Annotated in this window: 40 protein-coding genes; 22 read left to right on the top strand and 18 right to left on the bottom strand. The window is 72.3% G+C overall.

Annotated features, from left to right (window positions below):
* Positions 1 to 328 precede the first annotated feature (328 nt).
* On the top strand, positions 329 to 1,219 hold the full coding sequence (locus tag ABZW32_RS16390) for a TIGR01777 family oxidoreductase (protein WP_356216124.1): 891 nt from the start codon (positions 329 to 331) through the stop codon (positions 1,217 to 1,219).
* 154 nt (positions 1,220 to 1,373) lie between these two features.
* Positions 1,374 to 2,660, top strand: coding sequence for an FAD-dependent oxidoreductase (locus ABZW32_RS16385; RefSeq protein WP_356216121.1), 1,287 nt, complete (start codon positions 1,374 to 1,376; stop codon positions 2,658 to 2,660).
* 103 nt (positions 2,661 to 2,763) lie between these two features.
* Here the strand turns inward: ABZW32_RS16385 and ABZW32_RS16380 are convergent, their stop codons facing one another.
* Positions 2,764 to 4,203, bottom strand: a complete 1,440-nt coding sequence (locus ABZW32_RS16380; protein ID WP_356216119.1) for a regulator — start codon at positions 4,201 to 4,203, stop codon at positions 2,764 to 2,766.
* A gap of 172 nt (positions 4,204 to 4,375) precedes the next feature.
* Here ABZW32_RS16380 and ABZW32_RS16375 point away from each other — a divergent pair, with 172 nt between their 5' ends.
* The 5 genes from ABZW32_RS16375 to ABZW32_RS16355 all read left to right on the top strand — a co-directional run bounded on the left by ABZW32_RS16375 (position 4,376) and on the right by ABZW32_RS16355 (position 7,746).
* Positions 4,376 to 4,663, top strand: a complete 288-nt coding sequence (locus ABZW32_RS16375; RefSeq protein ID WP_356216116.1) for a hypothetical protein — start codon at positions 4,376 to 4,378, stop codon at positions 4,661 to 4,663.
* Between the two features lie 78 nt (positions 4,664 to 4,741).
* Positions 4,742 to 5,539, top strand: a complete 798-nt coding sequence (gene lipB / locus ABZW32_RS16370; protein WP_356216113.1) for a lipoyl(octanoyl) transferase LipB — start codon at positions 4,742 to 4,744, stop codon at positions 5,537 to 5,539.
* 111 nt (positions 5,540 to 5,650) lie between these two features.
* Entirely contained in the window at positions 5,651 to 6,598 is a 948-nt protein-coding gene (gene lipA, locus ABZW32_RS16365) for a lipoyl synthase (protein ID WP_356216110.1), read from the top strand.
* 241 nt (positions 6,599 to 6,839) lie between these two features.
* Complete coding sequence (locus ABZW32_RS16360) at positions 6,840 to 7,037, top strand: hypothetical protein (RefSeq protein WP_030233071.1); 198 nt, start codon at positions 6,840 to 6,842, stop codon at positions 7,035 to 7,037.
* Positions 7,038 to 7,047: 10 nt separating this feature from the next.
* Positions 7,048 to 7,746 carry a DUF4191 domain-containing protein gene (locus tag ABZW32_RS16355; RefSeq protein WP_030233075.1) on the top strand — a complete coding sequence of 233 codons (699 nt, stop codon included), beginning with the start codon at positions 7,048 to 7,050 and terminating at the stop codon, positions 7,744 to 7,746.
* A 155-nt stretch (positions 7,747 to 7,901) separates the two neighbouring features.
* On the opposite strand, the gene ABZW32_RS16350 is transcribed toward ABZW32_RS16355, so the two are convergent.
* Positions 7,902 to 8,369: an RDD family protein gene (locus ABZW32_RS16350; protein WP_356216107.1), complete on the bottom strand. Its 468-nt coding sequence runs from the start codon at positions 8,367 to 8,369 to the stop codon at positions 7,902 to 7,904.
* Between the two features lie 187 nt (positions 8,370 to 8,556).
* Here ABZW32_RS16350 and glnA point away from each other — a divergent pair, with 187 nt between their 5' ends.
* Positions 8,557 to 9,966, top strand: a complete 1,410-nt coding sequence (gene glnA / locus ABZW32_RS16345; RefSeq protein WP_285537988.1) for a type I glutamate--ammonia ligase — start codon at positions 8,557 to 8,559, stop codon at positions 9,964 to 9,966.
* 177 nt (positions 9,967 to 10,143) lie between these two features.
* Entirely contained in the window at positions 10,144 to 10,410 is a 267-nt protein-coding gene (locus tag ABZW32_RS16340) for a hypothetical protein (RefSeq protein WP_356216104.1), read from the top strand.
* A 41-nt stretch (positions 10,411 to 10,451) separates the two neighbouring features.
* Here the strand turns inward: ABZW32_RS16340 and ABZW32_RS16335 are convergent, their stop codons facing one another.
* On the bottom strand, positions 10,452 to 11,105 hold the full coding sequence (locus ABZW32_RS16335; protein ID WP_356216102.1) for a TetR family transcriptional regulator: 654 nt from the start codon (positions 11,103 to 11,105) through the stop codon (positions 10,452 to 10,454).
* Positions 11,106 to 11,190: 85 nt separating this feature from the next.
* Here ABZW32_RS16335 and ABZW32_RS16330 point away from each other — a divergent pair, with 85 nt between their 5' ends.
* Positions 11,191 to 11,961: an SDR family oxidoreductase gene (locus ABZW32_RS16330; RefSeq protein WP_356216099.1), complete on the top strand. Its 771-nt coding sequence runs from the start codon at positions 11,191 to 11,193 to the stop codon at positions 11,959 to 11,961.
* 12 nt (positions 11,962 to 11,973) lie between these two features.
* Here ABZW32_RS16330 and ABZW32_RS16325 read toward each other — a convergent pair whose 3' ends face one another.
* Positions 11,974 to 12,492: a DUF4240 domain-containing protein gene (locus tag ABZW32_RS16325; protein ID WP_356216096.1), complete on the bottom strand. Its 519-nt coding sequence runs from the start codon at positions 12,490 to 12,492 to the stop codon at positions 11,974 to 11,976.
* A 128-nt stretch (positions 12,493 to 12,620) separates the two neighbouring features.
* Here ABZW32_RS16325 and ABZW32_RS16320 point away from each other — a divergent pair, with 128 nt between their 5' ends.
* A complete protein-coding gene (locus ABZW32_RS16320; protein ID WP_356216093.1) occupies positions 12,621 to 13,889 on the top strand; it encodes a protein kinase in 1,269 nt (422 codons plus the stop codon).
* Positions 13,890 to 13,917: 28 nt separating this feature from the next.
* On the opposite strand, the gene aceE is transcribed toward ABZW32_RS16320, so the two are convergent.
* The 5 genes from aceE to ABZW32_RS16295 all read right to left on the bottom strand — a co-directional run bounded on the left by aceE (position 13,918) and on the right by ABZW32_RS16295 (position 22,711).
* The gene (gene aceE, locus ABZW32_RS16315) at positions 13,918 to 16,602 is read right to left on the bottom strand and encodes a pyruvate dehydrogenase (acetyl-transferring), homodimeric type (protein ID WP_356216090.1); all 2,685 of its coding nucleotides are present in this window, start codon (positions 16,600 to 16,602) and stop codon (positions 13,918 to 13,920) included.
* 225 nt (positions 16,603 to 16,827) lie between these two features.
* Positions 16,828 to 17,451: a GntR family transcriptional regulator gene (locus tag ABZW32_RS16310; protein WP_356216144.1), complete on the bottom strand. Its 624-nt coding sequence runs from the start codon at positions 17,449 to 17,451 to the stop codon at positions 16,828 to 16,830.
* Positions 17,452 to 17,637: 186 nt separating this feature from the next.
* Positions 17,638 to 19,425 (bottom strand): 2-oxoglutarate dehydrogenase, E2 component, dihydrolipoamide succinyltransferase, encoded by a 1,788-nt coding sequence (sucB, locus tag ABZW32_RS16305; RefSeq protein ID WP_356216087.1) that lies wholly within the window; start codon positions 19,423 to 19,425, stop codon positions 17,638 to 17,640.
* Between the two features lie 57 nt (positions 19,426 to 19,482).
* The gene (lpdA, locus tag ABZW32_RS16300) at positions 19,483 to 20,871 is read right to left on the bottom strand and encodes a dihydrolipoyl dehydrogenase (RefSeq protein WP_356216084.1); all 1,389 of its coding nucleotides are present in this window, start codon (positions 20,869 to 20,871) and stop codon (positions 19,483 to 19,485) included.
* A gap of 310 nt (positions 20,872 to 21,181) precedes the next feature.
* On the bottom strand, positions 21,182 to 22,711 hold the full coding sequence (locus ABZW32_RS16295) for a leucyl aminopeptidase (RefSeq protein ID WP_356216081.1): 1,530 nt from the start codon (positions 22,709 to 22,711) through the stop codon (positions 21,182 to 21,184).
* Between the two features lie 374 nt (positions 22,712 to 23,085).
* On the opposite strand from ABZW32_RS16295, the gene ABZW32_RS16290 reads away from it, so the two are divergent.
* The 5 genes from ABZW32_RS16290 (at position 23,086) to ABZW32_RS16270 (ending at position 29,898) form a co-directional block, all read left to right on the top strand.
* On the top strand, positions 23,086 to 25,101 hold the full coding sequence (locus ABZW32_RS16290; protein WP_356216079.1) for a hypothetical protein: 2,016 nt from the start codon (positions 23,086 to 23,088) through the stop codon (positions 25,099 to 25,101).
* A 102-nt stretch (positions 25,102 to 25,203) separates the two neighbouring features.
* Positions 25,204 to 26,718, top strand: coding sequence for a GT4 family glycosyltransferase PelF (gene pelF / locus ABZW32_RS16285; RefSeq protein ID WP_356216077.1), 1,515 nt, complete (start codon positions 25,204 to 25,206; stop codon positions 26,716 to 26,718).
* Positions 26,715 to 28,358, top strand: coding sequence for a hypothetical protein (locus ABZW32_RS16280; RefSeq protein WP_356216075.1), 1,644 nt, complete (start codon positions 26,715 to 26,717; stop codon positions 28,356 to 28,358). Before pelF ends, ABZW32_RS16280 begins: the two co-directional genes overlap by 4 nt.
* 38 nt (positions 28,359 to 28,396) lie before the next feature.
* Positions 28,397 to 29,050 (top strand): spherulation-specific family 4 protein, encoded by a 654-nt coding sequence (locus tag ABZW32_RS16275; RefSeq protein ID WP_356216141.1) that lies wholly within the window; start codon positions 28,397 to 28,399, stop codon positions 29,048 to 29,050.
* Positions 29,047 to 29,898 carry an endo alpha-1,4 polygalactosaminidase gene (locus ABZW32_RS16270; RefSeq protein WP_356216073.1) on the top strand — a complete coding sequence of 284 codons (852 nt, stop codon included), beginning with the start codon at positions 29,047 to 29,049 and terminating at the stop codon, positions 29,896 to 29,898. The genes ABZW32_RS16275 and ABZW32_RS16270 overlap by 4 nt, the downstream gene beginning before the upstream one ends.
* 14 nt (positions 29,899 to 29,912) lie before the next feature.
* On the opposite strand, the gene ABZW32_RS16265 is transcribed toward ABZW32_RS16270, so the two are convergent.
* From ABZW32_RS16265 to ABZW32_RS16245, 5 genes are all read right to left on the bottom strand, one after another.
* Positions 29,913 to 31,091 (bottom strand): histidine kinase, encoded by a 1,179-nt coding sequence (locus ABZW32_RS16265; RefSeq protein ID WP_356216138.1) that lies wholly within the window; start codon positions 31,089 to 31,091, stop codon positions 29,913 to 29,915.
* Positions 31,092 to 31,171: 80 nt separating this feature from the next.
* Complete coding sequence (locus ABZW32_RS16260) at positions 31,172 to 31,822, bottom strand: hypothetical protein (protein ID WP_356216071.1); 651 nt, start codon at positions 31,820 to 31,822, stop codon at positions 31,172 to 31,174.
* Positions 31,823 to 31,875: 53 nt separating this feature from the next.
* Positions 31,876 to 33,759, bottom strand: a complete 1,884-nt coding sequence (locus ABZW32_RS16255; RefSeq protein ID WP_356216069.1) for a phosphatidylglycerol lysyltransferase domain-containing protein — start codon at positions 33,757 to 33,759, stop codon at positions 31,876 to 31,878.
* 80 nt (positions 33,760 to 33,839) lie between these two features.
* Positions 33,840 to 34,907 carry a nicotinate-nucleotide--dimethylbenzimidazole phosphoribosyltransferase gene (gene cobT / locus ABZW32_RS16250; RefSeq protein ID WP_356216067.1) on the bottom strand — a complete coding sequence of 356 codons (1,068 nt, stop codon included), beginning with the start codon at positions 34,905 to 34,907 and terminating at the stop codon, positions 33,840 to 33,842.
* A gap of 66 nt (positions 34,908 to 34,973) precedes the next feature.
* The gene (locus tag ABZW32_RS16245) at positions 34,974 to 36,188 is read right to left on the bottom strand and encodes a bifunctional adenosylcobinamide kinase/adenosylcobinamide-phosphate guanylyltransferase (protein WP_356216064.1); all 1,215 of its coding nucleotides are present in this window, start codon (positions 36,186 to 36,188) and stop codon (positions 34,974 to 34,976) included.
* Positions 36,189 to 36,291: 103 nt separating this feature from the next.
* Between ABZW32_RS16245 and ABZW32_RS16240 the strand changes: the two genes are divergently transcribed.
* Positions 36,292 to 36,501 (top strand): hypothetical protein, encoded by a 210-nt coding sequence (locus ABZW32_RS16240; RefSeq protein ID WP_030233143.1) that lies wholly within the window; start codon positions 36,292 to 36,294, stop codon positions 36,499 to 36,501.
* Positions 36,502 to 36,631: 130 nt separating this feature from the next.
* Here ABZW32_RS16240 and ABZW32_RS16235 read toward each other — a convergent pair whose 3' ends face one another.
* Both ABZW32_RS16235 and ABZW32_RS16230 read right to left on the bottom strand, forming a co-directional pair.
* The gene (locus tag ABZW32_RS16235) at positions 36,632 to 37,339 is read right to left on the bottom strand and encodes a class I SAM-dependent methyltransferase (protein WP_356216061.1); all 708 of its coding nucleotides are present in this window, start codon (positions 37,337 to 37,339) and stop codon (positions 36,632 to 36,634) included.
* Between the two features lie 77 nt (positions 37,340 to 37,416).
* Positions 37,417 to 38,016, bottom strand: a complete 600-nt coding sequence (locus tag ABZW32_RS16230; RefSeq protein WP_356216058.1) for a DUF3043 domain-containing protein — start codon at positions 38,014 to 38,016, stop codon at positions 37,417 to 37,419.
* 262 nt (positions 38,017 to 38,278) lie between these two features.
* Between ABZW32_RS16230 and ABZW32_RS16225 the strand changes: the two genes are divergently transcribed.
* Together ABZW32_RS16225 and ABZW32_RS16220 are read left to right on the top strand one after the other, a co-directional pair.
* The gene (locus ABZW32_RS16225; protein WP_285522730.1) at positions 38,279 to 39,073 is read left to right on the top strand and encodes a PspA/IM30 family protein; all 795 of its coding nucleotides are present in this window, start codon (positions 38,279 to 38,281) and stop codon (positions 39,071 to 39,073) included.
* Between the two features lie 14 nt (positions 39,074 to 39,087).
* Positions 39,088 to 39,366: a hypothetical protein gene (locus ABZW32_RS16220; RefSeq protein ID WP_356216055.1), complete on the top strand. Its 279-nt coding sequence runs from the start codon at positions 39,088 to 39,090 to the stop codon at positions 39,364 to 39,366.
* Positions 39,367 to 39,527: 161 nt separating this feature from the next.
* Here the strand turns inward: ABZW32_RS16220 and ABZW32_RS16215 are convergent, their stop codons facing one another.
* Entirely contained in the window at positions 39,528 to 40,262 is a 735-nt protein-coding gene (locus ABZW32_RS16215; protein ID WP_356216052.1) for a hypothetical protein, read from the bottom strand.
* Positions 40,263 to 40,332: 70 nt separating this feature from the next.
* Between ABZW32_RS16215 and cobS the strand changes: the two genes are divergently transcribed.
* The 3 genes from cobS (at position 40,333) to ABZW32_RS16200 (ending at position 45,185) form a co-directional block, all read left to right on the top strand.
* On the top strand, positions 40,333 to 41,154 hold the full coding sequence (cobS, locus tag ABZW32_RS16210) for an adenosylcobinamide-GDP ribazoletransferase (protein ID WP_356216049.1): 822 nt from the start codon (positions 40,333 to 40,335) through the stop codon (positions 41,152 to 41,154).
* A gap of 31 nt (positions 41,155 to 41,185) precedes the next feature.
* Positions 41,186 to 41,908, top strand: coding sequence for a response regulator transcription factor (locus tag ABZW32_RS16205; protein WP_356216046.1), 723 nt, complete (start codon positions 41,186 to 41,188; stop codon positions 41,906 to 41,908).
* A 154-nt stretch (positions 41,909 to 42,062) separates the two neighbouring features.
* Complete coding sequence (locus ABZW32_RS16200; RefSeq protein ID WP_356216043.1) at positions 42,063 to 45,185, top strand: efflux RND transporter permease subunit; 3,123 nt, start codon at positions 42,063 to 42,065, stop codon at positions 45,183 to 45,185.
* A 52-nt stretch (positions 45,186 to 45,237) separates the two neighbouring features.
* Here ABZW32_RS16200 and ABZW32_RS16195 read toward each other — a convergent pair whose 3' ends face one another.
* On the bottom strand, positions 45,238 to 45,807 hold the full coding sequence (locus ABZW32_RS16195) for an ankyrin repeat domain-containing protein (protein ID WP_356216040.1): 570 nt from the start codon (positions 45,805 to 45,807) through the stop codon (positions 45,238 to 45,240).
* Between the last annotated feature and the right edge of the window lie 48 nt (positions 45,808 to 45,855).

The raw sequence follows: 45,855 nt of genomic DNA, 5'->3' as shown, positions 1-45,855 counted from the left end.
CGCCGGCGGGGCTGGATTTTGCCGGCGGTAGCCCTCCGTCTGCGGGCCGTCTGTCGGGGGCCGGCCCCCGGACCCCCGCGCCTCAATCGCCGGCGGGGCTGGATTTTGCCGGCGGTAGCCCTCCGTCTGCGGGCCGTCTGTCGGGGGCCGGCCCCCGGACCCCCGCGCCTCAATCGCCGGCGAGGCTGGATTTTGCCACCGGTCGCCGTTCGGGTGCGGGTCCGCTGCCGGGGGCCAGCCCCCGGACCCCCGCGCCTCAATCGCCGGCGGGGCTGGGTTTGGCCGTGCCCCGCCCCCCGCCCGGCCAGGGCAGCGGCACACTGGCGGCATGCGTATCGCCCTCACCGGATCCTCCGGTCTCATCGGCAAGGCCCTCGTGCGCTCCCTCCGGGCCGATGGCCACGACATCGTCCGCTTCGTGCGCCGCGCGCCCGCCGGCCCCGGTGAGGCGCGCTGGGACCCCCGTGCCGGATACGTCGACCCGGCCGGTCTCGAAGGCGCCGACGCCGTCGTGCACCTGGCCGGGGCCGGCGTCGGGGACCACCGCTGGACGGCCGCGTACAAGAAGGAGATCCGCGACAGCCGGGTCCTCGGTACGGCCGCGATCGCCCGCGCGGTGGCCGCTCTCGGCAGCCCGCCGCCCGTCCTGGTCTGCGGCTCCGCCATCGGCTACTACGGCGACACGGGCGATCGCCCCGTCGACGAGAGCGCCCCCGCCGGGACCGGCTTCCTGCCCTCGGTCTGCGTGGACTGGGAGGCCGCCGCCGCCCCCGCCCGCGCCGCCGGGATCCGGACCGTGTTCGCCCGTACCGGGCTGGTGGTGGCGGCCGACGGCGGGGCCTGGGGCAAGCTGTTCCCCGTCTTCCGCGCGGGCATCGGCGGCCGGCTCGGCAACGGCCGCCAGTACTGGTCGTACATCTCCCTGGACGACGAGATCGCCGCGCTGCGGCACATCATCGACACCCCTGCCCTCGCCGGCCCCGTGAACCTCACCGCTCCCCACCCCCTGACCAACCGTGAGGTCACCGCCGCGATGGGCCGCGTGCTGCACCGCCCGACGGTGTGCGCCGTGCCCGCCCCCGTGATGCGCCTGGCGCTCGGGGAGTTCGCCGGGGACGTGCTGGGCAGTCAGCGCGTGCTGCCCGCACGCCTGTTGGGGTCGGGCTTCGCCTTCCGGCACCCGGGGATCGAGGAGTCGATCAGGGCAGCGCTGGCGTAGGCGCACCGCACGACCATGTGCGACCGTTCGTGACCCGGATGCGACCGTCATGCGACCGAAGTTGTGCGCAATAGCCCACCGGACTCGGGTTCTCCTGGAGCCCGTTGGGGGAAGGAGGACCCCACACAGCCGCGCCGACCTCGGGGAGGGGCACGTGCTCAGCAGCGCACACCACGTCGCACACCACGCCGCACACCATGCGGACGTCGTCATCGTAGGAGCCGGAGTCTCAGGACTCGCGGCCGCACACCACCTGATCGCGGCGGGGGTCACGGTCAGCGTCCTGGAGAGCGCCGACGACCCCGGCGGCCGGATGGCCACCGCCTCGGCCGACGGCTTCCGGCTCGACCGGGTCGGCCAGCTCCTCAACACCTCGTACACCGAACCGGCCCGAACCCCCGGCCTGGAGGGGCTCGTCCTGCGCCCCTTCGCCCCCGGGGTCCTGGTGCACGGCGCCGACGGCCGGCAGCAGCGGGCCGCGGCGCTGACCCCGGCCCGCGCACTGGCCAGCGGCTCCCTCGACCAGGCCCGGCTCAGTGCCGCCCTCGGCCGGCTCGCCGCGCTGCCCGTGGACCGGCTGCTCGCCCGGCCCGAACGCACCGCGCTCGCCGCCCTCGGCTCCCGCGGCCTGCCCCCGCGCACCGTGAACGGGGTCCTGCGGCCCCTGCTCGCCGCGCTGCTGCGCGACCCGGCGCTCACCACCTCCAGCCGCGTCGCCGACCTGGCCCTGCGCACCTTCGCCCGCGGCCGGCTGGCCGTCCCGGAGGGCGGCGCCGCCGCCCTGCCCGACCTGCTGGCGGCCGGCCTGCCGCCCGGCACCGTACGCACCGGGGTCCGCGTGCGGTCGGTGGCGACCAACCTCGTCACCACCGAGGACCACGGCGACTTCGGCTGCCGGTCCGTCCTCCTCGCCACCGGCGCCCGCGCCGCCGCCGACCTGCTGCCCGGACTGCGGGTGCCCGCCTTCCACGAGGTCACCGTCATCCACCACGCGACCCCCGCCCCGCTGCCCTGGGACGGCTCGCTGCTCCTGGACGCGGACCCCAAGTGGCCCCTCGCCCACACCACCGTGATGAGCGCGGTCGACCCCGGCCGGGCCCCGGCCGGCCGGAGCCTGGTCACCACCACGGTGCACGGCCCGCCGCCGCCCGCCCGGACGGTCGCCTCCCGCCTGGCCCGGCTCTACGACACCTCGACCCGGGACTGGGAGCTCCTGGCCGTCCACCACTCCCCGGAGGCCGTCCCCGCCATGCCCCCGCCGTACGACCTGCGGCGCCCGGTCCGGGTACTGGCCGGCCTCTACGTGTGCGGGGACCACCGCGACTCCAACACCGTCGACGGCGCCCTGCACTCCGCCCGGCGCGCCGCCACCGCCCTGCTCCGCGACTTCGGCATCCCGCTGCCGGTCCGCCCCCAACCGGCGGTGCCGGCGGCGGCCTGAGCGGTCCGCCGGAAGCGGTCCGCCGGAAGGGGACCGGCGCGACGGACACCACCGGAGGCCGGCCGGGCGCCACGGCCCGGCCGGACTCCGGCCCGCGGGGGGTTCAGGACATCGCCGCCACCCGGTCCCGGTAGCTCCGCACCGCCGACGCGTCCCGGTACGGCTCGAGCCGCCGCTCGAAGTCCCGTACGTACTCCACCGCGCGCACCGACCGCATCTCGCCGGCCTGCTGCGCCGCCTCCGCCGCCAGCGCGCACGCCTGGTCCAGCTCGCCCAGCCCCAGTCGCGCCGTGGCCAGCACCACCCGGCAGAACAGCCGTGAACGCGCGAACCCGGGCGCCCGCAGCTGGAGCGAACGCTCCGCGTGCTGCGCCGAGGCGCGGTACTGCTGGAGGTCCCGGTGGCAGTGCCCGAACTCGTCCGCGAGCTGGGCCTCGTCGAAGGCCCGCGCCCAGTGCGGTACCTCGTCGCCCGGACGGCCCGCGCCCAGCGCCCGCTCGGCCCGCACCAGGGAGGCCGTGGCCGCCCGCACCTCCCCGAGGACGGCGTGCCCGCGCGCCTCCGCCGCGTGCAGCAGGGCCTGGACGACCGGGGGCGGGCCCGATCCCACGCCCTGCTGGGCGACCCTGGCCAGCTGCACCGCTTCCCGGCCGTGCCCGAGGTAGACGGCCTGCCGGCTCATCGTCACCAGCACGTAGGCCCCGTACGACCGGTCCCCGGCGGCCTGGGCCAGGCGCAGCGCCTGCACGAAGTAGCGCTGCGCCAGTCCGTGCGCGGCGATGTCGTACGAGGTCCAGCCCGCGAGCCGGGTCAGGTCGGCGGCGGCCGCGAACAGCCGCCGCCCGGTGGTCTCGCCGTAGGTGCCGCGCAGCATCGGCTCGGCCTCGTGCTCCAGGTAGCGCACGAGGGCCTGCCGGGCGTGGCCGCCGCCGTAGGCGTGGTCCAGGGTCCGGAACAGTTCGCTCACCGACCGCAGCGCGGCGATGTCCCCGCCGGTCACGCGCTGGCCGGGGCCGCGGTCGATCTGCCGCTGGCGCGGGACGGAGGGGCGGCCCTGGGCCGGGACGCGGTTCGCCGCGGGGTCCGCGCCGCGCCCCACCCGTTCGTCGGCGCGGCCGATGAGCCAGTCGCGGCTGGGCACCACGAGTCCGGCCGGGGTGAAGGCGATCTTGCGGAGCTCGGCGTGCGAGCCGGAGTCCTTGCGCCAGAGCCCGCTGGCGATGTCCACGGCCTCCTCGGGGGTGGCCGCGAACTCCAGTCCCGCGTACACGGGCGCGCAGGCGTCCAGTCCCAGGTCCTGCGCGGACAGCCGGCGGCCCAGGCGCCGGGTGAAGACCTCGGCGATGAGGGCCGGCGTGGTGCCGCGGGGCTGCTGGCCGCGCAGCCAGCGGGTCACGGACGTCTTGTCGTAGCGAAGGTCCAGACCGTGTTCCAGGCCCAGCTGGTCGACGCGGCGGGCGAGCCCGGCGTTGGAGAACCCGGCTTCCGCGATCAGCGCCGCGAGCTGCCGGTTGGGGACGCGCTGGACAGGTCGTTCCGTCATCGGCTCCACGGTTTCCTGACGTGACGGACCGGAGTCCCGGCCCTTGAACGGCGTGAATGTAGCGGCCAAGTCCGCTCTTGCCGCCCTCTCTGTCCCACATTCATCCGATCGTGTGCCGAATGAGGAGGGGCCTTTACGGGTCGGTCCCCGTCGTCCGCGTACGCTGCGCCCCATGACCCGCCGGCCCCCCGGGGCACATGCCCCCGACACGTTCACGGACTCCACCGCCCCGCTCCCCGCCCCCGAGCTCACCGAGGCGGAGTGCCGCCGGTGCGGTACGTACATCGCGGGACTGGACGGCCGGTACGCGTGCGGGGTGTGCGGCTGGGTCAACGACCACTCCGAGGGTCACCGCCGGCTGCCGAGGGCGGACGAGGACCCGGACCGCCCGCCCGCCGGGCGCAGGCGTCCCCGGCAGCTGCCCGGCCCGCCGCCCGAGGCCGGGGACCCGGGGGCCTGAAGGGGCGCGCACGGGTCGCCGTACTCTTGGCCTGGTGCGATCGCGTGCACACAGCAGGTTCAACGAGGAGGCGCTGCGGTGACTGAGCTTCGGTTTGTCCATCTGGGCTTCGGGCCGGAATCCGTCGAGTACACCGAGGCCTGGGACGAGCAGCGGCGCGTCCACGCCGCCCGCTTCGCGGACGAGGTCGAGGACACCTGCCTGCTCGTGGAGCACCTGCCGGTGTACACGGCCGGCCGGCGCACCGACCCGAGCGAGCGGCCGCTGGACGGCACCCCGGTCATCGACGTGGACCGCGGCGGCAAGATCACCTGGCACGGTCCGGGCCAGCTGGTCGGCTACCCGATCATGAAGCTGCCCCGCCCGGTCGACGTGGTCGCGCACGTCCGCCGCCTGGAGGACGCCCTCATCCGCACCGCGGCCGAGTTCGGCCTGGAGACCACGCGGGTCGAGGGGCGCTCGGGCGTCTGGGTGCTCGGCGACCCCGTGGAGCAGCGTCCCGCGATAGGCGGGCTCTCCCTCGACTTCGACCCCCGCATCGGCGACGACGAGTTCGACGCCCGCCTCAACGGCCCCGAGTACGCCCCGTCCAACGCCGGACAGCGCCGCGAGGACCGCAAGCTCGCCGCCATCGGCATCCGCGTCGCCAAGGGCGTCACGATGCACGGCTTCTCCCTGAACGTGAACCCGGACGCCACCTGGTTCGACCGGATCATCCCCTGCGGGATCCGGGACGCCGGTGTGACCTCGCTCTCCTACGAGCTGGGCCGCGAGATCACCATCGCCGAGGTGCTGCCGGTCGTCGAACGGCACCTGAAGGACGTGCTGGAGCAGGCCGAGCTGAAGCCGCGCGAGATCGAGCCCGCCGCCGGCTGACGGCCGCGGGGAATGCGTCCGGCCGACACCCGGTTGGCCGACGTAAGAGCGTACGAAATTACGGGCGTACCCTGGTGGGCGCCGAAGAATCGAAGTTACAGGGAGCCGGTCGTGTCCGCAGTCGCACCCGACGGACGCAAGATGCTGCGCCTCGAGGTCCGTAACGCCCAGACGCCCATCGAGCGCAAGCCCGAGTGGATCAAGACCCGGGCGAAGATGGGTCCCGAGTACACGAAGATGCAGGCCCTGGTGAAGGGCGAAGGACTGCACACCGTGTGCCAGGAGGCCGGTTGCCCCAACATCTACGAATGCTGGGAGGACCGCGAGGCCACCTTCCTCATCGGTGGCGACCAGTGCACCCGGCGCTGTGACTTCTGCCAGATCGACACGGGCAAGCCCGAGGCCCTCGACCGCGACGAGCCGCGCCGCGTCGGCGAGTCCGTCGTCACGATGGACCTGAACTACGCCACCATCACCGGCGTCGCCCGCGACGACCTGGCGGACGGCGGTGCCTGGCTCTACGCGGAGACCGTGCGCCAGATCCACCAGCAGACGGCGGGCCGCGAGGGCGGCCACACCAAGGTCGAGCTGCTGGCCCCCGACTTCAACGCGGTCCCGGAGCTGCTGGAGGAGGTCTTCGCCTCCCGCCCCGAGGTCTTCGCGCACAACGTCGAGACCGTGCCGCGCATCTTCAAGCGCATCCGTCCGGGCTTCCGCTACGAGCGCTCGCTCGACGTGATCCGGCAGGCCCGCGCCTACGGCCTCGTCACCAAGTCCAACCTGATCCTGGGCATGGGCGAGGAGCGCGAGGAGGTCTCGCAGGCGCTGAAGGAGCTGCACGAGGCCGGCTGCGAGCTCATCACCATCACCCAGTACCTGCGGCCCTCGCCGCGGCACCACCCCGTGGAGCGCTGGGTGAAGCCGGCCGAGTTCGTCGAGCTGGCGAAGGAGGCCGAGGAGATCGGCTTCTCCGGTGTGATGTCGGGGCCGCTGGTCCGCTCCTCCTACCGTGCGGGCCGCCTGTACGGCCAGGCGATGGAGAAGCGCGCGGCTGTCTGAATCTGACCCCGTGTGCCTGTGAGGTCACACACAATTACTTACCAACGGGTAACACCGCAGTGACGCGGCCCCTAGGCTCTTTTCGGAGGAGCCCGGGGGCCGCGTCCGCGTTTGCAACGTGTCAATCACATTTGACCGACCGGTCACGCCCTGGTAACACCAGTCAGTGACGCTGGATCCACGCACCGCACACACCGCACGCCACCCCGTCGACGTGAGTACCGAGAGAGGGTCCGACATCATGCAGGCCGCGCCAGTACGCGCCATTGCCATCCCGTCCTTCACCGAGGCCTTCCGCGGCATCGAGTCGCTGCTCATGAGCGGCGCCCGCCGGAACGCCTGGACGGCCGTTCTGGAGGACCGTCGCAGGGCCAAGGACCGGGTCGAAACCGAACACGTACTTGAGGCCGCGGCGACCCGGACCCCGCAGGCCACGTAAACTTCGCTGTATGGCGAGGAAGTCAAACGCAGAGACTGCTGCGAACCCCGGGCGACTGAAGCAGATCGCCCTGACGTACAAGATGACGCGCAAGGCCGACCCGAAGGTCGGTCTGATCGTCGCGGGCGTGGGAATCGTCACCTTCGGTGTCTTTCTTGCGATCGGCTTCCTGATCGGCCACCCGGTCTACCTGGGCATCCTGGGCTTCCTGGTGGCGTTCCTCGCGATGGCGATCGTCTTCGGGCGACGGGCCGAGCGGGCTGCCTTCGGGCAGATGGAGGGCCAGCCGGGCGCCGCCGCGGCCGTACTGGACAACGTGGGACGGGGCTGGACGACCACCCCGGCCGTCGCGATGAACCGCAACCAGGACATCGTCCACCGGGCGGTCGGCAAGGCGGGCGTGGTCCTGATCGCGGAGGGCAACCCGAACCGGGTGAAGACCCTGCTCGCGGCCGAGAAGAAGAAGCTGGCCCGGATCATGCCCGACATCCCGGTCCACGACTTCATCGTCGGCACCGGCGAGGGCGAGGTGCCGCTCAAGAAGGTCCGCACGACGCTGCTGAAGCTGCCGCGCGTCCTGACCGGCCCGCAGATCACCCAGGTCAACGACAAGCTCCGGGCCATGGGCGACCTCATGAGCAACATGCCCGTGCCGAAGGGCCCGATGCCCAAGGGCATGCGGATGCCGCGCGGCGGAAAGATGCGCTGACCCGCTCTTCGTATACATCACACAGGGGCGCCCCCGAGCCGTCAGGCCGGGGGCGCCCCTGTGTCGTGTCGTCGTGTCGTGTCGTGTCGTGCGGTGCGGTGCGTCGTGCGGTCCCGCGCCGGACGGTCAGGCCCGGACGGGTCAAGCCCGGAGCGTCAGATCCGGACCTGGACCGCGCCGGCCAGCCGGTCGTGCAGTCCGCGTCCGTCCCGGTCCCAGACGAGCGCCGGGATGACGAGGGCCAGGAGCAGGGTGCGGACCACCACGCGCAGGACGCCGAGGCGGCCGCCGTCCTGCCCGATGACCCGGAGGCCGAGGATCCGCTTCCCGGGGGTGAACCCCACGGTGCCCACGGTCAGGATCGACAGGGCCACGAAGATCCCCAGCGTCCAGTTGCCCGCGGCCTGCACGTTCCCGTGCGTGATCAGTCCGTATGCGATGAGCAGGCAGCCGAGCCAGTCGATCAGGACGGCGCCCAGCCGGCGCCCGAAGCGGGCCACGGAGCCGGGCCCGGAGCGGGGGAGGCCCAGCCGCTCGCCCGGATGGCCGAAGTCGACGCCCATCTCCTCGGCGGTCGCGCGGGGGCCGGAGAGCCAGGATCCAATTGCTTGCCTGTTGTCCACTCCACCACGGTACCGGTGGCGTTCGACGGGCCCTGGACGGGACCCTGGTTAACTTGTGCGAAACAAATGGGTCATGCTTGGGAAATCCCGTCTGCTTATGGTCGGGTCAGCGTGCGGCACCGCACTGACGCACCACGAGCTATAAAAGCCCGTCCCTGCCCCGGGGACCGGGAGTAGGAGGAGTTGGATGTTCAAGAACGCCGACGAAGTGAAGCAGTACATCGAGGAGAACGACGTCAAGTTCGTCGACGTCCGCTTCTGCGACCTGCCCGGTGTGATGCAGCACTTCACCATCCCGGCGCGAGCGTTCGACCCGGCGGAGGAGCTCGCCTTCGACGGATCCTCGATCCGCGGCTTCCAGGCGATCCACGAGTCCGACATGGCTCTGCGGGCCGACATCACCACCGCGCGTCTGGACCCGTTCCGCAAGGACAAGACGCTCAACATCAACTTCTTCATCCACGACCCGATCACGGGTGAGGCGTACAGCCGCGACCCGCGCAACATCGCCAAGAAGGCCGAGGCCTACCTCGCCTCCACCGGCATCGCCGACACCGCGTTCTTCGGCCCCGAGGCCGAGTTCTACGTGTTCGACAGCGTGCGCTTCGCGACCTCGGCCAACGAGGGCTTCTACCACATCGACTCCGAGGCCGGCGCCTGGAACACGGGCTCCGAGGAGAACAACCGTGGTTACAAGGTCCGCTACAAGGGTGGTTACTTCCCCGTAGCCCCGGTCGACCACTTCGCCGACCTGCGCGCCGAGATCTCCCTCGAACTGGACGCCCAGGGCCTCCAGGTCGAGCGCCAGCACCACGAGGTCGGCACCGGCGGCCAGGCCGAGATCAACTACAAGTTCAACACGCTGCTCGCCGCGGCCGACGACCTGATGCTCTTCAAGTACATCGTGAAGAACGTCGCCTGGCGCAACGGCAAGACCGCGACCTTCATGCCGAAGCCGATCTTCGGTGACAACGGCTCGGGCATGCACGTCCACCAGTCCCTGTGGGCCGGCGGCGAGCCGCTGTTCTACGACGAGGCCGGCTACGCGGGCCTGTCGGACACCGCGCGCTACTACATCGGCGGCATCCTCAAGCACGCCCCGTCGCTGCTGGCGTTCACCAACCCGACCGTGAACTCGTACCACCGCCTGGTGCCGGGCTTCGAGGCGCCGGTCAACATGGTGTACTCGCAGCGCAACCGCTCCGCCGCCATGCGCATCCCGATCACGGGCTCGAACCCGAAGGCCAAGCGCGTCGAGTTCCGCGCCCCGGACCCGTCGTCCAACCCGTACCTCGCCTTCGCGGCGCTGCTCCTCGCGGGCCTCGACGGTGTCAAGAACAAGATCGAGCCGATGGAGCCGATCGACAAGGACCTCTACGAGCTCTCGCCCGACGAGCACGCGAGCGTCCCGCAGGTCCCGACCAGCCTGGAGGACGTGCTCAAGGCCCTGGAGGCGGACCACGAGTACCTCCTGGCCGGCGGTGTCTTCACCCCGGACCTGATCGAGACCTGGATCGACTACAAGCGCACGCACGAGATCGCCCCGATCGCGCAGCGCCCGCACCCGCACGAGTTCGAGCTCTACTTCGACCTCTAAGCCGGGACACCGCCGGGATCTTTTCGAAACCCGGCAACGTGCCTGTTGGAAGGCCCCCCACCGCTCTCCCGGAGAGCGGTGGGGGGCCTTCTGCTTTTGACAGCCCGAGCGGTCGGGGCCACGGTTGAACGGTACCTAAAAGCCCGATAAGCGAGACATGTTCGGAGGTGCATGGAAATGCGCCGTAGGATCATCGGAGTCGTCGTCGCGGGGGCCGCGGGTCTCACCCTCGGTCTGCTGCCGCTCACCAGCGCGTCCGCCCACGACCACAGTGGTGGCTGGGACTCGCGCGGCAGCCACGCCCGCTGGAACCACAACGACTGGGGCAACGGCAACTGGAACGACGACGACTGTGGCGGGAACGGTCACTGGAACGACAGCGACTGGGGCAGCTGGCACGACTCCGGCTGGAACCACGACGGTGACTGGGGAGGCTGGCGCTGACCTGCTGCCGGATCTGCCTCGATGCCCCTGCCCCGCGAACCTCAGCGGAGCAGGGGCATCGCGCCGGTCAGCTCCGTCAGGCAGCGCACCGCCAGGTCGGCGGGGGAGCCGGGGCCCGACACGGGGGCGTCCGAGGTGGACCAGACCTCCAGGGCGACGCGGATCGCGTCCGTGGAGGCCGCTGCGAGCAGGCGTACCGACATCGCGTCCGCCTCCGGTCCGGCCAGCCGGGCCACCACCGGGACCAGGCGCTCCTCCGACTCCTGGTTCACGCGGTACCAGACGGCCCGCAGGGCCTCGTCGGAGGCCGCGGCCCGCAGGAGGCCGCGAGTGACCTCCAGGCCCTCCTCCACCGCCTGCGAGTCGCTCAGCGCACGACGCACCGCGCGCTCCAGGGCCGGCGCGAGGGGGGTGCCGGGGTCCTCCTCGGCGAGCAGCGCGCGCCAGGCGTCGCCGCCGCCCGCGAGCAGCGGGGCCACGGCCTCCTGCTTGTTGCGGAAGTAGCGGTAGAACGTGCGCAGCGCCACGCCGGCGCGGTGGGCGATGTCCTCGGCGGTGGTGCCGTCGGGACCGTGTTCCGCGAAGAGCTCGCAGGCGGCGCGGGCGATGTCGAGCTGGGTGGCGGCCTTGCGGCGCTCGGTCAGCGACGGGGTTCCGGGGCCGCTCTGGGGGGAGTACGGACGGGGAGATCTCACGGGTGAAGCGTACCGTTCGGCCTGTCGGCAATTGCATTTCGTGACAGGGTGGCAAAATGTGCCATCTGGTCGGTACGCTCACCCCATGAACCGTTACGAAGGACGACGCGTCCTCATCACCGGCGGCGGCTCCGGCATCGGCCAGGCCACCGTCCACCGCATTCTCGCCGAGGGCGGCCGCGTCCACGCCGTGGACGTCAGCGAAGCCGGTCTCAAAGCCACCGCGGAGCAGGCCGCCGCCGACGGCCACGCCGACCGGCTGACCACCGCGATCCTGGACATATCCAACGAGACCGCCGTCCGGGCCGGCGTGGCCGCGGCCGTGGACGCCCTCACCGGCATCGACGTCCTGGTCAACGCGGCGGGCATCCTGCGCTCCTCGCACACCCACCAGACCACGCTCGACTTCTGGAACAAGATCATCGCCGTCAACCTGACCGGCACCTTCCTGATGATCCGCGAGTCGCTCCCCGCGCTGCTCGCGGGCGAGCAGCCCGTCGTCGTGAACTTCAGCTCCACCTCGGCGACCTTCGCCCACCCCTACATGTCCGCCTACGCGGCCAGCAAGGGCGGCATCCAGTCCATGACCCACGCGCTGGCCGCCGAGTACAGCAAGCAGGGCCTGCGCTTCGTCTCCGTGGCCCCCGGCTCCATCGAGTCCGGCATGACCACCGGCACCGGACCGGGCCTGCCCGAGGACACCGACTGGAGCCTGTTCACCAAGCTCGCCCCCGCCCTCGGCCAGGGCTTCGCCGGCCCGCAGGCCGTCGCCGGCGTCGTCGCCATGCTCGGATCCGAGGACGGCTCCTTCATCACCGGCACCGAGATCCGCATCGACGGCGGCACGCACTACTAGACCGGGGCGGCCTCAGGCCCTGAAGCGGTCCCACAGCCGGGGGAAGCGCTCCGCCAGCACGGCTTCGTCCTCGAAGTCCAGCGCAGCGCCCTCCGGCTCCGCCACCTGCAACGCGATCCCCAGGTCCGGCGCCACCGCGCCCGTCAGCTGCTCGTACGCCTCGTCGGCCGCGTACCCCAGCTCCTCGCCGTCCCCGTCGATCTCCTCGTCGAACTCGACCAGCAGCTCGGCCAGCTGGTCCGGCTCGTGGACCGCCCCCTCGAAGACCTCCCGGCCCTGCCCGATCAGCCAGCACCGGAAGTAGTCGAACGCGTCGTCGCTCGCCCCGTCGAGCAGCACCCACGCCGCGCCCCACAAGTCCCAGGTGTACGCCCGGTTGTAGCGGGACTCGAAGTGCCGCGCGAAGTCCAGCACGGAGTCCGGGTCGAGCTGCGCGAGCCGCTCCACGAGCAGCTCGGCATGCTCCTCGGGGTCGCCATCGGCGGCCTCGCGGGTACGGTCGACGATCTCCCAGAACTCCGTCTCGTCCATCACCGCTCCAGCATCACGGGTCCACCCCCGCGCCGCCACCGCTCATACGGCCAAAGGCCGGTGTCCGCCCCCCGGGCGGCCGCATACTCGGATCGAAGGTGCGGGCGCGACGGCGAGAGGGGCGCGGGATGCGGGGGGAACTGATCGGGGGCCGCTACCGGCTGGAGGAACGGCTGGGCGAAGGCGGCATGGGCGAGGTGTGGAGCGCCCTGGACGTACGGATGATGCGGCCGGTCGCCGCCAAACTGGTGCGGACCGTGCCGGGGATGGACCCGGCCCAGGTCGAACAGCGGTTCACGCACGAGGTCCGCTCCGCGGCCAACCTCCCGCACCGCCACACGGTGACCGTCCACGACTGCGGCGAGACCGTCCTCGCGGGACGCAGGCTGCTCTACCTGGTGATGGAACTCCTCGACGGCAGCACGCTGGCGCGGCTCTTCCGCGATCCCCGGCCCGTGCCCTGGTACGACATCGCGAACTGGGCCGGCCAGATCGCCGCCGCCCTGTCCGCGGCGCACGGACGCGGCATCGTCCACCGGGACGTCAAACCGGGCAACGTGATGCTCACCGAATCCGGTGTGATCAAGGTCCTGGACTTCGGGCTCGCGAAGATCCTCGCCGACACCCTGCGGGTCTCCGACCTCACCGTCACCGGCACCGCCATGGGCACCTTCGCGTACATGTCCCCCGAACAGTGCCGGGGCGATTCCGCCATCGACCACCGCGCGGACCTCTACAGCCTGGGCTGCCTGCTCTACGAGGGCCTCGCCGGGCGCCCGCCCTTCACGAGCGCGGAGCCCTACGCCCTGCTCTACCAGCAGGTGCACGAGCAGCCCCGCCCGCTCCCCGCGGGCAGGGCCCCCGCCGGCCTCACGGACCTGGTGATGCACCTCCTGGCCAAGGACCCGGCACACCGCCCGCCCGACGCGGCCACCGTCGTCCGCGAGACGGACCGGCTGCTGGCCGAGTACCGACAGCCGAGCGGCGTACCGCGCGGCGGGGACGGCGCGGCGGAGGCGGCCCGGATGCGCGCCGACGCCGAACGGGAGATCGCGGAGCTGCGGGAGCGGGTCGCCCACGAGGTGCGGGCGGTGCGCGAGCAGGCGGCGCAGGACGCGGCGCGCCTGCGGGTGACCACGGCGAGAAAGGAGGAGGCGGCTCGGCGGGAGGCGGACGCCCTCCTGGCCAGGGCCCGGGCGCGGGCCCTGGAGCTGGTGGAGGAGGCCCAGGCCGAGGCCGAGGAGATCGTGGCCGGGGCCCGGACCACCGCGAGGGCCCGGACGGCCACCAAGGGCCGGCCCGTCGCGCAGGGCCTGACGGACGACGAGTACTACCCCTTCGACGAGATCCAGCAGCAGCGGGAGACGCCGCGAGGCGGCCGTTCCCCGAAGGGATAGGCCGCCTCACGGTCGGACGGGCTCGGGCCTACAGGCCGTACCGCTCCCGGGCCTCCTTGATGGCGGACGCCGGGACCTCGCCGCGGCGGGCGAGCTGGGCCAGCGAGGCCACCACGATCGACTGGGCGTCGACACCGAAGTGGCGGCGGGCGCCCTCGCGGGTGTCGGACAGGCCGAAGCCGTCCGTGCCCAGCGAGGTGTAGTCCTGCGGGACCCACTGGCTGATCTGGTCCGGGACCTGGCGCATCCAGTCGGAGACGGCCAGGACCGGGCCGGGTGCGCCGTCGAGCACGCGGGTGACGTACGGGGTGCGCTCCTCGCCGCGCAGCAGCGCCTCGTCGCACTCCAGCGCCTCGCGGCGCAGCTCGCCCCAGGAGGTGGCGGACCAGACGTCGGCGGCCACGTTCCAGTCGGCGGCGAGCAGCTTCTGCGCCTCCAGGACCCAGTGGATCGCCGTGCCGGAGGCCATCAGCTGGATCTTGGGAGCGTCGGCGGCCGGGGCCGCCTCCGCCAGGTCGGCCGCGGTGTTGAAGCGGTACAGACCCTTGAGGATGCCCTCCTCCACGCCCTCGGGCATGGCCGGCTGGACCTTCGGCTCGTTGTAGACCGTCAGGTAGTAGAAGACGTCTTCCGGCTTCTCGCCGTACATCCGGCGCAGACCGTCCTTGACGATCACCGCGATCTCGTACGCGAAGGCCGGGTCGTAGTTGAGCGACGCCGGGTTCGTGGACGCGATCAGGTGCGAGTGGCCGTCCGCGTGCTGCAGGCCCTCACCGGTCAGGGTGGTGCGGCCGGCGGTGGCGCCGACGATGAAGCCCTTGCCGAGCTGGTCGGCGAGCTGCCACATCTGGTCGGCGGTGCGCTGCCAGCCGAACATCGAGTAGAAGATGTAGAAGGGGATCATCGGCTCGCCGTGCGTCGCGTACGACGTGCAGGCGGCGATGAAGTCGGCCATGGCGCCGGCCTCGGTGATCCCCTCGTTGAGGATCTGGCCGTCCTTGGCTTCCTTGTAGTACATCAGCTGGTCGCGGTCGACCGGCTCGTACGTCTGGCCCAGCGGCGAGTAGATGCCGGCGGACGGGAAGAGGGACTCCATACCGAAGGTACGGGCCTCGTCGGGGACGATCGGCACCCAGCGCTTGCCGGTCTCCTTGTCCCGCATCAGGTCCTTGACGAGGCGGACGAAGGCCATGGTGGTGGCCATCTCCTGCTTGCCGGAGCCCTTGAGCAGCGGGGCGAAGGAGCGGTCGGCCGGGGCGGGCAGGGCCACGTGGTGGACCTTGCGGGCCGGGGCGGGGCCGCCGAGGGCCGCACGGCGCTCGTTGAGGTACCGCACCTCGGGGCTGTCCGCGCCCGGGTGGCCGTACGGGACCTTGCCGTCGGCGAAGGCGCTGTCCGGGATCGGGAGGCCAAGGAGGTCACGCATGTCCTTGAACTCGTCGATCGTCAGCTTCTTCATCTGGTGGTTCGCGTTCTTCGACTCGAACCCGGCGCCCAGCGTGTAGCCCTTGACGGTCTGCGCGAGGATGACCGTCGGCGCGCCCTTGTGCTCCAGGGCGGCCTTGTACGCGGCGTAGACCTTGCGGGGCTCGTGGCCGCCGCGGGAGCTGTGGAAGCACTCGGCGATCTTCGCGTCGGACAGCAGGCCGCCCAGGGCGACGAGCTCGGCGTTGGCGCCGAAGAAGTGCTGGCGGATGTACGCCACGTCGCGGGTCGCGTACGTCTGGAACTGCGCGTCCGGTACCTCGCGCAGGCGGCGTACCAGGGCGCCCGTGGTGTCGAGCTGGAAGAGCTCGTCCCAGGCGGAGCCCCACAGGGACTTGATGACGTTCCAGCCGGCGCCGCGGAACTGGGCTTCCAGCTCCTGGACGACGCGGAAGTTCGCGCGGACCGGACCGTCGAGGCGCTGCAGGTTGCAGTTGATGACGAAGGTCAGGTTGTCGAGCCGCTCGCGGGAGGCGAGGGCCAGGGCGGCGGTCGACTCGGGCTCGTCCATCTCGCCGTCGCCCAGGAAGGCCCAGACGTGCGAGTTCGCGGTGTCCTTGATGCTCCGGTTCTGCAGGTAGCGGTTGAAGCGCGCCTGGTAGATCGCGGAGAGCGGGCCGAGGCCCATGGAGACCGTGGGGAACTCCCACAGCCACGGCAGGCGCCGCGGGTGCGGGTAGGACGGCAGGCCGTTGCCGCCGGACTCCTGGCGGAAGTTGTCGAGCTGCTGCTCGGAGATGCGCCCGTCGAGGAAGGCGCGGGCGTAGATGCCGGGGGAGGCGTGGCCCTGGATGTAGAGCTGGTCGCCCGATCCGTCGGCCTCCTTCCCGCGGAAGAAGTGCTGGAAGCCGGTCTCGTACAGCCACGCGGCGGAGGCGAAGGTGGCGATGTGGCCGCCGACGCCGTACTTGGAGCCGCGGGTCACCATGGCGGCCGCGTTCCAGCGGTTCCAGGCGGTGATCTTGGCTTCCATCGCCTCGTCACCGGGGAACTCCGGCTCCGCGGCGGTGGGGATGGTGTTGACGTAGTCCGTCTCCAGCAGCTTCGGCAGGGCGAGGCCGGCCGCCTCGGCGTGCTGGAGGGTGCGGCGGAGCAGGTATTCGGCGCGGCGCGTACCGGCGGCCTGTGCGACGGCGTCGAGGGAGGCCGCCCATTCGGCGGTCTCCTCGGTGTCGCGGTCCGGGAGCTGGTCGAGCTCGCTCGGAAGCTTTCCTACGGGGTCGGACATCGGTGTGCGCCGCCTTCCGGACAAAGGAGAGGAGGTGGTGATCAAACACCCTGACGGGCAGGACAGGGTCGATGGACCCGGGTGGGGTCCGCGTTGACTGTAAAGCGCTGATCGATGATCGATCAAATAAAAGTGACGAATAAATGTCACTACGACAAAAGTCGGCACCGGGTGCCATGAATCCAGGCACCCGGTGCCGACCCGTTCTTGCCGCGTTTCCGCTGATCAGGCGCGTGGAGCGCAGCCCAGGACGTGGCGCTTGACCAGTACCCCGATGTCCGGATCCTGGGCGCGGAAAGCCGCCACGAGGGCCTCGTGTTCCTCCGCGTAGGACTTCTGGACCGTACCCAGCCAGCGGATGGACAGGGCCGTGAACACCTCGATGCCCAGGCTCTCCCAGGTGTGCAGCAGCACGCTGTTCCCGGCGGCCCGCACCATCTCGCGGTGGAAGCCCACGGTGTGCCGCACCTGCGCCGTGCCGTCCTCGCTGCGGTCCGCCTCCCACAGGGCGGCCACGTGCGGCTCCAGGGCCGTGCAGTCGGCCGCCAGCCGCGGGGCGGCCAGCTCGGCCGCGATCTGCTCCAGACCGGCCCGGACCGGGTAGATCTCCTCCAGGTCGGCCGCGGAGAGGTTCCGTACGCGGACGCCCTTGTTCGGCGCCGACTCGATCAGCCGCAGCGTCTCCAGCTCGCGCAGGGCCTCCCGCACGGGCGTCTGGCTGACCTCCAGCTCGACCGCGATCCGCCGCTCGACGATCCGCTCGCCGGGCTTCCAGCGGCCGCTGACGATCCCCTCCACGATGTGCTCGCGGATCTGCTCGCGCAGCGAGTGCACGACGGGTGGGGTGATCATCGGCGTTTCAACTCCTGTAGGGGCACGCAGGGCCTGATGCGTAGACAATACGGCGGTCGTGGCCTGCTGCGATGCGTTCCCGGTCAGGGACGCCGGGTGAGGCTCGTTACAACGACGGCGCCCCCGCCCGGACGGATCCGGACGGGGGCGCCGCCAGCGGCAGCCGGGGCTGCGCGCGGGGCCTTACAGGCCGAGCTCGACCTCGAACTCGCCGGCTTCGAGGATCGCCTTGACGGCCGAGAGGTACCGGGCCGCGTCCGCGCCGTCCACCAGGCGGTGGTCGTAGGACAGGGTCAGGTACGTCATGTCGCGGACGCCGATGACGGTGCCCTCGGGGGTCTCGATGACCATGGGGCGCTTGACCGTCGCGCCGATGCCCAGGATGGCGACCTGGTTCGGGGGCACGATGACCGTGTCGAACAGCGCACCGCGCGAGCCGGTGTTGCTGATGGTGAAGGTCGCGCCCGACAGCTCGTCCGGCGTGATCTTGTTGCCGCGGACCTTGGAGGCCAGGTCGGCGGTCGCCTTGGAGATGCCCGCCAGGTTGAGGTCACCGGCACCCTTGATGACCGGGGTCATCAGGCCCTTCTCGGAGTCCACGGCGATGCCGATGTTCTCCGAGTCGAAGTAGGTGATGGTGCCCTCGTCGTCGTTGATCCGGGCGTTGACGACCGCGTGGGCCTTCAGCGCCTGGGCGGCGGCCTTGACGAAGAACGGCATCGGGGACAGCTTGACGCCCTCACGGGCGAGGAAGCCGGCCTTGGCCTGCTCGCGCAGCTTCATGATCTTGGTGATGTCCACCTCGACCACGGAGCTGAGCTGCGCCTGCGAGTGCAGGGCCTTCATCATGTTGTCGCCGATGACCTTGCGCATGCGGGTCATCTTGACGGTCTGACCGCGCAGCTCGGACACCGCGGCGGCCGGGGCCTTCGCGGCCGGGGCGGCGGCGGCCGGAGCCGGGGCGGCAGCGGCGGCCTTGGCGGCCTCGGCGGCGGCCAGGACGTCCTGCTTGCGGATGCGGCCACCGACACCGGTGCCCGAAACCGTGGACAGGTTGACGCCGGACTCCGAGGCGAGCTTGCGCACCAGCGGGGTCACGTACGCGCCCTCGTCACCGGCGGAGACCGGGGTGACGGGAGCGGCGGCGACGGGAGCCGGAGCGGCGACCGGGGCCGGAGCGGCCACGGGGGCCGGAGCGGCGACCGGGGCGGCCGGGGCGACCGGAGCCGGAGCGGCCACGGGAGCCGGGGCAGCCGGAGCGGCGACCGGGGCCGGGGCGGCCACGGGAGCCGGGGCGGCGACCGGAGCCGGGGCAGCGGCGGCCGGGGCGGCGGCCGGAGCCGCACCCGCGACGCCGATGACGGCCAGACGGGCGCCGACCTCGGCGGTCTCGTCCTCGCCGACCAGGATCTCCAGCAGGGTGCCGGAGACCGGGGCGGGGATCTCGGTGTCGACCTTGTCGGTCGAGACCTCCAGCAGCGGCTCGTCGGCCTCGACCGACTCGCCGACGGCCTTCAGCCAGCGGGTGACGGTGCCCTCGGTGACGGACTCGCCCAGGGCGGGGAGCACGACATCGGTGCCGGAGGCGGCCGGGGCAGCGGCGGCGGGAGCCTCGGCCGGGGTCTCGGCCGGTGCGGGGGCGGCCGGGGCCTCGGCCACCGGGGCCGGAGCCGCCGGGGTCTCGGCGACGACCGTCTCGGCGGCCGGAGCGGCGGCCGGGGCCGGGGCGCCGGAGCCGTCGTCGATGACGGCCAGCTCGGCGCCGACCTCGACGGTCTCGTCCTCGGCGACCTTGATGGAGGCCAGGATGCCGGAGACGGGCGACGGGATCTCGGTGTCGACCTTGTCGGTCGAGACCTCGAGCAGCGGCTCGTCGGCCTCGACGCGCTCGCCCTCGGCCTTCAGCCAGCGGGTGACAGTGCCCTCGGTGACGCTCTCACCGAGCGCCGGAAGGGTTACGGAAACCGACATGGTTTCTGTTGCTCCTAACGAAAGTGCGGAAGTGGTCGTCGCGCCCGTGACTGTGGATTAGTCGTGTGCGTGAAGCGGCTTGCCGGCCAGGGCCAGGTGGGCCTCGCCGAGGGCCTCGTTCTGGGTCGGGTGCGCGTGGATGAGCTGCGCGACCTCGGCGGGCAGGGCCTCCCAGTTGTAGATCAGCTGGGCTTCGCCGACCTGCTCGCCCATGCGGTCACCGACCATGTGGACGCCGACCACGGCACCGTCCTTGACCTGGACGAGCTTGATCTCGCCCGCGGTCTTCAGGATCTTGCTCTTGCCGTTGCCCGCCAGGTTGTACTTCAGGGCCACGACCTTGTCCGCCCCGTAGATCTCCTTGGCCTTGGCCTCGGTGATGCCGACGGAGGCGACCTCGGGGTGGCAGTAGGTGACGCGCGGGACGCCGTCGTAGTCGATCGGGACCGGCTTGAGGCCGGCCAGACGCTCCGCGACGAGGATGCCCTCGGCGAAGCCGACGTGCGCGAGCTGGAGGGTCGGGACGAGGTCACCGACGGCCGAGACGGTCGGCACGTTGGTCTGCATGTACTCGTCGACCAGGACGTAGCCGCGGTCCATCGCGACGCCCTGCTCCTCGTAGCCCAGGCCCTGCGAGACGGGGCCGCGGCCGATGGCGACCAGCAGCACCTCGGCCTCGAAGGTCTTGCCGTCCGCGAGGGTGACGCGCACACCGTTCTCGGTGTACTCCGCCTTCTCGAAGAAGGTGCCGAGGTTGAACTTGATGCCGCGCTTGCGGAAGGCGCGCTCCAGGATCTTGGAGCTGTTCTCGTCCTCGACCGGGACGAGGTGCTTGAGGCCCTCGATGACCGTGACGTCGGTGCCGAAGGACTTCCACGCCGAGGCGAACTCGACGCCGATGACGCCGCCGCCCAGGATGATCGCGGACTCGGGCACGCGGTCCAGGACCAGCGCGTGGTCCGAGGAGATGATCCGGTTGCCGTCGATGTCCAGGCCCGGCAGCGACTTCGGCACGGAGCCGGTCGCCAGCAGGACGTGGCGGGCCTGGATGCGCTGCCCGTTCACGTCGACGGAAGTCGGGGAGGAGAGGCGTCCCTCACCCTCGATGTAGGTGACCTTGCGGGAGGCGACCAGCCCCTGCAGGCCCTTGTAGAGGCCGGAGATGACCTCGTCCTTGTACTTGTGCACACCGGCGATGTCGATGCCCTCGAAAGAGGTCTTGACACCGAACTGTCCGGCTTCGCGAGCCTGGTCCGCGACCTCGCCGGCGTGGAGCAGAGCCTTCGTGGGGATGCAGCCGTTGTGCAGGCAGGTGCCGCCGAGCTTGTTCTTCTCGATCAGCGCAACGTCGAGACCCAGCTGGGATGCGCGCAGAGCCGCGGCGTAACCGCCACTGCCACCGCCGAGGATCACTAGGTCGAAAACGGTGCTGGCGTCGTTCGCCACGTCACGTCCTCCATGCATGTGCGCCGAGCACCGGTCCTCTGTGACCGGGCGGCGGCTGGTAATCGGCCGCTTGTTTCTTCGGCCCTGTGGTGGGGGCCCTGTCCTGCCGAGAACCCATCTTCGCATTTGTCGGCGCAACGCGGGACGCCGGGCCCCGGGTGTGCACGGTCGTTCTGCCCGAAGTAGGGGTTACCGCGGCGTAGAAACCTACTGATCCTCATGGTTTCTTCCAGAGCGAACGCGCCCCGGACCCGTGACCGGGTTCCGGGGCGCGTCGGGTCTCACAGGACGTGTCTCACGGGGTGGTACGTCAGCCCAGGTCGCCCGTGGCGGTGCGCTCGGCCAGCCGCACCAGGGTGCGCACGGCCGAGCCGGTGCCGCCCTTGGGGGTGTAGCCGTACGGGGCGCCCTCGTGGAAGGCGGGACCGGCGATGTCGAGGTGGGCCCAGGTGATGCCCTCGCCGACGAACTCCTGGAGGAAGAGGCCGGCCACCAGGCCGCCGCCCATGCGGACACCCATGTTGGCGATGTCGGCGGTGGGGGAGTCCATGGTCTTGCGCAGGTCCTCGGGGAGCGGCATCGGCCAGGAGGACTCGCCGACCTCCTCGGCGATCTCGTGGATCGAGGTGCGGAAGGCGTCGTCGTTGGCCATGATCCCGAAGGTCCGGTCGCCCAGGGCCAGCACCATGGCGCCGGTCAGGGTGGCGACGTCGACGATCGCGTCCGGGTTCTCCTCGGAGGCCTTGGTCAGGGCGTCGCCCAGGACCAGACGGCCCTCGGCGTCCGTGTTGAGGACCTCGACGGTCTTGCCGCTGTACATGCGCAGGACGTCGCCGGGCTTGGTGGCGGAGCCGGACGGCATGTTCTCGGCGAGCGCGAGCCAGCCGGTGACGTTGACCTGGAGGCCCAGCTTGGCGACGGCCACGACGGCGGCGAAGACGGCGGCGGCGCCGGCCATGTCGCACTTCATCGTCTCGTTGTGGCCGGCCGGCTTCAGGGAGATGCCGCCCGAGTCGTAGGTGATGCCCTTGCCGACGAAGGCGAGGGTCTTCTCCGCCTTGGCGTGGGTGTAGGAGAGCTTCACCAGGCGCGGCAGGTTCTCGGAACCCTTGCCGACGCCCATGATGCCGCCGTAGCCACCCTTGACCAGGGCCTTCTCGTCCAGGACCTGGACCTTGACGCCGTTCTCCTTCGCGGTCGCGGACGCGACGGCGGCGAAGGCCTCGGGGGTGAGGTCGTTCGGCGGGGTGTTGACCAGGTCGCGGGCGATGTTGACCTCGGTGGCGACCACGGTGGCGCGCTCGGCCGCGGCCTTGTGCTCCTTGTCACGCGGCTTGGCGCCCAGCAGGGCGACCTCGGCCAGCGGCTGCTTGGGGCCGGAGCCCTTGGCGGCCTTCTTCTCGCCGCCCTGGTAGGCGGTGAAGGCGTACGCGCCCAGCAGCGCGCCCTCGGCCACCGCGGTGACGGCGGAGGCGTCGTCCAGGGGGAGGGCGAAGGCGGCCTTCTTCGCGCCGTGCAGGGCGCGGGCGGCGGCGCCGGCGGCGCGGCGCAGGGCCTCCTCGTCGAAGGACTCGTCCTGCTCGGGCGCGGTGCCCAGGCCGACCGCCAGCACGACCGGGACCTTGAGGCCGGCCGGCGCGGGCAGCTTGGTGGTCTCGCCTTCGCCGCCCGAGGCGCCGAGTGCGTCGAGCACGGCCGCGAGCTTTCCGTCGAACGCCTTGTCCACGGCCTCGGCGCCGGCGGCCACGACGAGCCCCTTGGGGCCCTTGGCCACGCCGACGACGAGGGCGTCGGCGCGCAGCGTCGCCGCGCCGGCAGTGCTGAGAGTCAGAGCAGTCACGGTGGTGAAGTCTCGCTTCCGTTTGTGTGTGTGGGCGCTGCGGACACGTCGGGATCTCCGGCCGCTCCGCAGCGATCGTATTCGGGCCCGGCGGCCGCCGGAAACGAGCCTACGCGCACGTACTCGTCCGTACGTCACTCGAAGGTTTGTCAAGTTGTTCGATCAAAGGGCCATCAGGTTCACCCATCTGTGGACTCTGCTCCAGGTTTGCTCTTTAGACCTGACGAGGTCCTAGAGACTCGAGCCACTCTCGCAAGGGGACGCGGGGTCCCTTTGCATGATTTCCACAGAGCCTCCCCGGCCCGGCCTTCCGCCTTGGGCCGTTGCCGAGGGACGCCTGCGGGGGGAAGGCCGAAATGGTCAACAAGAACAGGATGAACAGGCTTGCCGCGGCGATGGCCGCGGCCACCCTGATGGCGGTCGCGGTGCCCGCGGCGACCGCCCAGGCCGCGACCGTCGCGCCGCGCATCGACCTCAGGGTGCTGGTCGTCGACGACGGCGGCGGCGCGGTCGAGGCGATCACGGCCGAGCTCCGTGACACCGGAGTCCCGTACACCCGCGTCGACCTGAGCAGCGCGAGCCGCCCGGTGATCAACGCGGCGTTCCTTAGCGACACGGTCTCCGGCCGTCCGCGAGCGAAGTTCCAGGGGGTCGTACTGCCGAACGAGAACCCGTTCGGCGCGGGCTCGCCCGAGCTCGCCGCGCTCACCGCGTACGAGACGACGTACGGGATCCGCCAGTTCGACGCCTACACCTGGGCGCACCCCGAGGTCGGACTGGAGTACACCGACAACGGCGGCTACGGCGGCAGCCTCGACGGCACCCAGGCCGCCGTCACCGCCGCCGGGAAGACGGGTCCCTTCGGCTACCTCCAGGGTCAGGTCGCCTTCGAGGACAACTCTCCGCTGATCATGGAGAGCTACGGGTTCATGGCGAAGCCGCGCGCCGGCTTCACCAGTTACCTGGACGCCCCCGTCCCCGGCGGCACGGAGCGGGCCTCGCTGCTCGGCGAGTACACCCACGACGGGCGCAGCGAACTGGTCGCCACCTTCGCCTACAACCAGTACCAGCAGCAGTTCCGGCTGCTGGCCCGGGGCATCGTCGAATGGCTCACCCAGGGCGTCCACCTCGGCCAGGAGCGCAACTACTTCGCGGTCCACGTCGACGACGTCTTCGCCCCGGACGCCCGCTGGGACAAGAGCCTCAACTGCACGCCCGGCGACTACGCCTGCGCGGGCGGCGAGGGCAAGGAGAGCACCATCCGGATGACCGCCGCCGACGCCCAGTACGCGGCGCAGTGGCAGACGAGCAAGAACTTCAAGCTCGACATGCTCTTCAACGCCGGCGCCGGAGAGGAGTGGAAGGCCGAGAACGGCGGCACCGACGCCCTGACGACGCAGCTCCTCGCGGACAAGGCCAAGTACCGCTGGATGAACCACACCTACACCCACCTCTTCCTCGGCTGCACCCAGGACGTCTCCGTCAGTCCCTGGACCTGCACCAAGAACGCCCAGGGCGCGACGAACTGGATGAGCCGGGCCGACATCTCCGCCCAGATCCGCGACAACAACAACTGGGCCGCCTCGCACGGCCTCACCACCGACCGGACCGAGATCGTCACCGGCGAGCACTCCGGTCTCAAGACCCTCCCCCAGCAGCCCACGGACAACCCCAACCTGGCGGGCGCCTTCGCCGACAACGGCGTGAAGTGGGCGGGCAGCGACAACTCCCGCGAACCCGCCCAGCGCGCCGTCGGCGCCGCCCTGACCGTCCCGCGCTACCCGATGAACGTGTACTACAACACGGGCACCAACGCCGAGATGGCCGACGAGTACAACTGGATCTACACCAGCCGGGCCGACGGCGGCAGCGGCCTCTGCGAGGACAACCCGGCGACCTCCACCTGCCTGCCGGCCCCGCTCGACGTCACCACCGGCTTCCAGGACTACATCGTCCCGGCCGAGGCCCGGACCGCCCTGCGCCACGTACTCGCCAACGACCCCAAGCCGCACTACGTCCACCAGTCCAACCTGGCCGAGGACCGCACCCTGTACCCGGTGCTCAACCAGGTCCTCGACACCTACCGCGCGCTGTACGCGACCAGCGCGCCGATCGTCAACCAGAGCATGAAGGACACCGGGGTCGAGTTGAGCCGCCGCGCCGCCTGGGACAAGGCGGTCGCCAACAACCAGGTCACCGCCTACCGCATCGGCAAGGACGTCACCGTCAAGGCGCCCTCGGGCGTGGTCGCCCCGGTCACCGCACCCAACGGGACCAAGAAGCAGCTCCTGCTCGGCACGGCGGACTTCGGCACCGCCTACGCCGGCACCCGCTCCGCCTGGACCTCTCCCGACCTGTTCCAGTCGGCGGTCACCCTGAAGCTCGCCTGACCCGACGGCCGGTACGCCTGCCGGCCGTCACGCGCACCACCTAGCGCCGGCGCTCCAACCCACGGGCGCCGGCCCCTTTTCCGTCCTGGGGGGACACACCGCATGAGCCATGGGCGTCATGTCACCATGCTCACAGAAGGCACCTATCCACACGTCCACGGGGGCGTCAGCACCTGGTGCGACCAGCTCGTCCGCGGCATGCCGGAGGTCGACTTCAACGTCATAGCCCTGACCGGCTCCGGACGTGAGCCGGTCACCTGGGAACTGCCGCGCAACGTCTACCGGCACACCTCCTTCCCGCTCTGGGGCCCGCCGCCCGCCCGGACCCGCCGGTCCGCGCTGCGGGGCAAGGCCCACCGCCGCTTCGCCGCCCTCTACGAGACCTTCCTGCTCTCGCTGATCGACCCCGCGCACGACGGTTTCTCCGAGGCCCTCGGCGAGTTCGCCCGCCTCGCCCGGGCCGGCCGCCTCACCCCGGCCCTGCGCTCCGAGTCGGTGCTCCGCCTCCTGATGGACGTCTGGACCCGGCCCGGCCTGGTCACCGCCCAGGCCGAGCCCACCATCCACGACGCGCTCACCGCCACCGACCTGCTGGAACACGCCCTGCGCCCGCTGTCCGTGCGGATCCCGCCCGACAGCGTCGCCCACGCCGTGAGCAGCGGCCTCGCCACCCTCCCGGCCCTCGCCGCCAAACGCCTCGACCAGGTGCCGTTCCTCCTCACCGAGCACGGCATCTACCTGCGCGAGCGCTACCTCGGCTACCGCACCGCCGCCCAGCGCTGGCCCGTCAAGGCCCTGATGCTCGGCTTCTACCGGGAGCTGAACTCCGAGGGGTACCGGCAGGCCGACCTGATCACCCCCGTCAACCAGTACAACCGCCGCTGGGAGGAGCGCGGGGGCGCCGACGCCGAGCGGATCCGCACCGTCTACAACGGCGTCGATCCGCACGCCTTCCCCGAGGCGGGGCCCGAACCGGAGGTCCCCACGCTCAGCTGGTGCGGCCGCATCGACCCGATCAAGGACCTCGAAACCCTCATCCGCGCCTACGCGTTCATGCGCCGGGAACTGCCGGCCCTGCGCCTGCGCCTCTTCGGGCCGGTCCCGGCGGGCTGCGAGGACTACCGGCTGCGCCTGGAGAAGCTGGCCGCCGAACTCGGCGTCGGCGACGGGATCAGCTACGAGGGCCGCATCGCCGAGGTCGCCCGCGCGTACGCGGCGGGCAGCGTCGTGATGCTCTCCTCCATCAGCGAGGGCTTCCCCTTCAGCATCATCGAGGCCATGTCCTGCGGGCGCACCACCGTCTCCACGGACGTCGGGGGCGTGCGCGAGGCCGTCGGGGACACCGGGCTCGTCGTCCCGCCCCGCGAACCCGAGACCATGGCCCGCGCCACCCTGGCCCTGCTGCGCGACGACGAACGCCGGGCCGAGCTCGGCCGGTTGTCCCGCAAACGGGTCGTCGAGAAGTTCACCCTCCACCAGTCCGTCGACGGTTTCCGGCACATCTACCGGGAACTCGCCGGGCAGCCCGTCCTGCCCGTCCGTGCGGGCGACGACTGGACCCAGCGGCTCGCGGACCCCTGGTACCGCGAACTCGCCGCGGACGGGAGCCTGTGGTGAGCGGATCGCTCTGGCTCAGGCCCCCCGGACCGGAGGGCGGCTGGGTCCACGTCGGCCACGCCGCCGCCGCGGGCCGCGGGGCCGGCGGCCCCGGCGGCCCCGCCCCGGGGGCCGGCCCCGGAGCCGGCCGCACCGACACCCTGCCCGCCGTCCCCCGGCCCCGGCGCGCCGCGCCGCAGGGGGCGGCGGCCGCCGACGACCCCATGGACGAACTCGCCGACCGCCTCGGCGCGTTCATCGCCGCCGCCGTGCACCCCGACGAGATCGCCGCCGTCCTCGAATCCGACGGGATGAACGACGAGTACATCCGCCTCACCTACGGCCGCCGCGACTCCTTCGACCTCGCCGAGGAGCTCTACGCCCGCGTCCCGCGCTCCTTCCCGGAACCGGACGAGGTCACCGACCCCTGGAAGGTCTCCCTCACCGCCTGCCTGCTCCGTGGGGTGATCTTCGTCCTGCCCGGTCTCGCCTACGTCCTGGGCGCCCCCCTCCTCGAAGGCCCCCCGGACCGGCTCGGGCTGCCCGCCGGCACCCTGACCCTGCTCGCCGGGGCCCTCATCGGCTGGGTCTGGGACCAGACCCTCTCCCACCGCGCCTACTCCTGGCTCGGCCTCGGCGACCGGGCCGCCGCCCGGCGGACCCTGCTCGCCGGAGCCCCCGCCGGGGCGCTGCTGGGCACCGCCGCCGCGCTCGCCGTCCCCGGCGGCCCGCCCTTCTCCTACGGCTTCGCGGCCGGCCAGGCCCTGTACGTCGGGGCCGCCACCGTCCTGCTGGTGCTCGGCCGCGAGCGGGCGCTGCTCGCCGCGCTCGCCCCGATGGCCGCCGGGGCGGTGCTCTCCCTCTTCACGGACCTGCCCGTGCCGCTGCGGGTGGCCCTGCTCGCCGTGTCCCTGCTGGCCGCCTGCGCGCTGGCCCTGCGCGAACTCCCGGTCGAACGGGGCGTACGGGCCGCCGTGCGCCGGATCCGCGGCCGGCTCCGGCGCCGGCCCGGCGAACGGGGCCCGGTGCGCTGGCGGATGCTGCGCGGCGCCGAGGAGGACCACGCCCGGCGCGGCCCCCGGATCGGGGACTCGGTGCCCTACGGGGTGTTCGGCCTCGGCACCGGCCTGCTCGTGCTGTACGCCGCACTGGGGGAGGTGCTCTCCGGAGGCCCGGCCGAGGCGGTCGCCGCGCCCTCCGCGGTGGCCCTCACCCTCAGCATGGGCCCCGCCGAGTGGCTGCTGCACCGCTTCCGCAGCGGCAGCCTCGCCGGGCTGCGGGCCGCCCGCTCGCCCCGGGCGTTCCGGCGCGGGATGCTCTCCACCCTGACCGGCTGCCTGGCCGTCTACCTGGTGGTGCTGCTCGCCCTCGGCGTCACGGGAACCCTGCTGTGGCCGCACGCCCCCGGCCTGAGCTGGATCCGCGTCGCGACCCTGCTGCTCCTGGGCGCCGTGATGTGGACCGGACTGCTCCTGCAGTCCTTCGGCGCCGTCCGGCCCGCCGCCGTGGTCTGCGCCTGCGCCGCCGTCGCCCAGAGCCTGGCCCTGCTCGCCGGGGTGGGCCAGCCCCGGCTGGTGCAGCTCGTCGTGGCGGGCTGCGCCGCGGCGGCCCTGGGCGTCCTGGTGTGCCTGCTCCTCGGCCGGGCCACGGCCCACCGGTGAGCGCCGATCACGTGTCCGCGTACGAGGAGAAGGACCCCATGCTGCTGGTGCCGCTCTACGAGCACCCCGCCGACCGGCCCGAGGACTGGGAGCTGCTCATCCGCTCCGCGGGCCGGCTCCACTCCGTGGTGCTCAACCCCGACAGCGGTCCGGGCCGGGCCCCCGACGAACGGTTCGCCGACGTCTGCGCCCGGCTGCGGGACGCCGGGGTGACCGTCCTCGGGTACGTGGACACGGACTACGGGCGCCGCCCGCACGCGGAGGTGGTCCAGGACCTGCTGCGCCACCGCGACTGGTACGCCACCGACGGGGCCTTCCTCGACCAGGCCGCCGCCGATCCCGCGCTGCTGCCCCACTACGGGCGGCTCGCGGTCTCGGCCCGTGCGGCGGGGGCCCGTACGCTCGTCCTGAACCACGGCGTCCACCCGCACCCCGGGTACGTCGAACTCGCCGACCTGCTCGTCACTTTCGAGGGACCCTGGGACGCCTACCGCGACGCGGCGGCGGCGCCGCCCGACTGGACCGCCGACCACCCCGCCCGGACGTTCTGCCACCTCGTGTACGCGGTCCCGCCGGGCGCGCCCGCCGCGGAGCTCGCGGCGGTGCGCCGGGCGGGAGTGCACTGTGCGGTACCCGGTACGGGCGCGCATCCCTGGGGGACCCTCCCGAACGCCCTGGAGGCAGCCGGATGAAGCGTTTCACCACCGGGCTCGCGGTCATCGCCGTCGGCGCCCTGCTCGTGCTCACCGGATGCTCCTCCGAGCCGGACGACGAGGAGACCCCCGAACCGGGACCCACCCCCTCCACGGCCGTCACCCCCGTCCCCTCCCCGGTGCCGGGGGGCCGCTGGCAGCCACAGCCCGGCACGGCCTGGCAGTGGCAGCTCAGCGGGAAGCTCGACTCCTCCGTGGACGTGCCCGTGTACGACATCGACGGGTTCCTCACCTCCAAGGAGGAGGTGGCCGGCCTGAAGAAGGCCGGCCGCCGCGCCATCTGCTACATCTCCACAGGCGCCTGGGAGGACTTCCGCCCCGACTCCGGGGACTTCCCGAAGGACATGCTGGGCGAGGGGAACGGCTGGAAGGGGGAGCGGTGGATCGACGTCCGGCGCCTGGCCGACGTCGAGCGGCTGATGGCCAAGCGCTTCGACATGTGCCGCGACAAGGGCTTCGACGCCGTCGAACCGGACAACATGGACGCCTACCACAACGAATCCGGCTTCCCGGTGACCGCCGAGGACCAGCTGAAGTTCAACCGGATGATCGCCAAGCTCGCCCACGACCGGGGGCTGGCCGTCGGGCTCAAGAACGACCTCGACCAGATCCCGCAGCTGGTCGGCGACTACGACTTCGCGGTCAACGAGCAGTGCGCGCAGTACCACGAGTGCGACGAGCTGACCCCGTTCATCAAGGCGGGCAAGGCCGTCTTCCACGTCGAGTACGAACTGTCCACGGACGAGTTCTGCACGCGTTCCCGGCAGTTGAAGCTCAGCTCGCTGGAGAAGAAGCTGGAACTGGGCCCCTGGCGGAAGTCCTGTTAGCGGCGGGCACCGGGTCAGGCCACCGGCAGGATCGCGTGCACCCGGTAACCGCCCCCGTAGCGGGGGCCGGTGAAGCAGGAGCCGCCCAGGGCGCCCGCCCGCTCCCGCATGCCCAGCAGGCCGTGTCCGCCGCCCGGGTCCGCCGGCGCGGGGGCGGAGTCGGCCGAGTCCCCGCCGTCGTCCAGCACGGTCACCTCCACCGAGGAGCCCACCCGCACCACGCTGACCTCGGCCTTCGCGCCCGGGCCGGCGTGCTTGCGGACATTGGTCAGCGCTTCCTGGATCACCCGGTACGCCGCCAGGTCCACGGCGGCCGGCAGCGGTCCGGCGTCCGCCCCCACCTGCATGAGCACCCGTACCGGCAGTCCGGCGTGCCGGAAGGTGTCCAGCAGTTCGTCCAGCAGGGCCAGCCCCGGCGCCGGTTCCGTCGGCGCCTCCGGATCGCCCGACTGCCGCAGCAGCCCCACCGTGGCGCGCAGCTCGTTCAGGGCCGAGCGGCTCGCGTCCCGTACGTGGGCCAGGGCCTCCTTCGCCTGGTCGGGCCGCTTGTCCATGACGTGCGCGGCCACCCCCGCCTGGACGTTGACCAGGGCGATGTGGTGGGCCACCACGTCGTGCAGGTCCCGGGCGATGCGCAGCCGCTCCTCGGCGACCCGTCGCCGGGCCTCCTCCTCGCGGGTCCGCTCGGCCCGCTCCGCCCGCTCCCGTATGGCGTCGATGAACGCCCTGCGGCTGCGCACCGCGTCCCCGGCGGCCGCGGCCATCCCGGTCCAGGCGAAGATGCCGATGTTCTCCTGCGCGTACCAGGGCAGCGGGCCGGCCAGCATCGCCACGCCGGTCAGCCCGGCCATCGTCACGAGCCCGATCCGCCAGGTCGTCGGCCGGTCGGTGCGGGAGGCCACCGTGTACAGGGCGATCACCGCGGACATCGCGACGGGCGCCCGCGGCTCTCCGGTGGACAGCTCCAGCAGCGAGACCCCGCAGGTGACGGCCAGTACGGTCCACGGCCTGCGGCGGCGCAGCACCAGCGCCGCGGAGCCGATCAGCATCAGCAGCAGGGAGAACGGTTCGGGGGTGCGGGTGCCGAAGGTGGGCCCGTGCGGTCCGTTCGGATCGGCGAAGGACCCGACGACCATGGAGACGAACGCCCCGAACGCGAGCACGGCGTCGGTGGCGAGCGGGTGCGCCCGCATCCACTGCCGGGTGGGGGCGAGGGGCCCGAGGTCTGTCGTCACCCGGATACGGTACGGCCTGCCGGCGGGGGGGGGCTCCCCTAGAGAAGGGGCGGGGGCCGGCGGACGATCCGGGCGCGGGAGCGGGCCGGGCCCCACTTCGCGCGGACCGTGCACACGGCCATCACGGCGGCGATGGCCGCGAGGTGTTCCTTGCCCGCCAGGTTGTCCTTGAACAGCACCTCGCCGATCATCACGAGGATCACCAGCGCCCCGGTGAAGTACGCCCGGTAGCGCCAGCAGACGTAGATCGCGAGGCCCACCACGGCGGCGGAGGGGCCGGTGTCGTTGACGATCCGGTCGGACACCGGCAGGCCGAAGGGGTGGTCGGGGCCCAGGGAGAGCCCGATGCGGGCGTAGGTGGTGCCGGCGAGGGTGGCGACGTAGCCGATCAGCAGGGTGCGCCACCAGCCGATGCAGATCTCCGAGATCCCGAACACCAGCAGGATCTGGGCGAGGGCCCCCCACACCGGCAGGTCGAGGGCGGGTACGAACAGTGACAGCGGCGTGCGCAGCACGGCGAGCCACAGGGGGTCGACGGCCTTGACGGACCCCAGGTTCTGGACGGGCTGGAAGCCCCATGACGTGTTCTGCACGACCTGGAAGAAGGAGGTCAGGCAGACCGCGCCGATGGTCATCGGGATCGCGCGCCACTTGTCGCGGACGAGCGCGTCCCGGATGGTCCAGAACATGGGGCCCCACTCACGGCGGGCGAACCGCCGTAGTGGGGCCGTCGACCACGACGTCAACGAATCGTCTCCAGATGTCTGCGGTGCAGCCACTTCGGCAGGCCGGGTGCCTCCAGGAAGCCCTCGGCCCGGCCCGCCGCCACACCGATGCGCAGCAGGTCGGAACTCTTCTCGAAGAGCATGAACCGCGGCTCCCAGATCGGCCGGTATTTGGCGTTGGCCCGGTAGAGGGACTCGATCTGCCACCAACGGGAGAAGAAGCTCAGCAGGGAGCGCCACATGCGCAGCACCGGTCCCGCGCCGAGCTTGGACCCCCGCTCGAAGACGGAACGGAACATCGCGAAGTTCAGTGAGACCTGTGTGACGCCGATCTCCTTCGAGCGTTCCAGGAGTTCGATGACCATGAACTCCATCAGGCCGTTCTCGGAGTCCCGGTCACGGCGCATCAGGTCGAGCGACAGGCCCTTGGGGCCCCACGGCACGAAGGACAGCACGGCCCGCAGGTCGCCGTTGCCGTCGGTGCACTCCAGCATCACGCACTGGCCGTCGTCGGGGTCGCCGAGGCGGCCCAGGGCCATGGAGAAGCCGCGCTCGGTCGCGCCGTCGCGCCAGTCGTCGGCCTTCTTGAGGAGGACGTCCATCTCCTCGGCCGGGATGTCGGCGTGGCGGCGGATGCGGACCGTGTACCCGGCCCGCTTGACCCGGTTGAAGGCCTGCCGGACGGTCCGCATCGCGCGGCCCTCCAGCGTGAACTCGTCGGTTTCCACGATGGCCTCGTCGCCGAGTTCCAGGGCGTCCAGTCCGTGCCGGGCGTAGATCTGCCCGGCTTCCTCGCTGGCGCCCATCACGGCCGGCACCCAGCCGTGCTCGCGGGCCTCGGCAAGCCACGGCTCGATCGCGCCCGGCCAGGCCTCGGGGTCGCCGATGGGGTCGCCGGAGGCCAGCGAGACCCCGCCGACGACGCGGTAGGTGACGGCGGCCTTGCCGGTGGGGGACCAGATGACGGACTTCTCGCGGCGCAGCGCGAAGTAGCCGAGCGAGTCGCGGTCGCCCTGCTTGGCGAGCAGCGCCCGCAGCCGCTCCTCGTCCTCGGGGGTGAGCGGGTCGACGGCGCGGCGCGAGCGGAAGGCCGCGAACAGCACGGCGAGCAGCAGCAGCATCGACATCACGTTGATGAAGACGTCCACCCAGGCGGGCGTGGTGATCGCGTTGTACGCCTTGTCGTCGGGCGCGAGCGTGATCAGCCGCATCACGCCGTACCGCCAGCGGGCCAGGAACGTCGCGTCGGCGCGGTCCGGGTCCGTGTTGGTGGCGCCCACCAGCAGGGCGGCGACCAGCGAGGTCAGCAGCAGGCCGACGGCGGCGACGGCGGTGGCCAGCTTCGGGTTCGAGCGGTCGCCCTTGGCGTAGAACTCGTGGCGGCCCACCAGCAGCGCGCCGACGAAGGCGGCCGTCAGGGCGAGCGAGACCCAGTTCTGGGCGTGGTCGCGGAACTCCGGGTAGCACAGGTTGAACTCGCCGCTCGTGCACGGGGCGAACGCGGCGACCGCGAAGGCCAGCAGCAGCATGCCGCTGACCACCAGGTTCAGGATCCACGCGGCCCGCTTGCGGCGGCCCATGGTCACCGCGAGCAGCATCGAGAACAGGCCGGACGCGAACCCGGCCGTCAGCAGGTACGGGGTGTAGAAGTCGGCGGTGTTGTGCCTGCGCAGGTCCTGCCCGAGCGAGAGCCACACCGCGCTGAGGAAGTTCACGAAGGTGACGGCCCGCAGGTACCAGACCGCGAAGGCGGCGCTGCGCCTCGACGAGGCGCTTCCTCTGCGGCTCTCGGCCTTCGCGGCGGGCTCGCCGCCGGACTCCTTCTTGTTGTTGGAACCCTTGCCGGAGGCCTGATCGAGGCTCCGGTCGGTGTCTGCGCTGGTCAAGCGGACCTCTCCCATGAAAAGCGATGATATGGGGCGTCACCGTCCACAGGCAGTGCGAGCACTGCGGACTGGTCAGGCCCGTAGTGCCCGGTGTTTCAGTCCGTCGGCTGTTCCACAGCCGCCCTCTCCGGCAGTTCCGCCACGAGTGCGGCGGCCGCCTGGACCAGGGGGAGTGCCAGCAAGGCCCCGGTTCCTTCCCCCACTGTGACGCCGTGGTCGAGCACGGGGTTGAGTGCCATCCGGTCCAGGGCCTTGGCCTGGCCCGGTTCCCCGCTGGTCTGTCCGGCCAGCCACCAGTCCGGAGCGCGGAAGGCGGCCCGCTGGGCCACCAGTCCGCAGGCCGCCGAGACGACCCCGTCGAGGATGACCGGCGTGCGGCGCACCGCGCACTGGAGCAGGAAGCCGGTGATCGCGGCGACGTCCGCGCCGCCGACCGCCGCCAGCAGCGCCATCTGGTCGCCGAGGACCGGGCGGGCCCGGCGCAGCGAGTCCCTGACGGCGGCGCACTTGCGCATCCAGGCCAGGTCGTCGATCGGCACCCCGCCGCGGCCGGTGACCACGGACGCGTCCGTTCCGCAGAGCGCGGCGACCAGGACGGCCGCAACGGTGGTGCCGCCCACGCCGATGTCGCCGAGGACGACCAGGTCCGTACCGGAGTCGGCCTCCTCGTCGGCGATCCGGATGCCCAGGCGCAGTGCGGCCTCGGCCTCCTGTGCCGTCAGCGCGTCCTCCACGTCGATCCGGCCGCTGCCGCGCCGTACGCGGTGCCGGGTCACGTCCTCGGGCAGCAGCCCGGGGTCGCAGTCCAGTCCGGCGTCCACGACGCGCACGCCCGCGCCGAGCCGCCCGGCCAGGATGGAGACCGGGCTGGTCCCCTCCAGGACGGAACGGACCAGCTCGTGGGTGCTGCCCGCGGCCCGTGCCGAGACACCCTGGGCGGCGATCCCGTGGTCGGCGGCGAACAGCACGACGCGGGGCCGGTCGATCGGCTTCACCGGGACCTGCCCCTGGGCGGCGGCCAGCCATTCGGCGAGGTCGTCGAGCCGTCCCAGAGCGCCGGGCGGCACGGCCAGCCGCTCACGGCGATCCTCGGCGTCACGCCGGACGCCCCCGTCGGGGCGTTCGATCAGATCGGAGAAGTCGTCGAGATTCAGCGTGGTCATTTGCCAGAGACTACAGCCGGTCAGGCCCTCCCTCAGGGGCGCTCCCGCCGATCCCCTGGCGGGCCGTCACCGGGGCTGCTCCTTGAGGGCGAGCGGCTGCCCCGCCACCACCAGCAGGACGTGCTCGCACTCGCCCGCCACCGCGTTGTTGAGGCGGCCCAGCTCGTCGCGGAACCGCCGCCCCGCCGCGGTCGCGGGGACCACGCCGGCCCCCACCTCGTTGCTGACGAGCACCACCCGGCGGCGCGTCGCGCGGACCGCCGCCACGAGGTCGGCCATCCGTCCGCCCAGTTCCTTGCGGCCGCCGGCCGCCCATACGGAGTCGTCCCAGGCGCCGACCCGGTCCATGGCGTCGGTGAGCCACAGCGCGAGGCAGTCGATCAGCAGCGGGGGGCCGGCCCGCTCCAGCAGCGGCACCAGCTCGCAGGTCTCCACCGTCCGCCAGCCGGCCGGACGCCGCTCGCGGTGCAGGCCGACGCGCTGGGCCCACTCCGCGTCGCCGTCGCGGGTGCCGCCGGTGGCGACGTAGACCACCTCCGGGAAGGACTCCAGCCGTCGCTCCGCCTCGAAGGACTTGCCCGAACGGGCACCGCCCAGCACCAGGGTGCGGCGCGGTACGTCCGGCACCGCGTGGTAGTCGCCCGCCACCACCGTGGTGCCGTCGGGTACCGCGCGGGCCCCGGCGGCCGCGCACCGGCGCTCCAGTTCGCGGCCCGGCGGGGTGTCGTGGTCCACGTGCACGGCGATCACGTCCGTGGCCGGGCCGACGGCGCCGCTCGCGCGCAGCCGGGCGAGGGCCTCGGGGCGGCCGAGCACGTCCGCGAGGACCACGTCGTAGGCGCGCCGCGCGGTCGTGCCGTCGGTACCGCTGGGCGCCCCGCCCGGCGGGAGGTACAGCAGCCGGCTCCCGTCCGGGCCGGTGACCTCGTAGCCGGTGCCGGGCGCGTCCATCGGTACCGCCCGCACCCGGTGCCCGCTGATCACCGAGAGCTCCCGCCCGTCCGGCACCCGGCCCGCGGCGGGCAGTCCGGGCGGCAGCTCGACGGGCGGCCCGTCGTGCGGGTGCGTCAGCAGCACCTGCCGCACGCCGGCCAGCGAATGCCCCGCTCGGGCCCCGGCCAGCACCGCCCCGGGCGTCAGGTCCAGCAGCAGCGCGCCGTCCACGAGGACGGCGGTCGCGGCGCGGGCGAGCGGGCCCACGGAGACCGCGCAGGCGGCGCAGGGACAGCCGGGGCGGGGCAGTCCTTCAGGGGTACCGGTGCCGAGCAAGGTGAGTTCCACACAGAGATCCTCCCGCGTCGCCGGTACTGGTGCGCGTCCGGTTACTCTGCGGGCACACTCATGCCGAGAAGTGTGAGATCGCGTGCGAGCAACGGAGGCGGACATGGTGTGGACGTGGCGGTTCGAGAAGGCCGACGGCGCCGAGACGACCCCGGCGGTGGAACCGGAGGAGTTCACCACCCAGGGGGACGCCGAGTCCTGGATCGGCGAGGTCTGGAAGGAGCTCCTCGACGGGGGCGCCGAGCAGGTCACCCTCTTCGAGGACGACACCCTGATCTACAAGATGAGCCTCAGCGCGGCCGCCGAGGCGTAGCCCCCGGCCGGGGCGTCCGGGTCCGACCGGCTTTCGAGCCGGTCTCCGGCGGCGGTCCGCTCCCGTTCCGGCCGGGGTCCGGTCGGAACGGGACGGCGGGCCCGGGGCGGCCCCGTACCGGCGGGGCGGGCTAGCCCCGGACCCCGCACAGGTGCAGGAGCGCCGCCACCGAGCGGTAGGGGTCGGTCCGTCCGGCGCGTTCCTCGGCGGCGAGCAGTGCTTCGAGTTCCTCGTCCGGCGGGAGTTCCGCGCCGGCCTCGGTGCCGTCGGTGAAGACCCGTACGCCGTACCAGGTGGAGAGCGGCGCGCCGATGCCCGACAGGGTGGCCGTCAGATCGGCCAGCCGGTCGGCGCGCACGTCCAGCCCGAGCCGGTTCGTGTAGTCGACGGTGTCGAAGGCCGCGAGCGCCCCGGGCCAGTCCCCGGCCAGCCCCGGCCGCAGGGCGAGGGCGTCACCGTTGCGCACCAGCAGGGACAGCAGGCCGCCCGGCGCCAGCATGCGGGCCAGCCCGGCGAGCATGGCGTCGGCCTCGGGGACGTACATCAGCACCCCGTGGCACAGCACCACGTCGAAGCTGCCCGGCACGAAGTGGGCGCCCGTCTCGCGGCCGTCGCCCTCTAACAGCTGGACGCGGTCCTGGATCCCGGCCGGCTCGGCGGCCAGCGCCGCGTGCGCGACCGCCAGCATGTCGGGGTCCTGCTCCAGGCCGGTGACCTTGTGGCCGGCGCGGGCCAGGCGCAGGGCCTGCGTGCCCTGGCCCATGCCGACGTCGAGGACGCGCAGCCGCTGCCCGACCGGGAAGCGGTGCGTGATCTGTTCCTCGACCTGCCGGCCCACGAGTTCCTGCCGGACCGCGTTGCGCAGTCCGCCCAGCCCTTCGAGCCAGAGCCGGGCCCCCTGTGCGAAGTCCTCGCTCAGGGCCGTTCCCCGCGCTTGACCTGCGGCTTGGGCAGGCGCAGCCGGCGCATCTGGAGGGTGCGCATCAGGCCGTACGCGATCGCGCCGCGGCGCGGCTCGTTCGCGAAGCGCTCGTTCAGCGCCTTGCGGAGGCGGAACGCGAGGCCGATGGAGTCGAGGATGATCAGGACGATCACGCCGAGCCACAGCATCAGCGAGATGTTCTGGATCTGGTTCACCCGGATCATGCTCAGCACCAGGATGATCACGGCCAGCGGCAGGAACATCTCGGCGACCGAGAAGCGGGAGTCCACGAAGTCGCGGACGAAGCGGCGGACGGGGCCCTTGTCGCGGGCGGGCAGGTAACGCTCGTCGCCGTTGGCCAGCGCCTCGCGCTGCCTGGTCATCTCTTCCCGGCGGCGTTCACGGGCTCGCTTGGCGTCCTCCTTGCGGTTGCCGGTCGAGGCCACCACGGCCTTGCGCTGCGACTGGGCCACAGCACGCTTCGGCGTCGGGCGGCCCTTCGGGGCCTGCGGGTCACGGGGCTGCGAGAGGTCGGCGCTCGCCTTGTCGGCGGCGGCGGCCTTCTCTTCCTTGGAGGAGCGGCTACCAAACACAAAACCCAAGCGTACGTGGTCGGGGGCACGGGCCCCACCTCCGCGGGGAACGATCCGGCAACGGCGGGCGTCTTCCCAGTGCGGGGGTTCCGCCGGTCTCGGGGATCACCTACTCCTTACGCCTGATACGGCGGCGGGGTACTCGTCCTGGAGGAGGAGCGCATCCGCACTCGAACAGTGCGGTAATGGAGACAGGGCCCGTACTGTGGGTCCTGTCGGTGACCTGGAGCACAGTCCGTCTAGAAGGGGGCGCGCGAAGCCCATGAGCGGTGTCATGAAGCGTATGGGGATGATCTTCCGCGCGAAGGCGAACAAGGCCCTTGACCGGGCCGAGGACCCGCGCGAGACCCTCGACTACTCGTACCAGAAGCAGCTGGAGCTGCTGCAGAAGGTGCGCCGCGGGGTCGCCGACGTGGCGACCTCCCGCAAGCGCCTGGAGCTGCAGCTCAACCAGCTCCAGGGCCAGTCCGCCAAGCTGGAGGACCAGGGCCGCAAGGCCCTCGCCCTGGGCCGCGAGGACCTGGCGCGCGAGGCCCTGTCCCGCCGCGCCTCGCTCCAGCAGCAGGTCAGCGACCTGGAGGTGCAGCACCAGACCCTGCAGGGCGAGGAGGAGAAGCTGACGCTCGCCGCCCAGCGCCTCCAGGCCAAGGTGGACGCCTTCCGGACGAAGAAGGAGACCATCAAGGCCACCTACACGGCCGCGCAGGCGCAGACCCGCATCGCGGAGTCCTTCTCCGGCATCTCGGAGGAGATGAGCGACGTCGGTCTGGCCATCCAGCGGGCCGAGGACAAGACCGCCCAGCTCCAGGCCCGCGCCGGCGCGATCGACGAGCTGCTGGCCTCCGGCGCCCTCGACGACCAGAGCGGTCTCGGTTCCAAGGACGACATCCAGGCCGAGCTGGACCGCCTCTCCGGCGGCACGGACGTGGAGCTGGAGCTCCAGCGGATGAAGGCCGAGCTGGCGGGCGGCCCGTCGGCGCAGCAGCAGGCCATCGAGGGCGGCGCACCCGGCACGGGAGCGCCGTCGCAGACCCCGCACCGCTTCGACAAGCAGTAGGACAGGGGCCCGTCATGATTGTCCGCATCATGGGGGAGGGGCAGGCGAAGCTGGCCGACAGCCACTTCGCCGAGCTCGACGCACTGGACGACGAGCTGCTCGCGGAGATGGAAGCGGGCGACGAGGAGGGTTTCCGGCGCACGCTGGGGTCGCTGCTCGACGCCGTCCGCCGGCTGGGGACGCCGCTCCCCGATGACGCTCTGGAGCCGTCGGAGCTGATCCTGCCCGCGCCCGACGCCTCGCTGGAGGAGGTCAGGCAGATGCTCGGCGACGGCGGCCTGATCCCGGGCTGACGCGCCCGCCGCCCGCCGCACCCAGGTCACCCGGCGGGCGGGACACAGAAGGCCACAGGGCCCGCTCCCGTACGTCACGGGGGCGGGCCCTCTGCGCGGTGCGGGGGTCTTTCGCCGTCACGGTGTGGGCCCTTCGCCTTCGCGGCGCGGGCCCTTCGCCGTCAGTCCGGGGTGCCGCCGATGAACTCCTCGAACCTGCGGCGCGGCCTGGCCCAGCGCCGGTCGTGGTGGAAGGCCCGCAGTCCCGCCTTGGCCCGCGCGCGGGGGCGGTTCGCGTAGAACCTCTTCGCGTACGGGGACCCGGGCCGGGCCAGGCGCACCGCGCCGATCAGCGCCACGAAGGGGATCACCGTCCCGAACACCGCCGTGCGGGGCTTGCCCTTCCACAGGGCGACCAGGGCCAGGAAGAAGTTTATGGAGGTGTTCATGACCACCAGGCCCCTGCTGTGCCGCTCCTCGGCGGTCAGCTCGTTGACCCCGAAGGGCAGGAAGCCGCCCAGCACCAGCGCGACCACCGCGGCCGTCAGCACCACGACCTCCACGCTCTTGCGGCCCTGCTCGCTCCAGTAGACGTCGTCGAGGTGCAGGATCAGCGCGAACTCGTCCAGCACCAGCCCGGCCCCGAGCCCGAAGAGCACGGCCGAGAGGCCCGCGCCGAAGCTGTGCTGGCCGCTGCCGACCGCGCCGAACCCGCCGACGATCACGAGGACCACCCCCGGGACCACGTGGTGGACGTGCAGCCCGCCCGGGGTGATGTTCTTGAAGGGCCCCCGGCCGGCCCGGATCAGCCGCGTGATCACCCGAGTGACCAGGAACGACAGCACGAAGGACAGCAGGGCGAGCAGGAGCGGCAGCTTGCCCGGCTCGACGATGTTCCGGTACCACCAGTGACCCACGACACCTGCTTCCTTTTTGGCACGTATTGAGCAATTTACCGCCGACTCCGAAGGGGTAGCGTTCGCGCCGATGACAGATTCGTTCGATGATCCACCACCGGCGCCGCCCTCCGAGCGCGCCTCCTTCCGGGACGGGATCCGCTTCGCGTTCGGCACGCTGACCGTGCTGCCCGCGCGGATCACCCGCTGGGACCGGCCCGCCGCCCGCAGCGGCATGGCCTGCGCGCCGCTGGTCGGCCTCGTCGTCGGCCTGCTCGCCGCCGTGCCCGGCAGCCTGCTGCTCCTCCTCGGGGGCGGCCCGCTGCTCGCCGCCGCCGTCACCGTCGCCGTCCCGGCCGCCCTGACCCGCGGGCTCCACCTCGACGGCCTCGCCGACACGGCCGACGGCCTGGGCAGCGCCAAGCCCGCCGACGACGCCCTGCGGATCATGAAGCAGTCCGACATCGGCCCCTTCGGCGTCATCTCCCTGCTCATCGTGTTCCTGGTGCAGGTCGCCGCGCTGGCCGACATCTACGCCGACGGCTGGGCCCACGGCGCCCTCGCCGCCGTGCTCGCCGCCGTCACCGCCCGGCTCGCCATGACCCTGGCCTCCCGCGAGGGCGTCCCCGCCGCCCGGCCCGAGGGCCTGGGCGCGGCCGTCGCCGGCGTGGTCCCGCGCCGCGCCGCCGCCGTGGTCGCCGTCCTCGTCACGGCCGCCGCCGCGCTGGCCGCGCTCCCGCAGGGGCTGCCCGCCGCCGTCCAGCACGCCGCGGCCGTCGGAGCGGGCCTGCTCGCCGCCGACCTCCTGCTGCGCCGCTGCGTCCGCCGCTTCGGCGGGGTCACCGGGGACGTGTTCGGCGCCCTGTGCGAAGTGGCGGCGACCACCGCCCTGGTGGCCCTCTCCCTCGGCTGAGGCCGCGCGCCCGCCCGCGTACCCTCGGGGCATGGCCGAGACGGGGACCCAGACGCAGACCGCCACCACGCCCATCAGGGTGCTGCTCGCCGACGACCAGGCGCTGCTGCGCAGCGCGTTCAAGGTGCTGGTCGACTCCGAGGCCGACATGGAGGTCGTCGGCGAGGCCGCCGACGGAGCGCAGGCCTACGCCCTCGCGCGCGAGCGGCGGGCCGACGTCGTCCTCATGGACATCCGGATGCCCGGCACCGACGGGCTCGCCGCCACCCGCATGATCAGCGCCGACCCGGAGCTCTCCGGGGTCCGCGTCGTCATGCTGACCACCTTCGAGGTGGACGAGTACGTGGTCCAGGCGCTGCGCGCCGGGGCCTCCGGCTTCCTCGGCAAGGGCGCCGAACCCGACGAGCTGCTGAACGCCATCCGCGTCGCGGCGGCCGGCGAGGCACTGCTCTCCCCGGCCGCGACCAAAGGCCTCATCGCCAGCTTCCTCGCCCAGGGCGGCCACGCCGAGGCCCCCGCCGCCGGCTCCGCCCACGCCGAACGGCTCGCCGCGCTGACCGTCCGCGAGCGCGAGGTCCTCGTCCTCGTCGCCGCGGGCCTCTCCAACGACGGCATCGCCGGACGGCTGGAGGTCAGCCCGCTCACGGTCAAGACCCACGTCAACCGGGCCATGGCGAAGCTCGGAGCCCGCGACAGGGCGCAATTGGTGGTCATCGCGTACGAATCGGGCCTGGTCCGCCCGCGCTCCGACTGACCGGACGGGGTCCGCAGTACGACGGAGCGCCGCGGAGTACTGCGGACGCGGTATGCCGCGCATAAGGACGGCACCTGGGAGCGACGCACCGGCGCCCCGCCGTGGGCGAGGCTGAAACGCCCCCACCCGCGTCCGGCAGAGAGATCCCACACCCATGTCCTGGCTGTCCCGCTTCAGCCTTGCCCAGAGAGCCCTGATCGGCCTCGTGTCGATCGTCGCGCTGCTCTTCGGCGTCATAGCCATCCCGCAGCTCAAGCAGCAGCTGCTGCCCTCCATCGAACTGCCGATGGTCTCCGTGCTCGCGCCGTACCAGGGCGCCTCGCCCGACGTGGTGGAGAAGCAGGTCATCGAGCCCATCGAGGCCACCCTCAAGGGCGTCGACGGCATCACCGGCATCACCTCCACCGCCAGTGAGGGCAACGCCCTCATCCGGGCCACCTTCGACTACGGCGACAGCGGCACCAAGCAGCTCGTCGCCGACGTCCAGCAGGCCGTCAACCGGGCCCGCGTCCGGCTGCCCTCCGAGGTGGACCCGCAGGTGGTCGCCGGCTCCACCGACGACATCCCCACCGTCGTCCTCGCCGTCACCTCGGACAAGGACCAGCAGGCCCTCGCCGACCAGCTGAACAAGTCCGTCGTCCCGGTCCTGGAGGACATCGAGGGCGTCGGCCAGGTCAGCGTCGACGGCGTCCGCGACCTCCAGGTCACCGTCACCCCCGACGAGGCGAAGCTCGCCGCGGCCGGCCTCGACGGGACGAAGCTCGCCGAAGGCCTCAAGGCCGGCGGCGCCACCGTCCCCGCCGGCTCCTTCGACGAGGGCGGCAAGAACCGCACCGTGCGCGTCGGTTCCGGATACACCTCCCTCGCCCAGCTGGAGGACCTCCGGCTGACCCCGGGCCCCGGCAAGCCGGCCGTCCGCCTCGCCGACGTGGCCGCGGTCAAGCAGGAACCCGCCGCCGGCGACTCGATCACCCGCACCAACGGCAAGCCCAGCCTCGCCCTCGTCCTCACCATGGACAAGGACGGCAGCGCCGTCGCCATCTCGGACGCCGTCAAGGACAAGCTCCCCGAGCTGCGCTCCACCCTCGGCTCCGGCGCCGCGCTGACCGTCGTCAGCGACCAGGGCCCGGCGGTCGCCCGGTCCATCTCCGGCCTCACCACCGAGGGCCTCCTCGGCCTGGCCTTCGCGGTCATCGTGATCCTGGTCTTCCTGGCCTCGATCCGCTCGACCCTGGTCACCGCGGTCTCCATCCCGCTGTCCGTGGTCCTCGCCCTGATCGTGCTGTGGACCCGCGACCTGTCGCTCAACATGCTGACGCTGGGCGCGCTCACCATCGCCATCGGCCGCGTCGTCGACGACTCGATCGTGGTCCTGGAGAACATCAAGCGCCACCTCGGCTACGGCGAGGAGCGCGAGACCGCGATCATCACCGCGGTGCGCGAGGTGGCGGGCGCGGTGACCTCGTCCACGCTCACCACCGTCGCCGTCTTCCTGCCGATCGGCCTGGTCGGCGGCATGATCGGCGAGCTGTTCGGTTCCTTCTCGCTCACCGTGACCGCCGCGCTGCTGGCCTCGCTGCTGGTGTCGCTGACGGTCGTCCCGGTGCTGTCGTACTGGTTCCTGCGCGCCCCCAAGGGCGTCTCGTCGGCGGACGCCGAGGGCGCCGCGAAGGCCCGCCGCGAGGCCGAGGAGAAGGAGGCGAAGAGCCGCCTCCAGCGCTTCTACGTCAAGGTCCTGGGCTTCGCCACCCGGCGCCGCCTGACCAGCGTGGCCATCGCGGTCGTCGTCCTGGTCGCCACCTTCGCCATGACCCCGCTGCTGAAGACCAACTTCTTCGACCAGGGCGAGCAGGACGTCCTGACGGTCAAGCAGGAGCTCGCCGCCGGCACCTCGCTGGCCGCCTCCGACGAGGCCGCCCGCAAGGTGGAGAAGGCCCTCGGCTCCGTGGACGGCGTCAAGGACTACCAGGTCACCGTCGGCTCCTCCGGTTTCCTCGCGGCCTTCGGCGGCGGTACGGGCACCAACCAGGCCTCCTACCAGGTCACCCTGAAGGACTCCGGCGACTCCGAGGCCGTCAAGGGCCGCATCCAGGACGCCCTGGCGAAGCTGGACGGCATCGGCGACACCTCCATCTCGGCGGGCGGCGGCTTCGGCAGCCAGAACCTGAGCGTGGTCGTCAAGGCCGGTGACGCGGGCGTCCTGGCCAAGGCCGCCGAGCAGGTCCGCGCCGAGGTGGCCACCCTGAAGGACGTCACCGACGTCCAGAGCGACCTCGCGCAGTCCGTGCCCCGGATCTCGGTCACCGCCACCCCCAAGACCGCCGAAGCCGGTCTGAACCAGGCCGCGCTGGGCGCCGTCGTCGCCCAGGCCGTCCGGGGCAACCCGGTGGCCAAGGCCGTACTGGACGACACCGAGCGGGACATCGTCGTCCGCTCCGCCCACCCGGCCACCACCCTGGCCGAACTGCGGTCCCTGCCGGTCGGCCCGGTCAAGCTCGGTGACATCGCGGAGGTCAAGGAGGTCCCCGGCCCGGTCGCGATGACCCGGATCGACGGCGCCCGCGCCGCCACCATCACCGCCAAGCCCGTCGGCGACAACACCGGCGCGGTCAGCGCCGCGCTCCAGACCAAGATCAAGGCCCTGGACCTGCCGGCCGGCGCCACCGCCGCCATCGGCGGCGTCTCCCAGGACCAGGACAAGGCCTTCGGTTCGCTCGGCCTGGCCATGTTCGCCGCCATCGCCATCGTGTTCATGCTGCTGGTGGCGACCTTCCGCTCGCTGGTCCAGCCGCTGATCCTGCTGGTCTCCATCCCCTTCGCCGCCACCGGCGCGCTGGGCCTGCTGATCGCCACCGGCACCCCGATGGGCGTCCCGGCGATGATCGGCATGCTGATGCTGATCGGCATCGTGGTGACCAACGCGATCGTCCTGATCGACCTGGTCAACCAGTACCGGGCCCAGGGCCTGGGCGTCGTCGAGGCGGTCATCGAGGGTGGCCGCCACCGTCTGCGGCCGATCCTGATGACGGCCCTGGCGACGATCTTCGCCCTGCTCCCGATGGCGCTGGGCGTCACCGGCGAGGGCGGCTTCATCTCGCAGCCGCTCGCGGTCGTGGTGATCGGCGGCCTGGTCAGCTCGACGCTGCTGACCCTGCTGCTGGTGCCGACCCTCTACACGATGGTCGAGCTCCGCAAGGAACGCCGCCGCGCGAAGAAGCGGGCCCGCCTGACGGTGGTCCCGCCCCAGCCGGCGGACGAGACCCCGGTCACGGTCTGACCCCGGCCACGACAAGGGCCCCGGCCCCCGCACCACGCGGGGGCCGGGGCCCTCAGCCGGTCCAGAGCCGGTGGCAGCCGCTCTGGCTCCTGCCGGGGACGTCCGTGCGGAACAAACCCGGGGCCGAAGGGATGGCACCGCGGCCGAGCAGGCGGAGCACCATCTCTTCCTGCCCGAACCAGACCGCCCAGTCAAGGGCCGTCCTGTGCTTCATCACCGCGTTGACGTCCGCCCCGCGGTCCAGCAGCAGGTCCACCGTCTCCGGGTGGCCCTCGTCGCCCGTCGTGGCCGCCAGCACCAGCGGTACGTGGCCCAACCGGCCCTGGGCTCCGGTGCGGGCACCTGCGTCCAGGAGGACCCCGACGACCGCCGTGTGCCCGTGGCGCGCCGCCACGCACAGAGGTGTCGACTCCAGGTACTCACCCACCTGCTGCTCCGGATCGGCGCCCGCTGCGACCAGTCGGCGGACGACATCGGCATGCCCCCGCTCCACTGCCAGGTCCAGCGCCGTTCGCCGGTAACGATCCGGCGCGTCGACCACGGCACCCCGCCCCAGCAGCCGGACCACCTCGACCACGTCGCCGTCGCCCGCCGCCCGCACCAGCCGATCCGCACTGTCCATACCTGGATCATTCCTGGCCCCAGGGCCGGAGGGGCACCGGAGTGGCCC

The sequence above is a fragment of the Streptomyces sp. NPDC004667 genome, from assembly GCF_040609475.1.
Taxonomy (GTDB): domain Bacteria; phylum Actinomycetota; class Actinomycetes; order Streptomycetales; family Streptomycetaceae; genus Streptomyces.
This window is presented reverse-complemented; position numbering and strand designations above follow the sequence as displayed.

What these genes read in the sequence shown, in the direction of transcription:
- ABZW32_RS16260 (WP_356216071.1), bottom strand. Translation starts at nt 31,822, where the DNA reads ATGTTCTGGACCATCCGGGACGCGCTCGTCCGCGACAAGTGGCGCGCG.
- ABZW32_RS16320 (WP_356216093.1), top strand. Translation starts at nt 12,621, where the DNA reads ATGCGGGGGGAACTGATCGGGGGCCGCTACCGGCTGGAGGAACGGCTG.
- ABZW32_RS16290 (WP_356216079.1), top strand. Translation starts at nt 23,086, where the DNA reads ATGAACAGGCTTGCCGCGGCGATGGCCGCGGCCACCCTGATGGCGGTC.
- ABZW32_RS16325 (WP_356216096.1), bottom strand. Translation starts at nt 12,492, where the DNA reads ATGGACGAGACGGAGTTCTGGGAGATCGTCGACCGTACCCGCGAGGCC.
- ABZW32_RS16220 (WP_356216055.1), top strand. Translation starts at nt 39,088, where the DNA reads ATGATTGTCCGCATCATGGGGGAGGGGCAGGCGAAGCTGGCCGACAGC.
- ABZW32_RS16275 (WP_356216141.1), top strand. Translation starts at nt 28,397, where the DNA reads ATGCTGCTGGTGCCGCTCTACGAGCACCCCGCCGACCGGCCCGAGGAC.
- ABZW32_RS16205 (WP_356216046.1), top strand. Translation starts at nt 41,186, where the DNA reads ATGGCCGAGACGGGGACCCAGACGCAGACCGCCACCACGCCCATCAGG.
- ABZW32_RS16240 (WP_030233143.1), top strand. Translation starts at nt 36,292, where the DNA reads ATGGTGTGGACGTGGCGGTTCGAGAAGGCCGACGGCGCCGAGACGACC.
- aceE (WP_356216090.1), bottom strand. Translation starts at nt 16,602, where the DNA reads ATGTCCGACCCCGTAGGAAAGCTTCCGAGCGAGCTCGACCAGCTCCCG.
- ABZW32_RS16390 (WP_356216124.1), top strand. Translation starts at nt 329, where the DNA reads ATGCGTATCGCCCTCACCGGATCCTCCGGTCTCATCGGCAAGGCCCTC.
- ABZW32_RS16270 (WP_356216073.1), top strand. Translation starts at nt 29,047, where the DNA reads ATGAAGCGTTTCACCACCGGGCTCGCGGTCATCGCCGTCGGCGCCCTG.
- sucB (WP_356216087.1), bottom strand. Translation starts at nt 19,425, where the DNA reads ATGTCGGTTTCCGTAACCCTTCCGGCGCTCGGTGAGAGCGTCACCGAG.
- ABZW32_RS16375 (WP_356216116.1), top strand. Translation starts at nt 4,376, where the DNA reads ATGACCCGCCGGCCCCCCGGGGCACATGCCCCCGACACGTTCACGGAC.
- ABZW32_RS16330 (WP_356216099.1), top strand. Translation starts at nt 11,191, where the DNA reads ATGAACCGTTACGAAGGACGACGCGTCCTCATCACCGGCGGCGGCTCC.
- cobT (WP_356216067.1), bottom strand. Translation starts at nt 34,907, where the DNA reads ATGACCACGCTGAATCTCGACGACTTCTCCGATCTGATCGAACGCCCC.
- ABZW32_RS16360 (WP_030233071.1), top strand. Translation starts at nt 6,840, where the DNA reads ATGCAGGCCGCGCCAGTACGCGCCATTGCCATCCCGTCCTTCACCGAG.
- ABZW32_RS16380 (WP_356216119.1), bottom strand. Translation starts at nt 4,203, where the DNA reads ATGACGGAACGACCTGTCCAGCGCGTCCCCAACCGGCAGCTCGCGGCG.
- ABZW32_RS16200 (WP_356216043.1), top strand. Translation starts at nt 42,063, where the DNA reads ATGTCCTGGCTGTCCCGCTTCAGCCTTGCCCAGAGAGCCCTGATCGGC.
- ABZW32_RS16255 (WP_356216069.1), bottom strand. Translation starts at nt 33,759, where the DNA reads ATGGGAGAGGTCCGCTTGACCAGCGCAGACACCGACCGGAGCCTCGAT.
- ABZW32_RS16195 (WP_356216040.1), bottom strand. Translation starts at nt 45,807, where the DNA reads ATGGACAGTGCGGATCGGCTGGTGCGGGCGGCGGGCGACGGCGACGTG.
- ABZW32_RS16265 (WP_356216138.1), bottom strand. Translation starts at nt 31,091, where the DNA reads ATGCGGGCGCACCCGCTCGCCACCGACGCCGTGCTCGCGTTCGGGGCG.
- ABZW32_RS16355 (WP_030233075.1), top strand. Translation starts at nt 7,048, where the DNA reads ATGGCGAGGAAGTCAAACGCAGAGACTGCTGCGAACCCCGGGCGACTG.
- ABZW32_RS16225 (WP_285522730.1), top strand. Translation starts at nt 38,279, where the DNA reads ATGAGCGGTGTCATGAAGCGTATGGGGATGATCTTCCGCGCGAAGGCG.
- ABZW32_RS16340 (WP_356216104.1), top strand. Translation starts at nt 10,144, where the DNA reads ATGCGCCGTAGGATCATCGGAGTCGTCGTCGCGGGGGCCGCGGGTCTC.
- glnA (WP_285537988.1), top strand. Translation starts at nt 8,557, where the DNA reads ATGTTCAAGAACGCCGACGAAGTGAAGCAGTACATCGAGGAGAACGAC.
- cobS (WP_356216049.1), top strand. Translation starts at nt 40,333, where the DNA reads ATGACAGATTCGTTCGATGATCCACCACCGGCGCCGCCCTCCGAGCGC.
- pelF (WP_356216077.1), top strand. Translation starts at nt 25,204, where the DNA reads ATGAGCCATGGGCGTCATGTCACCATGCTCACAGAAGGCACCTATCCA.